Annotated in this window: 51 protein-coding genes, 1 tRNA gene and 1 pseudogene (2 of these 53 only partly in view); 23 read left to right on the top strand and 30 right to left on the bottom strand. The window is 66.9% G+C overall.

Annotated elements, in window-relative coordinates; translation table 11 throughout:
* Window positions 1-57 carry the end of a murein L,D-transpeptidase family protein gene (locus AUL34_RS01045; RefSeq protein WP_061929854.1) on the top strand. It extends 960 nt beyond the left edge of the window, so 57 of the gene's 1,017 nt are visible here — the last part of the coding sequence; its start codon lies off the left edge, out of view; it ends in the stop codon at window positions 55-57.
* A gap of 14 nt (window positions 58-71) precedes the next feature.
* Here the strand turns inward: AUL34_RS01045 and mntR are convergent, their stop codons facing one another.
* Complete coding sequence (gene mntR, locus AUL34_RS01040; protein ID WP_061929851.1) at window positions 72-500, bottom strand: manganese-binding transcriptional regulator MntR; 429 nt, start codon at window positions 498-500, stop codon at window positions 72-74.
* A 121-nt stretch (window positions 501-621) separates the two neighbouring features.
* Between mntR and AUL34_RS01035 the strand changes: the two genes are divergently transcribed.
* Window positions 622-1,977 carry an Nramp family divalent metal transporter gene (locus tag AUL34_RS01035; protein WP_061929848.1) on the top strand — a complete coding sequence of 452 codons (1,356 nt, stop codon included), beginning with the start codon at window positions 622-624 and terminating at the stop codon, window positions 1,975-1,977.
* A gap of 228 nt (window positions 1,978-2,205) precedes the next feature.
* On the opposite strand, the gene AUL34_RS01030 is transcribed toward AUL34_RS01035, so the two are convergent.
* Together AUL34_RS01030 and AUL34_RS01025 are read right to left on the bottom strand one after the other, a co-directional pair.
* Complete coding sequence (locus AUL34_RS01030) at window positions 2,206-3,735, bottom strand: ATP-binding protein (RefSeq protein WP_082653058.1); 1,530 nt, start codon at window positions 3,733-3,735, stop codon at window positions 2,206-2,208.
* Window positions 3,732-4,451: a response regulator gene (locus AUL34_RS01025; protein ID WP_061929845.1), complete on the bottom strand. Its 720-nt coding sequence runs from the start codon at window positions 4,449-4,451 to the stop codon at window positions 3,732-3,734. The genes AUL34_RS01030 and AUL34_RS01025 overlap by 4 nt, the downstream gene beginning before the upstream one ends.
* 267 nt (window positions 4,452-4,718) lie before the next feature.
* On the opposite strand from AUL34_RS01025, the gene AUL34_RS01020 reads away from it, so the two are divergent.
* From AUL34_RS01020 to AUL34_RS01005, 4 genes are all read left to right on the top strand, one after another.
* Window positions 4,719-5,084: a hypothetical protein gene (locus AUL34_RS01020; RefSeq protein ID WP_061929842.1), complete on the top strand. Its 366-nt coding sequence runs from the start codon at window positions 4,719-4,721 to the stop codon at window positions 5,082-5,084.
* Window positions 5,085-5,340: 256 nt separating this feature from the next.
* On the top strand, window positions 5,341-6,135 hold the full coding sequence (locus tag AUL34_RS01015) for a carboxymuconolactone decarboxylase family protein (protein WP_061929839.1): 795 nt from the start codon (window positions 5,341-5,343) through the stop codon (window positions 6,133-6,135).
* A gap of 26 nt (window positions 6,136-6,161) precedes the next feature.
* Window positions 6,162-6,626, top strand: a complete 465-nt coding sequence (locus tag AUL34_RS01010; protein ID WP_061929836.1) for a cupin domain-containing protein — start codon at window positions 6,162-6,164, stop codon at window positions 6,624-6,626.
* 82 nt (window positions 6,627-6,708) lie between these two features.
* Entirely contained in the window at window positions 6,709-7,623 is a 915-nt protein-coding gene (locus AUL34_RS01005) for a S9 family peptidase (protein ID WP_061929833.1), read from the top strand.
* A 6-nt stretch (window positions 7,624-7,629) separates the two neighbouring features.
* Here the strand turns inward: AUL34_RS01005 and AUL34_RS01000 are convergent, their stop codons facing one another.
* The 18 genes from AUL34_RS01000 to AUL34_RS00915 all read right to left on the bottom strand — a co-directional run bounded on the left by AUL34_RS01000 (window position 7,630) and on the right by AUL34_RS00915 (window position 25,368).
* Entirely contained in the window at window positions 7,630-8,709 is a 1,080-nt protein-coding gene (locus tag AUL34_RS01000) for an ABC transporter ATP-binding protein (RefSeq protein ID WP_061929830.1), read from the bottom strand.
* A 51-nt stretch (window positions 8,710-8,760) separates the two neighbouring features.
* A complete protein-coding gene (locus AUL34_RS00995) occupies window positions 8,761-10,179 on the bottom strand; it encodes an FAD-binding oxidoreductase (protein ID WP_061929826.1) in 1,419 nt (472 codons plus the stop codon).
* 3 nt (window positions 10,180-10,182) lie between these two features.
* A complete protein-coding gene (locus tag AUL34_RS00990; RefSeq protein WP_061929823.1) occupies window positions 10,183-11,040 on the bottom strand; it encodes a PfkB family carbohydrate kinase in 858 nt (285 codons plus the stop codon).
* A 28-nt stretch (window positions 11,041-11,068) separates the two neighbouring features.
* Window positions 11,069-11,932, bottom strand: coding sequence for a carbohydrate ABC transporter permease (locus AUL34_RS00985; protein WP_156420720.1), 864 nt, complete (start codon window positions 11,930-11,932; stop codon window positions 11,069-11,071).
* Window positions 11,929-12,891: a carbohydrate ABC transporter permease gene (locus AUL34_RS00980; protein ID WP_082653057.1), complete on the bottom strand. Its 963-nt coding sequence runs from the start codon at window positions 12,889-12,891 to the stop codon at window positions 11,929-11,931. Before AUL34_RS00980 ends, AUL34_RS00985 begins: the two co-directional genes overlap by 4 nt.
* A 4-nt stretch (window positions 12,892-12,895) precedes the next feature.
* The gene (locus tag AUL34_RS00975) at window positions 12,896-14,218 is read right to left on the bottom strand and encodes an ABC transporter substrate-binding protein (RefSeq protein WP_061929820.1); all 1,323 of its coding nucleotides are present in this window, start codon (window positions 14,216-14,218) and stop codon (window positions 12,896-12,898) included.
* A gap of 29 nt (window positions 14,219-14,247) precedes the next feature.
* On the bottom strand, window positions 14,248-15,261 hold the full coding sequence (locus AUL34_RS00970; protein WP_061929817.1) for an SIS domain-containing protein: 1,014 nt from the start codon (window positions 15,259-15,261) through the stop codon (window positions 14,248-14,250).
* Window positions 15,262-15,438: 177 nt separating this feature from the next.
* Window positions 15,439-16,515 carry a LacI family DNA-binding transcriptional regulator gene (locus AUL34_RS00965; RefSeq protein ID WP_202814925.1) on the bottom strand — a complete coding sequence of 359 codons (1,077 nt, stop codon included), beginning with the start codon at window positions 16,513-16,515 and terminating at the stop codon, window positions 15,439-15,441.
* 201 nt (window positions 16,516-16,716) lie between these two features.
* Window positions 16,717-16,914 carry a hypothetical protein gene (locus tag AUL34_RS00960; RefSeq protein WP_061929814.1) on the bottom strand — a complete coding sequence of 66 codons (198 nt, stop codon included), beginning with the start codon at window positions 16,912-16,914 and terminating at the stop codon, window positions 16,717-16,719.
* Window positions 16,915-17,024: 110 nt separating this feature from the next.
* Window positions 17,025-17,243 (bottom strand): hypothetical protein, encoded by a 219-nt coding sequence (locus AUL34_RS00955; protein WP_061929811.1) that lies wholly within the window; start codon window positions 17,241-17,243, stop codon window positions 17,025-17,027.
* Window positions 17,244-17,376: 133 nt separating this feature from the next.
* Complete coding sequence (locus AUL34_RS00950) at window positions 17,377-17,979, bottom strand: bifunctional 2-polyprenyl-6-hydroxyphenol methylase/3-demethylubiquinol 3-O-methyltransferase UbiG (RefSeq protein ID WP_156420719.1); 603 nt, start codon at window positions 17,977-17,979, stop codon at window positions 17,377-17,379.
* A complete protein-coding gene (locus AUL34_RS00945; RefSeq protein WP_061929805.1) occupies window positions 17,976-18,692 on the bottom strand; it encodes a PIG-L deacetylase family protein in 717 nt (238 codons plus the stop codon). Before AUL34_RS00945 ends, AUL34_RS00950 begins: the two co-directional genes overlap by 4 nt.
* Window positions 18,689-19,783, bottom strand: a complete 1,095-nt coding sequence (locus tag AUL34_RS00940) for an acyl-CoA dehydrogenase family protein (RefSeq protein WP_061929802.1) — start codon at window positions 19,781-19,783, stop codon at window positions 18,689-18,691. Before AUL34_RS00940 ends, AUL34_RS00945 begins: the two co-directional genes overlap by 4 nt.
* On the bottom strand, window positions 19,773-20,870 hold the full coding sequence (locus AUL34_RS00935; protein WP_061929799.1) for a glycosyltransferase family 2 protein: 1,098 nt from the start codon (window positions 20,868-20,870) through the stop codon (window positions 19,773-19,775). Before AUL34_RS00935 ends, AUL34_RS00940 begins: the two co-directional genes overlap by 11 nt.
* 222 nt (window positions 20,871-21,092) lie before the next feature.
* Window positions 21,093-21,995, bottom strand: a complete 903-nt coding sequence (locus AUL34_RS00930; RefSeq protein WP_370539016.1) for a D-ribose ABC transporter substrate-binding protein — start codon at window positions 21,993-21,995, stop codon at window positions 21,093-21,095.
* A gap of 102 nt (window positions 21,996-22,097) precedes the next feature.
* Window positions 22,098-23,168: an ABC transporter permease gene (locus AUL34_RS00925; RefSeq protein WP_061929794.1), complete on the bottom strand. Its 1,071-nt coding sequence runs from the start codon at window positions 23,166-23,168 to the stop codon at window positions 22,098-22,100.
* Window positions 23,169-23,182: 14 nt separating this feature from the next.
* On the bottom strand, window positions 23,183-24,718 hold the full coding sequence (locus AUL34_RS00920; RefSeq protein WP_061929792.1) for a sugar ABC transporter ATP-binding protein: 1,536 nt from the start codon (window positions 24,716-24,718) through the stop codon (window positions 23,183-23,185).
* Window positions 24,715-25,368: a DUF2291 family protein gene (locus AUL34_RS00915; RefSeq protein ID WP_061929788.1), complete on the bottom strand. Its 654-nt coding sequence runs from the start codon at window positions 25,366-25,368 to the stop codon at window positions 24,715-24,717. Before AUL34_RS00915 ends, AUL34_RS00920 begins: the two co-directional genes overlap by 4 nt.
* A gap of 362 nt (window positions 25,369-25,730) precedes the next feature.
* On the opposite strand from AUL34_RS00915, the gene AUL34_RS00910 reads away from it, so the two are divergent.
* The 4 genes from AUL34_RS00910 to AUL34_RS00895 are packed head-to-tail and all read left to right on the top strand — an operon-like array spanning window position 25,731 to window position 30,761.
* Window positions 25,731-26,618 (top strand): sugar-binding transcriptional regulator, encoded by an 888-nt coding sequence (locus AUL34_RS00910; protein WP_082653096.1) that lies wholly within the window; start codon window positions 25,731-25,733, stop codon window positions 26,616-26,618.
* Between the two features lie 54 nt (window positions 26,619-26,672).
* Window positions 26,673-28,298, top strand: coding sequence for an FGGY-family carbohydrate kinase (locus AUL34_RS00905; protein ID WP_061929782.1), 1,626 nt, complete (start codon window positions 26,673-26,675; stop codon window positions 28,296-28,298).
* Window positions 28,299-28,302: 4 nt separating this feature from the next.
* Complete coding sequence (locus AUL34_RS00900) at window positions 28,303-29,817, top strand: glycerol-3-phosphate dehydrogenase (protein WP_061929779.1); 1,515 nt, start codon at window positions 28,303-28,305, stop codon at window positions 29,815-29,817.
* 11 nt (window positions 29,818-29,828) lie between these two features.
* Window positions 29,829-30,761, top strand: a complete 933-nt coding sequence (locus AUL34_RS00895; protein WP_061930555.1) for a sugar phosphate isomerase/epimerase — start codon at window positions 29,829-29,831, stop codon at window positions 30,759-30,761.
* Between the two features lie 338 nt (window positions 30,762-31,099).
* On the opposite strand, the gene AUL34_RS00890 is transcribed toward AUL34_RS00895, so the two are convergent.
* Window positions 31,100-31,173 (bottom strand) — tRNA-Gln (locus AUL34_RS00890).
* A gap of 332 nt (window positions 31,174-31,505) precedes the next feature.
* Here AUL34_RS00890 and AUL34_RS00885 point away from each other — a divergent pair.
* Complete coding sequence (locus tag AUL34_RS00885) at window positions 31,506-32,942, top strand: Ppx/GppA phosphatase family protein (RefSeq protein ID WP_244492401.1); 1,437 nt, start codon at window positions 31,506-31,508, stop codon at window positions 32,940-32,942.
* On the top strand, window positions 32,942-33,691 hold the full coding sequence (locus AUL34_RS00880) for an RlmE family RNA methyltransferase (protein ID WP_061929776.1): 750 nt from the start codon (window positions 32,942-32,944) through the stop codon (window positions 33,689-33,691). Before AUL34_RS00885 ends, AUL34_RS00880 begins: the two co-directional genes overlap by 1 nt.
* Window positions 33,692-33,694: 3 nt before the next feature.
* Here the strand turns inward: AUL34_RS00880 and AUL34_RS00875 are convergent, their stop codons facing one another.
* Window positions 33,695-35,083, bottom strand: coding sequence for an MFS transporter (locus tag AUL34_RS00875; RefSeq protein WP_061929773.1), 1,389 nt, complete (start codon window positions 35,081-35,083; stop codon window positions 33,695-33,697).
* Between the two features lie 184 nt (window positions 35,084-35,267).
* On the opposite strand from AUL34_RS00875, the gene AUL34_RS00870 reads away from it, so the two are divergent.
* Window positions 35,268-36,266: an MBL fold metallo-hydrolase gene (locus AUL34_RS00870; RefSeq protein ID WP_061930541.1), complete on the top strand. Its 999-nt coding sequence runs from the start codon at window positions 35,268-35,270 to the stop codon at window positions 36,264-36,266.
* A gap of 112 nt (window positions 36,267-36,378) precedes the next feature.
* The gene (guaB, locus tag AUL34_RS00865) at window positions 36,379-37,884 is read left to right on the top strand and encodes an IMP dehydrogenase (protein ID WP_061929770.1); all 1,506 of its coding nucleotides are present in this window, start codon (window positions 36,379-36,381) and stop codon (window positions 37,882-37,884) included.
* Here the strand turns inward: guaB and AUL34_RS00860 are convergent.
* On the bottom strand, window positions 37,863-38,774 hold the full coding sequence (locus AUL34_RS00860) for a LysR substrate-binding domain-containing protein (protein ID WP_061929767.1): 912 nt from the start codon (window positions 38,772-38,774) through the stop codon (window positions 37,863-37,865). The two genes, guaB and AUL34_RS00860, sit on opposite strands and share 22 nt — an antisense overlap.
* Before the next feature lie 99 nt (window positions 38,775-38,873).
* Between AUL34_RS00860 and AUL34_RS00855 the strand changes: the two genes are divergently transcribed.
* The 6 genes from AUL34_RS00855 to AUL34_RS00830 all read left to right on the top strand — a co-directional run bounded on the left by AUL34_RS00855 (window position 38,874) and on the right by AUL34_RS00830 (window position 46,056).
* A complete protein-coding gene (locus AUL34_RS00855) occupies window positions 38,874-40,379 on the top strand; it encodes a catalase (protein ID WP_061929765.1) in 1,506 nt (501 codons plus the stop codon).
* 124 nt (window positions 40,380-40,503) lie between these two features.
* Window positions 40,504-41,802 carry an RsmB/NOP family class I SAM-dependent RNA methyltransferase gene (locus AUL34_RS00850; protein WP_061929761.1) on the top strand — a complete coding sequence of 433 codons (1,299 nt, stop codon included), beginning with the start codon at window positions 40,504-40,506 and terminating at the stop codon, window positions 41,800-41,802.
* Entirely contained in the window at window positions 41,802-42,251 is a 450-nt protein-coding gene (locus AUL34_RS00845; protein ID WP_061929758.1) for a TspO/MBR family protein, read from the top strand. The genes AUL34_RS00850 and AUL34_RS00845 overlap by 1 nt, the downstream gene beginning before the upstream one ends.
* Complete coding sequence (locus AUL34_RS00840; protein ID WP_061929755.1) at window positions 42,248-42,877, top strand: 5'-methylthioadenosine/S-adenosylhomocysteine nucleosidase; 630 nt, start codon at window positions 42,248-42,250, stop codon at window positions 42,875-42,877. The genes AUL34_RS00845 and AUL34_RS00840 overlap by 4 nt, the downstream gene beginning before the upstream one ends.
* Before the next feature lie 47 nt (window positions 42,878-42,924).
* Complete coding sequence (gene guaA / locus AUL34_RS00835; RefSeq protein ID WP_061929752.1) at window positions 42,925-44,481, top strand: glutamine-hydrolyzing GMP synthase; 1,557 nt, start codon at window positions 42,925-42,927, stop codon at window positions 44,479-44,481.
* 318 nt (window positions 44,482-44,799) lie between these two features.
* Window positions 44,800-46,056, top strand: coding sequence for a tyrosine-type recombinase/integrase (locus AUL34_RS00830; protein ID WP_061929749.1), 1,257 nt, complete (start codon window positions 44,800-44,802; stop codon window positions 46,054-46,056).
* Here AUL34_RS00830 and AUL34_RS00825 read toward each other — a convergent pair.
* Window positions 46,034-46,318, bottom strand: a complete 285-nt coding sequence (locus tag AUL34_RS00825; RefSeq protein ID WP_061929746.1) for an AlpA family transcriptional regulator — start codon at window positions 46,316-46,318, stop codon at window positions 46,034-46,036. The two genes, AUL34_RS00830 and AUL34_RS00825, sit on opposite strands and share 23 nt — an antisense overlap.
* 157 nt (window positions 46,319-46,475) lie before the next feature.
* Window positions 46,476-47,105 (bottom strand): hypothetical protein, encoded by a 630-nt coding sequence (locus AUL34_RS21735; protein ID WP_082653055.1) that lies wholly within the window; start codon window positions 47,103-47,105, stop codon window positions 46,476-46,478.
* A 191-nt stretch (window positions 47,106-47,296) separates the two neighbouring features.
* On the opposite strand from AUL34_RS21735, the pseudogene AUL34_RS00820 reads away from it, so the two are divergent.
* The 3 genes and pseudogenes from AUL34_RS00820 to AUL34_RS00810 all read left to right on the top strand — a co-directional run bounded on the left by AUL34_RS00820 (window position 47,297) and on the right by AUL34_RS00810 (window position 50,621).
* Window positions 47,297-48,788, top strand: a pseudogene (locus AUL34_RS00820) (recombinase family protein).
* Complete coding sequence (locus AUL34_RS00815) at window positions 48,788-49,693, top strand: plasmid partitioning protein RepB C-terminal domain-containing protein (protein WP_061929743.1); 906 nt, start codon at window positions 48,788-48,790, stop codon at window positions 49,691-49,693. Before AUL34_RS00820 ends, AUL34_RS00815 begins: the two are co-directional and overlap by 1 nt.
* A complete protein-coding gene (locus AUL34_RS00810; RefSeq protein WP_061929739.1) occupies window positions 49,686-50,621 on the top strand; it encodes a plasmid partitioning protein RepB C-terminal domain-containing protein in 936 nt (311 codons plus the stop codon). The genes AUL34_RS00815 and AUL34_RS00810 overlap by 8 nt, the downstream gene beginning before the upstream one ends.
* Before the next feature lie 202 nt (window positions 50,622-50,823).
* On the opposite strand, the gene AUL34_RS00805 is transcribed toward AUL34_RS00810, so the two are convergent.
* The 4 genes in view from AUL34_RS00805 to AUL34_RS00790 are tightly spaced (at most 24 nt apart) and all read right to left on the bottom strand, a layout consistent with a single transcriptional unit that may run on beyond the window.
* Entirely contained in the window at window positions 50,824-53,832 is a 3,009-nt protein-coding gene (locus AUL34_RS00805; RefSeq protein ID WP_061930538.1) for a hypothetical protein, read from the bottom strand.
* Window positions 53,829-55,634 (bottom strand): phospholipase D family protein, encoded by a 1,806-nt coding sequence (locus AUL34_RS00800; RefSeq protein ID WP_061929736.1) that lies wholly within the window; start codon window positions 55,632-55,634, stop codon window positions 53,829-53,831. Before AUL34_RS00800 ends, AUL34_RS00805 begins: the two co-directional genes overlap by 4 nt.
* Window positions 55,631-56,887: a DUF6361 family protein gene (locus tag AUL34_RS00795; RefSeq protein ID WP_244492400.1), complete on the bottom strand. Its 1,257-nt coding sequence runs from the start codon at window positions 56,885-56,887 to the stop codon at window positions 55,631-55,633. The genes AUL34_RS00800 and AUL34_RS00795 overlap by 4 nt, the downstream gene beginning before the upstream one ends.
* Window positions 56,888-56,911: 24 nt before the next feature.
* Window positions 56,912-56,969: the 3' portion of a DEAD/DEAH box helicase gene (locus AUL34_RS00790; protein WP_274532644.1), read on the bottom strand. The gene runs 2,069 nt beyond the window's last position; the window shows 58 of its 2,127 coding nt (coding positions 2,070-2,127); its start codon lies off the right edge, out of view; the stop codon is at window positions 56,912-56,914.

Below are 56,969 nucleotides of genomic sequence, written 5' to 3'. Positions count from 1 at the left end.
GTGCAGGTCAGCCGGCCGGAAGCCCTGGTCGACGACCCCGCCGACGCCGAGCGCTGACCGACGCGCCACCGTCAGCGCGACAGGAACCTGCGGAAGGCGTCCAGCGTGTCCTTTCCGACGTGGTGCTCGATCCCCTCGGCATCCATCTCGGCCGCGTGCGGTGCGACGCCGACCGCGACCAGGAAGTCGACGACCAGGCGGTGACGTGCCCTGGCTCGCTCGGCGAGCTCCTTGCCCTCTGCCGTCAGGAAGATCGCCCGGTAGGGTTTGGACTCCACGAGCCCGTCGCGGGCCAGGCGCTGCACGGCGCGCGCGACGGTGCCCGGGGACACGCCGAAGCGCTCCGCGAGGTCCGTCGCCCGCGCTTCCCCGAACTCGCCGATCAGGTCGTCGATCATCTCGACGTAGTCCTCCGACAGCTCGGACTGGTTCGCCTTGCGCACGCGTTCGAACCGCGCGGCGATGGGGGCCGTCCCGGGTTCGTTTCCATCAACCGTCATCGCCTGATCCCGTCCATGCCGCGAACGCTAGCATTCTGCGGCCTCGGGTACAAAGTTTGTCACTGGACAAACCCTGTGCCGTGAAACAAATCTATGCGATCTCGGAGCGAGGCGCGGAACGATGACCGGTGCGAACGAAGGCGTGGACGATGCCGGGTGGAAGCGGGACCGTGGTGACGGGTCGCTCCTCGACGTCCACCGCACCGTCCGCGTCGACCGGAACGCCCCGCCCTGGCGCAAGGCGGCGGCTTTCCTCGGACCCGGCTACCTCGTCGCCGTCGGCTACATGGATCCCGGCAACTGGGCGACGTCGATCGCCGGGGGGTCGGCCTTCGGCTACACCCTCCTCTTCGTCGCGCTCCTGTCGAACGTCATGGCAATCGTCCTCCAGTCGCTCTGCGCCCGGCTTGCGATCGCGAGCGGTCGCGACCTCGCGCAGGCTTGCCGCGACGCCTATCCGAGCTTCGTCGCGCTGCCGCTCTGGTTCCTCGCCGAGATCGCGATCGTCGCCACCGACATCGCCGAGGTGATCGGCACGGCCATCGGCCTCAACCTTCTGTTCGGGATCCCTCTCGAGATCGGCGTCCTCATCACTGCCATCGACGTGTTCCTGATCCTATGGCTCCAGAGGCTCGGCTTTCGCTGGGTGGAAGCGCTGATCGTGGCGCTCCTCGGCGTCATCGCGGTGTGCTTCGCCGTCCAGATCGCCATGGTCGACCCGAACTGGGGTGATGTGATCCGGGGCTTCGCGCCGACCACCGAGATCGTTTCGAACCCCGAGATGTTGTATCTCGCGTTGGGTATCCTCGGTGCGACCGTGATGCCGCACAACCTCTACCTCCATTCGGGTATCGTGCAGACGCGCGACTACGGCTCGAGCCTGCCGGAGAAGAGCCAGGCGCTGCGCTTCGCGACCATCGACTCCACCGTCGCGCTCTGCTTCGCGCTCCTCGTCAACGCGTCGATCCTGATCCTCGCGGCCGGGGCCTTCCACACCACCGGGCGCACGGGGATCGCCGAACTCGGCGAGGCCCACAGCCTGCTCGCCCCGATCCTCGGGGCCGCCGTCGCGCCGACGCTCTTCGGCATCGCCCTCCTGTGCTGCGGCATCAACTCGACCGTCACCGCGACGCTCGCCGGACAGATCGTGATGGAGGGCTTCCTCGACATCAAGCTCGCGCCGTGGCTCCGGCGCCTCATCACGCGCGTCATCGCCATCGTGCCCGCCGCGTCCGTGACGATCTGGTTCGGGGACGCGGGCACCGCCCGGCTCCTGATCCTCACGCAGGTCGTCCTCAGCCTCCAGCTCTCGTTCGCGGTGTTCCCGCTGGTCATGTTCACCATGGACCGTCGCAAGATGGGCGAGTTGGTGGCCCCGCGCTGGCTGTCGGGTGTCGCCTTATTGATCGCCGTGGCCATCGCGCTCCTGAACGTGAAGCTGCTCTTCGATTTCGTCCTGGGCGCCCGGTCGCATTGACCCATCGCGTCGTTCCGGGCTGCCGGACCCCCCGTGATTGCTGGACTGCGGCATCGGCGTGGTCGACGCGCGGTCCGAGCGGGGATCATGGACGCACGAAGCTCGCCGCGCTCGCGGGATGCTCGGACGAGACGACGTCCCCACGGACGCAGCGGGCCCTAAGGAGAGCCGACGAGTTCCGGCTCGCGTGGCGCATGGACGCGCAGTCGCACGTTCGGAGAATGGCGGTCAGACCGGGAGCGTCACCGCGGCGGAGAGGCCCGGCGAGCGGGGGCGCAGGGTGATGTCGCCGCCGTGCTGGCGCGCGATGGCGCGGGCGATCGACAGGCCGAGCCCGGCGCCGCCGGTCTCGCGAGAGCGCGATCCTTCCAGGCGGTAGAAGGGCGCGAAGACCTCGTCGAGCTTGTCGGCCGGGATGCCCGGCCCGTCGTCGTCCACCACGATCTCGACGCTCGTGCGGGCGGCGACGAGGCGCACATGCGCCTTGCCTGCGTAGCGGGCGGCGTTCTCGACCAGATTGCGCACGGCGCGACGCAAGCCGTCCGGGCGGCAGCGATAGGGCAGGCGATCGCAAGCCTCAAAGGTCACATCGTATCCGAGCTCGGCCAGATCCTCGCACGTGCTTCCGATCAGCGCGCACAGATCGATCGTTCGTGTCGCTTCCGCCGTCGTCTCCTGCCGGATGAGGGCCAGCGTCGCATCCGCCATCGCCTGCATCTCGTCGATCGTCGACAACATCCGTCCCTGTAGGTTCTGGTCCTCGACCAGTTCGGCGCGCAGGCGCAGCGTGGTCAGCGGCGTGCGCAGGTCGTGGCTGATCGCCGCCAGCATCCGCGTCCGGTCCTCCACGAAGCGGTGCAACCGCTCCTGCATCCTGTTGAAGGCCTCGGCCGTCCGGCGGATGTCGTCGGGTCCGGTTTCGCAAAGGGGCGGCCCGGCCTCGCCACGCCCGAGGGACTCGGCCGCCGTCGTCAACTGTCGCAGCGGGCGCGCGATACGCCGCGCCGTGAAGGCGCCTACGAGCGCCACGAGCCCGGCCGTCAGAGCCACCGTGAGAGGCAGCGGCGTCGCCCAGATGGACGGCGCCAGGTGCTTGTAGAAGGCGACGTTCAGCGTCCGTCCATCGCTCAGCGGCACCAGCACGCCCGCGCCGTCCATGTCGGCGTAGTCGACGTAGCGGGCGCGGGCCGGGAAGTCCGCCCCTTCGGCGCCGCCGGCCGCGGGCGTGCTCCACCGGGCCCCTTGAAGGAACTTCGCGACCGTGGCTTCGGGAGACAGGATCGTCTTCACCCCCGGCGCGCCGACCGGGGTGTTCTCGACCCTGATGCCGAAGAGGTCGTGAAGAGGAACCCGGAAACGCGCGAAGGCCTCGTCGAGCCAGCCGTCGAGGTCCGGTGTCGCGCCGTCCGAGATCCAGAAGCGCGAGTAGTCCGTGCTGCTGACGCGCGCGAGATCGCCCTTCAGCTCCGGCGGCGCAACCTCGACGAGGCGGGCGACCGCCGCCGCCCGGCTATGGAGTTCGGTTCGCACCGCGGTCTGGACGGCGCTCTTGTAGCCGTCCCACGAGATGACCAGCGAGATCGCCTGGCTCGCGAAGAAGGCGAGCAGCATGGAGGCCAGGAGCTGGATCGCGAGGCTCTTGTGCCACCACTGAGCAATGCGCCAGCGACGGGCGACTACGAACCATCGCCCTACGGCGCCGAACCGACGGTGGGTGCGCGACGGACGCTTCTGCGAGCGGTCGGCGGCGACGGTCATGGCGCGATCACCTCGGGCACGAAGCTGTAGCCGCCACCCCAGTGGGTCAGGATGATCGTCGGGTTCTTCGGGTCGCTCTCGACCTTCTTGCGCAGGCGGCTGACCTGGTTGTCGATGGCGCGGTCGAAGGGCTCCGCCTCGCGCCCGACGGTGAGGTCGAGGAGCTGGTCGCGCGTCAGAACGGCGCCGGGATGATCCACGAACACCTTGAGGAGGCGGAACTCGGCGGTGCTCAAGGGGACGCCGACGCCGTCCTCGTCCTGCAACTCGCGGCGGCTGACGTCGAGCGTCCAACGATCGAAGCGCAGGGTGGATGGACGCCGGACGGCGCGCGGGGCGCCCGTCGGCCGCGCCCGGCGCAGCACCGCCTTGATGCGGGCCAGCAGCTCGCGCGAGGAGAAGGGCTTCGTCAGGTAGTCGTCGGCACCGAGTTCCAGCCCGATGACGCGATCCGTTTCCTCGGCCCGCGCGGTCAGGAAGATGATCGGTGTCTCGCCGATCGCGCGGATCTCCCGGCACATCGTCAACCCGTCGTCGCCGGGCATCATGATGTCGAGCACGATGAGATCGGGCAGTCCGCGTTCGAGAAGACGGCGCAATGCCCCGCCGTTCTCCGCGACGCTCACCCGGTACCCCTGCTGCTCCAGGTAGTTGCCGACGAGGTCGCGGATGTCCTGGTGGTCGTCGACGACGATGATGTGGGCTACGCTGTCCATCGGAAAGTCCCGAACGCTGGGTCGAGCGCCATTATAATGCCATGGTGCTGGAAAGGCCCGCGAAAAACTGTATCAACTTGTCGCAAGAGCACCCGTTGCTTCCGATCGACTGCACCGATCGATACACTTTTGGGACAATTTCGGACGTCCCCGGCACAGCACTGCGACAACCCCTCGCTAGTCTGATCCTCGTCAAACACGGGGAAGCGGCGCATCGCCAACTTCCCCGATCCAACGGCCCACAGAGGCCTCATCGAGGACAAATCCATGACCAAGACCCGCATCCTTGCCGCCACCCTCCTCGCCGCCGCTTCCTTCGGCACGATGTCCGCCGCCAACGCCGTGGTTCCCGGCTCGGACACCTACGAGCGGGCTCGCGACGGCGCCGCCGTCATGTCCGTGGTCCGGGGCACCGCCTCGAAGGCCAGCGCAACCGCCGCGCAGGACCAGGCGACCTACGGCTTCCCCAACACTGCCCGGTCCTCCAGCGGAGCGCTCGTTCCCGGCTCCCGCTCCGTCGAGGACACGGCCGACCGCGATGCGATGATGAGCGTGATCAACGGCACGCCGGGGGCCAACTTCACGGCCTCGCCCGGCATCGGTTCGATCGTACCGGGTTCCGACAGCTTCTGATCCGACCCGCACGGGCGGCATCTCGGCTCCTGTGGAGCGAGGTGCCGCCCTTGGCATTCATGAGCTGGCGTTATGACAGCTAGCAGATCGGCAGGCCTAATTCGTCCGAGGAACCCGCCCTAATTTCCGCCTCGCGTCCAAACGCATTCGATACTGGCGGGTGCCGGTGAGCCAGGAGACCGTCGCTTCGGCGACGCTCCTCCCGCCCGTCCCCAGGCTGCCAGGCCGGGCGGCACAGACAAAGCGGAGTTTCGGGATGACCCTTCTTGCAGCAACCACGCTGGCGATGGTCGCCATGGCCGGTGCGGCGGCGGCTCAGGACCAGCGGCGCGACATTTCGCGCGTGGCGCCCGAGATCGTTCGCAAGACGGTTCCGCCGCTTGCAGCCTATACCGACGAACTCCTGTTCGCCGATGTGTGGGCGCGTCCCGGTCTTTCGCCCCGCGACCGAAGCTTCGTGACCGTCTCGGCGCTCGTCGCCGGTGGCCATGCCGCCCAGATGCGCGCTCACTTCATGCGGGCGCTCGACAACGGCGTGACGCCGAGCGAACTCGGCGAGACGATAACGCATCTGGCCTTCTACGCGGGCTGGCCTAACGCCATGTCCGCCGTCGCGGTCGCGCGGGATGTCTTCGCGGAACGCGGCATCGGTGGCGACGCCGTTGCCGCCTCTGCCGCCGCACCGCTGCCGGTCGACGGAGCCCAGGAGCGGGCACGCGCGGCTTCGGTCGATGCCAACGTTCGCCCGACGACCCCGGCGCTCGCCGACTACACCGACCGGGTCCTTTTCGCCGACCTCTGGCTCCGGCCCGAACTCGCGCCCCGCGACAGAAGCCTCGTGACCGTGGCCGCGTTGATCGCAGGGGGCAAGGCCGAGCAGCTGCGGTTTCATCTCGGGCGGGCTATGGATGCCGGCATGACCCGGGACGAAGTGGCGGAAGCCGTCACGCATCTGGCCTTCTACACAGGCTGGCCGAACGCCATGTCCGCCGTTCCCGTCCTCAAGGCCGTGTTCGACGACAGGCCGGCCGCCGCATCGCAAACCGACTGACCGACCCCGAACGAAAGGCTCTTTCGATGCTGCTTCTGGCCACCACCATCTTCGCCGGCGCCATGCTCGCGTCCGCCGCCCCCAATCCGGACGTCAGGATCACGAAGGCGGCCGCGAACCCGCCGGCACCCGGACCGGAGGCCTATTTCAGCGGCGAGGTCAGCGTCGCGACGCGCTTCCAGGCCGAGGAGCCTGCGCGCGTCGGCGGCGCGACGGTGACCTTCCAGCCGGGCGCGCGAACGGCGTGGCATACCCATCCACTCGGCCAGACGCTGATCGTCACCGATGGCAGCGGACTGATCCAGCGCGAGGGCGGCCCCGTCGAGGAGATCCGGCCGGGCGACGTCGTCTGGATTCCGCCCGGCGTGAAGCACTGGCATGGCGCGGGTCCGTCCGCCGCGATGACGCACGTCGCGGTCGCCGAGGCGGTGGATGGATCGGCCGTGGAATGGCTCGAGAAGGTGACCGACGACCAGTACGCGGCGCGCTAGCCCGCGCGGCAGGTTCACTCGCCACGAAACCGCCGCGAGCCGGGCGCGGGGTAGGGGTGTTCCCGTCCAGCGGAGACGCCCCATGCTCCTCGACCGCCGCGCCGTCATCGCCATGCTTGCGATGGCACCCATCACCGCCCGCCTCGCGCGCGCGCAGACGCCGGGACCCGCGCCTGCTCCCCTGCCGGAGCCCCGGCTTCTCGGGAGCGACTACCGCACGGCGCGCGAGGGGTTCCGCACCAAACTTCTTCGTCGCGGTCCCGCGCCGGACGAAGGCGATCCGTTGAACGCGCCGCCCGGCGCCGAAGCGCTGCGCTATTCGTCGGCCGGACGTGAGCTCGTCGCCTGGGCGAGCCCGCCGGGCGACGCATCGTCGCTCCGGCCGTCCGTCCTCGTGCTTCATGGCGGCAACGCGATCTGGCATGGGCACTGGCAGGATCTGGCGGCGCCCTTCGTGGCCGCAGGCTATCACGCGCTGATGCCGACGATGCGCGGCGAGAACGGGCAGCCGGGCGACTTCTCCGCCTTCTACGACGAGACCGACGACGTGCTCGCCGCGGCGCAGGCGCTTCGCGCGCGGCCGGGCGTCGATCCCGAGCGTGTCTTCGTCTGCGGCCACAGCGTCGGCGGTACGCTGACGCTTCTGGCGGCGCTGGCCGGCGACTTCCGGGGCGCAGCGGCGCTTTCCCCCTCGCCGGATACGCGCATCTTCTTCCAGCGTTTCGCCGACGACGTTCCGTTCGACATCGCCGACCCGCGCGAAGTGGAGATGCGGTCGGCCGTGTGCTTCGCCTCCGGTTTCCGCTGCCCGGTCCTGATGGCGCACGGCGACCGCGAAACCCGCTCGAGCGGCGCGATCGACCTGACGGTCGCGCGGGCCCGGGCGGCGAACCTCGTCGCCGAACATCGCGTGGTGCCGGGCGACCACATGGGATCGATCCCGGCCGGCATTCGGGAAGCGCTCGGTTTCTTTCGCGCGAATGGAGCGACCGGCTAGCCGCGCCTAGACGGACAGGCCGGCGGCGTCGAAGAAATGCAGCCGCTTCGGGTCCGCCGCGAGGCGGATGGGCGCGCCGCGCCGAACCTCGCCATCGCCCGGCAGCTTGGCGACGACCCGCCCGCCCGTGTCCGTTCCGAGCTGGACGTGGACGAGCTGCACCTCGCCGAGCTGCTCGATGAACTCGACCCGGCCCTCGAGAATGGCGTCCTCGCCGGTCGCTTCCCGCAGGTCTTCCGGGCGCACACCGAGGCTCGCCACCCCGTCGGGGCGAGGCCGGGAAGGCAACGTTATCGGTGCGGCGCCACCGGCCACGCGAATGGCGGGCGACGCGCGGGATCCTTCCGCGACAGCTGGAAGAATGTTCATGGCCGGCGACCCGATGAACTGCGCGACGAAGCGGTTCGCCGGCTTGCGGTAGAGTTCCATCGGCGTGCCGATCTGCTCGATGCGTCCGTCCCGCAGCACCACGATGCGGTCCGCCAGCGTCATCGCCTCGACCTGGTCGTGCGTGACGTAGATCATGGTGGTGTTCGGCATCTGCTCCTTGAGCCGCGCGATCTCGATCCGGGTCGCCACGCGCAGCGCCGCGTCGAGGTTGGACAGGGGCTCGTCGAACAGGAACACCTTCGGGTCGCGCACGATGGCCCGCCCGATCGCCACGCGCTGGCGCTGGCCGCCGGACAGGGCCTTGGGAACGCGCCCGAGATAGGCCGTCAGCTGCAGGATCTCGGCGGCCTGCCGCACGCGCCGGTCGATCTCGGGCTTGGCGGTGCCGGCGATCCGCATGCCGAAGGCCATGTTCTCGTAGACGGTCATGTGCGGATAGAGCGCATAGGACTGGAACACCATCGAGATGCCGCGCTGCGCCGGCGGCACGTCGTTCATCGCCTCGCCGTCGAGATGGAACGTGCCGGAGGTGATCTCTTCGAGGCCCGCGATGGACCGCAGGAGGGTGGACTTGCCGCAGCCTGACGGCCCGACGAAGACCACGAGCTCACCGGAGGGGATGTCGAGGTCGATGTCGTCCAGGATGGTGAGATTTCCATAGGACTTGCGGATCTTGCGCAGGGTCAGATGGGCCATGGGGCGTGTCCCGGATGCGAGAGGTGAGGGAAGCCGGAGTGCAGCGGGCCGCTAGTGCTCGCTGGCGCCGGGCGCCATGCGCGACGCCCAGCGGACGAGCGCGCCCGGTTGGCGGTTCTGGATCTCAGCGTCGTTCATCCGGCGGATGGCGCCGCGCACGAGGCGCGAGCCGATGTAGCGGATGGGCTCGGGCGGAAGCTTCGTGCGCTTCTCGATCCCGACGAGGCCGCAGGCGCTCCATTCGTCGCGCCGGCCGAGCACGAGGCTGGCGAGGATGCGCCCGCCGATCGGCGTCTGGGCGATGCCGGTGCCGTTGAAGCCCATGCCGTAGAAGACGTTGGGATGCTCGCGCAGATGGTCGAAGACCGGGACGTGCTCGGGTACGCAGTCGATCGGCCCGGACCAGTCGTATTCTACCGCGACGCCGCGAAGGCTCGGGTAGACGCGATGCAGCTCGCGAATGTTGTCTCGGCCATGGGAGGGACTGCGGTTGAAGCTCGCGCCGAAGTCGCCGAGATAGGCGACCCCGCCGCTGCCCCGGCCGAACACGACGCGCCCGCGCGGCGTGCGCTGATAGTACAGGACCTGCCGCTGCGAGTCGCAGATCGAGGCCCCGTCGCGCCAGCCGATCCGCTCCAGCTCCTCCGGAACCTCCGCGGTCGCGATCACTTGGCTGTCCACCACATAGAGATGGCGGCGCAGCTCGGGGATGGCGGACAGCCAGGCGTTGGCGGCCAGCACCACCCGCCGCGCGGTCAACGTGCCGTTCCCCGTGCGAAGACGACAGGTCTCGCCGGTCTCGATGTCGAGCACGGGGCTCTTCTCGTGGATCGCGACGCCCCGCGAGAGCGCCAGCGCCCGCAGGCCGATCGCGAGCTTGGCCGGATGGATCGTCCCGGCGTCCCGCTCGACGACCCCGGCATAGGACGCAGACGAGCCCGTCCGGCTCTCGATCTCGGCGGCGGTGAGGTGCTCGAACCGAGCCTCGCCCGCTTCTTCGGTCATTCGCACGGCCTGGGCCCAGGACCCCTCCTGGGCGATCGAGCTCGCCGTCCAGAACCAACCGTTCAACCGGAGGTCCATGTCGATCGTGCCGTCGGCTTGGAGCGCCTCGAGTTCGCGGATCGATGCGACCGATGCGCGGCACAGCCGCAGCGCCTCCTCGCGGCCCGCGACGGCCGCGATCTGGTCGAACCCGGCGAACCAGGAATGGACCTGCCCGCCGTTGCGCCCGGAAGCACCCGAGCCGCAGAAGTCGGCTTCGAGGATCGTGATGCGGGTCTCGGGCGCGAGGTCGAGGATGCGAAGCGCGGTCCACAGCCCGGTATACCCACCGCCGACGATCGCGACGTCGGCTTCCGCAGCCCCGGCGAGGGGGGACGTCGCGGCTCCGGCGCCGATGTCCTGCAGCCAGAAGGACCGGTCGGTCTTCGCAGCCACGGCCGGCTGTCTCAGGCGAAGCGTCGGCATGGGTCAGGCCTCCTGTCCGGCGGCGATGACGCCCGCATATTTCTCGGGCAGCCAGTCCGGGATGCGGCGCAGCGTCTGGGGAAAGCCGCCGAGATGGCGGCAGGTCTCGCCGGCGGCCGCGCAGGCCATGCGCAGCGCCTCGTCGGCGTCCCGGCGGTCGACGAGGTGGGCGGTGACGAAGGTGGCGATGAAGCTGTCGCCGGCCCCGCAGGTATCCACCACATCGACAGGCATTGCCAGCGCGTGGCGCAGGTGAGACCCGTCGTCGAAGAAGGCGCCCCGGCTGCCGCAGGTGACCACCACGCGGCCGGCGCCGAGCGCGCGAAGCTGCGCGATCAGCGGTGCCGGATCGAAGCCCGCCTCGTCCGACCCGGAGGCGAAGACGAGCGGCGCGCCGCAGAGCGAAAGGGCGTCGTGATGCGTCGAGACATCGACGCTGAACGGCACCCGTCCAGCGGCGAGGCGGCGCACGAGGTCGGGGTTGGAATGGGTGCCGAGGTGGACCCAGGCGGCCTCGCCGACCGCTGCGAAGGCGGAGGGCGCCGGCATGTAGTTCTCGCCGACGCCGAGCGATTCGGTGAGGATGATCCGGTCGCCCTCCCGGTCGCGCAGAAGGGTGACGGCGGTCTCGCCGGGCCGGACCTCCACGTCGCCGCGCCGGAGGCCTGCGGTCTCGATCTCGGCCAGCATGACATCTCCCTCCGGATCCGGACCCACGGTCCCGAAGTAGCGGGCATCACGGCCCATGCGCCGCCACTGCACGGCGACGTTGAGGGCGTTGCCGCCGACCGCGAGCATGTCCTTGGAGAGAAAGGCGTCGAGGCAATTGTCGCCGATGGCGACGAGGGGTGCAGTGGTCATGTCGATCGGTCGCTTGGCTGGCGCAGGCTCACTTTCCGATGCCTTCCGAGAGGCCGCGGATGAAGTATCGCTGGGCGGCGAAGAAGATGAGGACGATAGGGAGCGCCGAGATCGTCATAGCGGCGAAGACGACGGCGTAGTTCGTGCCGTGGGTCGCCATGATGGAGGTGAGGCCGACGGGCAGCGTCTGGACGTCCGAGCCGCTCGTGAAGACCATCGCGAAGAGATACTCGTTCCAGGCGAAGAGCACGTGCAGGATGACGCAGGAGATGATGATCGGCCGGCACAGCGGTAGCGTGATCTTCCAGAAGATCTGGCCTTCGCTCGCCCCGTCCAGCCGGGCGGCCTCGTCGAGGTCGCGCGGCAGGTCGATCATGTAGGCGCGGATGAGGAACGTGCTGAACGGCACCCGGAAGGCCGTGTAGAGGATGATCAGCGCCCAGTAGGTGTTGTAGAGCCCCAGCGACTGGAGCATGCGCACCAGCGGGATCAGCGCCACGGTCGGGCTGAGCATGAGGCCGCCGAGAATGAGCCCGACCACCAGCGATTTGCCGGGCATCGGCGTGCGGGTGAGGCCGTAGGCCGTCCAGGCGCTGATCAGCACCGTGGTGACGGCCGAGACGACGGTGACGAGCGCGCTGATCGCCACGTAGTCGCGCACGCCCTGATTCCAGGCCGAGACATAGTTGCCCCAGGCCCAGTGGGCGGGAAGCGCGAACGGGTTGCCGAAGATCTCGGCATTGCTCTTCAGGCCGCTGAGCGCCATCCAGACGAGGGGATAGATGACGACGAGCCCGAGGCAGACGAGGAACGCCAGGGCGAAGGCGCGGCCGATCGCGGGCCAGAAGGCACCATGGCCGGGGCGGCGCTGGGCGGGGGCGAGCGCGCTCACAGCTCGACCCTCCGCCGCCGCGTGTACCAGAGCTGGGCGGCCCCGGTGAGCATCGTCACGACGAAGATGACGCTGGCGATCGCAGCGCCGTAGCCGAAATTGTTCTCGATGAAGCCCTGCTGGTAGAGCCAAGTGCCGAGGACGTGGCTCGAATTGTTGGGACCGCCGCCGGTCATCACCATCACCTCGTTGAAGACCTGGAAGGCGCCGGTGATGGTGACGATCACCATCAGCCCGGTCATCTCGCGCGTCATCGGCAGCGTCACGCTCCACAGGCGGCGGAAGGGACCGGCTCCGTCCATGACGGCGGCGTCGTAGAGCTCGCGCGGAATGCGCTGGATCGCCACCGCGAAGAGAAGGGTCGAATAGCCGAACCCCTGCCACTGGCTCATGGCGATGATCGCATAGATCGCCGTCTGCGGATCGCCGAGCCAGGCATGGCCGAGGCCGCCGAGGCCGATGCTTGCGAGTCCGGCGTCGAGGAGCCCGATGCGCGGCTGGTAGATGAAGTAGAACAGAAGGCCGGTCACGGTGATCGAGATGGCCGAAGGCACGAAGTAGACAGCACGCCAGAAGCGCCGCGCCCGTTCGCTCGCCAGTCCCTCGATCAGCGCCGCGAGCAGGAACGCGCCCGCCACCTGGAAGACGATCGAGATCAGGGCGTAGGCGACGTTGTTCCAGAGCGCCGTGCGGACCACGGGGTCGCCCCAGAGCCGAGCGTAGTTGGCGAGACCGATATAGGTGGTCTCGCCGGTGAAGATGTCCTCGTCCGTGGTGCTGACCACGAAGTTGTCGACGATCGGGTAGTAGACGAACCAGCCGACGAGGATGACGGCCGCCGCCGCCCAACGCAGCGAGAACCAGTCGCGGGTGGCGCGTGCGAAGCGCCGGGGTTTCGCGCGGGCGGCGGCGGCGATACCGACGCCGCCCTCCACATCCAGGGGACCGGTGCTCGACATGCCGTTACTTCGAGGCCGCCGCGGCTTGCCGGACCGTCTCCATGACCTCGTCGGGCGACATGGTGCCGCCGAGCAGGGCCTGGAGACTGGACAGCCAGGCCGAGGCGACGCGCGGCGGGTTCACCGTGTCGAGCCAGGGCATGAGGTAGGAGGCCTCGCCGATCTGTTTGAGGCCTTCCACCACGGCTGGGTTCATCGCTTCCGGCGCGGCTCCTCCGAGCGTCGCGCTCGGCTGGCCGTAGGGCGGAGCCGACAGCACGCGACCGTTCTCCTTCGAGGTCACGAACTTCATGAAGTCGATCGCGAGCGGCACGTTCTTCGAATCCGAAGAGATCATGTAGCCCTCCGGCGCGCCCTCGATCGCCTTCGGATCACCCTTGGCGCCGGCGGGAACCGGCAGGGTGAAGAAGCCGAAATCCTCGCGCTTCAGCGCATCGGCGGCCGTCGACTGATCGAACTCGATGATTTCCTGATAATACATCGCCGACTGGCCGTTGCTGAAGGCTTGCAGCGCGGATGCGTAGGACGATCCGTTCACCGCCGCGCCGTCGCTGCAGCGATCGTTGAGCGACTTCAGCTGGGCCAGCGCCTGCCCGTAGCCCGCGTCGTCGTAGGTCGCGGTCTTGGGGTCGAAGTCCTTTTCCAGGACCGACTGCGGCACATTGTAGGCCAGGAGCTGGCCGGCATAGTGGACCGCCGGCCAGGACTCCTTGTTGCCGAAGGAGATCGGCACGACCCCGGCTTTGCGAAGCGTGTCGCAGGCCGACAGCAGGTCCTCGAACGTCTTCGGCTCCGACACGCCGTGCTGTGCGAAGATCGCCCTGTTGTAGCCCATGAACTTGGCGTCGAGATAAAGCGGGATGCCGTAGTTCTTGCCGTTGTAGACGAAGGCCTTGACGGCGGCGGGAGCCAGCATGCCGCCCCATTCCGTGCCGTCGCCGATGACCTTGGTCAGGTCGACGGCGCGTTTGCCGCGCACGAAGTTGGACCCCCAGCTTCCGGTCCAGGAGAAGAAGACGTCCGGCAGCGAGTTGGAGGCGACCAGCGTCTTGGTCTTGCCCTTCACGCTGTCGTCGCTCTCCTGGATCAGCTCCACCGTGACGCCCGGATGCAGCTTCTGGTACTCCGCCGCCATGGTCTGGAAGAAGGGCGAAAGCTGCTGGAGGCCGAACTTGGTGAGAACCGAGATCGTGCCCTCGTAGGTGACGGGCGCGTTCGGCTCCGCCTCGACGACCTGTCCGGGGGCGGCCAGCGCCACCCCGGCGGAGAGCGCCAGGGCGGAGACGGCGGCGAGCGCTGCGGACGCGATAGGCATGCACCGTGTCATGGACGTATCCTTCCGTTGTCGAGGGGGGCTCAGTATTCGACGCGCTTGTAGTAGCGGCGCGTCGTCAGCGGATGGTCGCGCAGGACCTCGAGATGCGCACTGAGGCGCTCCAGAAGCGTCGCGAGGAGGGCGGGAGAGACGAGCTTTCGGGTTTCCGCCGAGACGCCCGGCAGCGCCACCGAGGCGGCATCCAGCACGCGCACCTTGTCGGTGTAGCGCTTGGCGAAGGCCTCGACGCGGTCCGACAGCGGTCGCAGGGCGTCCTCGCCCTTGAACACGAAGACGCTGACGCCCGGCTCCACCAGTTCGAGCGTGCCGTGGAAGAAGTCGGCCGCGTGGACCGGACGGGTGCGGATCCACTGCATCTCTTCCAGGATGCACATGCCGTAGTAGTGGGCTTCCGGCCAGACGGAGCCCGCGCCGGTGAAGATGTGGTAGGTCTCGTCCTTGATCGTGGCGGCGAGCTTGGCCGCCTCGTCCTCGAAGCTCGCCTTGGCCGCAGCCATGAGTTCCGGCAGTTTCTCGAGCTCGGCGATCGTCTCCTCGTAGCGATCGAACTCGCCACGCTCGGCCAGAAGCGCCAGAACCAGGATCAGCGTCTGCAGGTAGAAGGACTCCGAGGAGGTGTCGTCCTCGGCGAAGTTCGTGAAGTTGTGGTCGGTTTCCTGCGCCAGCGGCGTGTCGGCATGACCGGTGAGCGAGAGCGTCTTCACGCCGCGCGCCTTCAGGAACGACAGAAGCTGGACGCTCTCCTTCGTGGTGCCGGACAGTGACGGCATGATCACCAGTGCCTTCGCGTCCAGTCCGGCCGGCGGATCGAGCACCACCTGAGCGGGAAGCGCGGCGGAAACGGGGAAGGTCGACAGGCGCTGGGCCACGTCGATCGCCGGGAAGGTGAGAAGCTGCACGCCGCCGGTGCCCATGAAGAAGAGCCGTTCGACCCCCCCGTCCAGAAGCTCACGCATCAGCGGGCGGGCCTGCGCGGCGATGCCGACGGCACCGGTCTGGATCCTGACGAAACGGTCCTTGTCGAAGTTGAGCATGGGGTCCTTCCCTGATGACGCGGGTGTCGGCCAAGCGGCCGAAAGCGCGGGGAGCGGCGCGTTCGTCGCGCTGGCGTCTCCCCTTTCGAACTGGATGTGAGATCGATCTCACACGCGCATCAGGCTATGCTTCCGCCGGTTTGGCAAGCGGAAATTTCGATGCCGATCGAAAGCTGGCTAAATGTGTTGGGGCGGGAGCACCGAACCGCGCACGATCAGGCGGGTGGGAAAGGTTACCCGTCGCGCAGGCCCGCCCTTGCCCGCCAGGCGGTCCATCAGCAGCTTGGCGGCGAGAGGACCCATCTCGGGGATCGGCTGGGATACGACCGTGATCTGGGGATCGGTGAAGGTCGCGAGGTTGAAATCGTCGAAGCCGACCAGCGAAACCTGATGCGGAATCGACAGGCCCATGGATCGAAGACCGAGCAGCGCGCCCTGCGTCATCAGGCTGTCGACGGTGAAGAGCGCGGTCGGACGCTGGCGGCGGCTGAACAGACGGATCGTCGCCTGCACCGCGTGGTCGACGGTGGAGCGAGACACGACGACCAGCCCGTCGTCCGGCTCGATGCCATGGCTCGCCAGGGCGTTGCGATAGCCCGCAAGGCGCTCTCTGGCGGTGAAGATGCGCGAATCGTCGCCGAGGAAGCCGATGCGCCGATGGCCCTGCGCGATGAGGTAATCGACAGCCGTCCGCGCGCCGCCCTCGTTGTCGACGACGATCGTGTCGCAGTCGACACCGGCAGCGACGCGGTCAATCAGCACGAAGGGTATGCCCGCACGCGCGATGGCGGCGATATGGGCGTTGTCGTGGCCCGACGTTGGCGCGAGAACGATCCCACGGATGCTGAGGGAGCGAAGCCGCTCCAGAAGCTCGCGCTCCTGGCCGACATCCTCCTCGCTGCTGGCAATGAGCAGGTTGTGGCGGACTTTGCGCAGTTCGGACTCGAGATCGTGGGCGATGCGGGCGAAGAACGGGTTCTGGATATCGCCGGGAACGAAGCCGATCAGGGGGAGCTGGCCGCTGCGCAACGCCTGCGCCACATGGTTCGCGCGGTAACCCAGGCGCTCGGCGGCCTCGAGAATCCGTGTGGCGGTTTCACCGCCGACATAGCCGTAGCTGTTGAGGGCACGCGCCGCCGTCGCGCGCGAGACCTGGGCTGCCGCCGCCACATCCTTCAGGGTGACGACCTTGCGGTTGGTCTCGTCCGGAGCGTTGCCGTCCGGTTTCGCCCGCCCCGCCTTCTCGTCAGCCACTGTCCTGTCCTGTGCGTCTATACATTGGGGCGAACGGGATCGGCACCCGTCGCGCGGCCGCTACCTGCGCAGGTGGAACGGCCCATGGCAAGACGGGAGGTGAGAGCAGGGGGAACCCCGATGGGCAACGTCCGCCGCACGACACACGGCCCGTGTCGGTGCTCCGAGCCACCGAGACCGCGCGGGTCCGTCCGGAGCGGTTCAGCCCTCGACGCGGATCCTGCCGCTGGAGGACTGATCGAAGCCCTGCCGCCACGACATGCCGTCTGCGCTGCCGGATCGATAGGGGTTGTCGTGGGCGGAAAAGCCCCGCCGGGCGGCCTCCGCGCCTTCCAGGCGCACATGGTCGTCACGGGTCATCGGACTTGGCATGGCCATCGCGGCGTGGTTGGCGAGCACGGCTTCCTCCTGTTCTTGTTGAAGAAAGCCTCGGGCAAAGACGTTGCGCAAAGCTGAAGCGGGTTTGGTGCGATGCGGTCGAGGCGGCGGTGCGCGTTGGCGTCGGTCGGCTATGTCGGGCGGGCGCCGTCGGATTCGCAGACGGGAACGCCGGCATCCTCGCTTTCGGACTTCAGAACCGAGGCGACGATGGTCGGGGTCAGAGGCGAGGGGGCGCCCACTTCCAGGAGCGAGCGGACATGGCGGTCGAGGTCGAGGGGTTCGGAACTCCTGACCGCGTCGTTGACGAGGTCGGCGATGCCGAGGGCGATGTCGAGATGAGTGGTCATCAGTTGCTTTCCCGAGAGGAGGGCACCGATAGGATCACGCAGGGACACGAAGTGCCATTTTGAAGCACGCCAGGAGTTTAGGTGGTTTTTCCGTAAAGGAAAGCCGAACCCGGTCGGTTTTCGCACCACCGTCTCACGCGCGAGGGACCTTCGACGGCCGAACGCGACGCCGGAAAGCCGCAACGGCGTAGCGACCATGCCGCTGGTCGAGGACGCGGAGCATGCTGCGAGCGAACATCCGGCAGAGGCGGGCCTGCGCGAGCGCCGGCAGCTGCGCGGCGTCGTCGAAGGGCACGACGTGATGCAGCACGACGATCCGTCCGCCCGGCGCGAGCGACTGCATCATCCGCTGGCCAAGCGCCGCCAAGTCGAGAGGCGAAAGGTAATAGGCGATCTCGGACACGACGATCAGGTCGAACGGACCGCCGGGAATGCCGCCGGGAAGCACGCCGTGGCGATAATCGATCCGCGCGTCGTGGGGTGTGAGGCGGCGCGCCGTTTCCAGCGCCGTCGGCGCACCGTCGGTGGCGACGAGCGTCAGGCAGCGCGAGGCGAGGGCGCGCGAGTTCTCCCCGATCGCGCAGGCGAGTTCCAGTCCGCGACCCAGCCGCTGCGGGCCGCAGGCGCGCAGGAGGGTGCGGCGCTTCATCGCCTCGAAGGCGGACGTCCGGTAGTTCCAGGGATCGCTGGAGACCTTGAACTTCGTCTCGAAGCCGTCGAGGTCGATGGGCTTCACGAAAGCGGCCGCCAATAGCTTTCCACCGGTCCCACCAGCCTGTCGATCGTCGCTTCGGTCAGCCGGAAGGCCGTCGGATCGTCGTGGATCAAGGGTTCCGTCTGCGTTCGGTGGGCGGCGACCGCGCGGCGCTTGGGCGCCAGCGCCCCGCCGACTGCGAAGGAAACGCGCTCCATCTCGCCCGGCTTCGGGTGATCCCCCGGCGCGCCGATCTCGTCGAGCCAGATCGCGTATTCCAGGGTGAGCGGCTGCAGTCCTGCCTGGTTGAGCGCACGGCGGAACAGGCTCCAGGCGTCCCGGTGATCGCGATGGGGGTCGCGCCTCCACGGCAGGAGGACGAGGTCGGGCCGTACGTCGCGCACGACGCTTCCCGCCGCCTCGAGCGCAGCGATATGGTCTGGCGTGCCCTCCGCCGGCATGTCGGCGTCGCGCAGCCGCATGAAGGTGCGTCCCACCTCGCCAAGGCCGAGCGCAGCCAGGGCTTCCGCCCCCTCGGCTTCGCGGGCGGCCGCCAGACGTGTCCGTGGCCAGGTGGGGGAGTTCGGATGCGAGGCGCCGCCGTCGGTGACGAAGGCGACATGAATGGTGCGACCGAGACGGCCGAGATGCCACATCACCGCACCGCAGCCGAGCGCCTCATCGTCGGGATGGGGGGCGACGGCAAGGATCCGGCGGGCTTCGAGCCTCGACGGGTCGAGAAGCGGCGTCGTCATGGCCGGGAACCGTCGAAGGCGCGCCCGGGCTCCCAGACCCCGTCGGCGATGGCGGCGCCGAGGCCCGCGAGGGCACCGTCGGGATTGGGCTGGCGCAGGTAGGTGCGCAGATCGCGCACGAGGCGCTCCAGCGGATGGGGCGCGATCAGCCCGCCCGCGCCCACACCCCGCTCGGCCTCTTCCAGAACGCCGAGTGCCAGCGCCTCGACGGCGCCGCGCGCGGCGTTGACGGTCGCGACGAGCGGCTCCGGCGGCGCCCGTCCGGCGGCGACGTCCATCCATTCCCGCGCGGCCCGGTCGAGCCAGCCGTAGCCACCCTCGACCGCCGCACCCATCCGCGCCACGCGGTGCGCCTGATAGGGATCGCCGATGCGACGGGTGTCTTTCAGATGCGCCACCGCCGTGTCGTAGACCGCATGCATGCCGCCGACATGGACGGCGACGAAGCGGATCGCCCCGGCGAAGAACCACGGCGCCTCGAGGTAGGCGTCGGGCGCGCCGAGGATCATCTCGTCCGTCACGGCGACGCCGGTGAAGTCCACCACGTGGCTGCCCGAAGCCCGCATTCCCAGCGGCTGCCACCACGAACGATCGACCGGCAGCCCTTCCAGCGGCACGACGATCATCACGCGGCCCGTCGGCCCCGGAACGGTGACGACCGCATGCGACAGCCCATCGACGCCCGACGCGTAGTTCTTGGCGCCCTGCAGCCGACCGTCCGCCAGTCGCAGCGGCGCGTCGGGCTTGTCGGTGTTCCAGACGCCGAACACGTGCCCATCCTCGGCCAGCGCGTCGTAGCGCGCGCGCTGCCCCGGCGTGCCATGGCGGCGGATCAGCGCCAATGCGTTGACATGCCCCTCGAAGATCCGGCCGGTGGGCAGGTCGCCGCGTCCGATCTCGGCCAGAAGGCGAAGAAGACCACCGATCTCCCCGTCGCCCAGCAGCGGCTCGGCGACGAGGCCGTGAGCGCGCAGGACGCCGAACGCGGCTTCGGGGAAGCCGCCGTCACGGTCACGCTCGGCCGCTTCGGCGCCGAGCGCTTCGTGAAGCGCGGGACGGCTTAGGCCGGGTTCGAAGCGTTCAAGCCGCACGCAATGTTCCTTCGTAGTCGGCGATCAGGGCCTGGATACGGGCAATGGCTTCGCCGGCGGGCATGCTGGGCTCGGGATCGGGCTCGTCCGGCGCAAAGCGTTCCACGAACCAACCGGGCGCCGGTGCTTCCCCACCGGCAGCCAGCGCCGAAGGGTCGATCCCGAGTGCCGCCGCCGCCGTGCTGCGGGCCAGCGGCGGCAGATCCGCGAGCTTTCGCACGGCGCGCCGCCGCTGCAACCGCGCTTCCAACCCGGCGGGATCTTCGACCAGAAGAGGCAGACCCTCCGTCTCGGCCCGCAGCCATGCCTTCAGGCAATCGGCCATGCCTCCTCGCGCCCGGCCGATGAGCCGCGCCGACACCTCGACGCGCACGTCCAGCGGATGCACGAGGAGAGCGCCCGCTGCGCGGGCCGCCACCACGAGTGCCAGATCCTCGCGGCGGGGCAGAGGCGGCAGACCACCGACCGCACGATAGATCTCGGTTCGTATGGCAAGGCTGCCGCCCGTGTGATCGGAGTGACGCGGCCAGGGATCGTGATCGAGCGGATCGATCAGTGCCGCCAGGCGGTCACAGTGCATCGCATAGGTGGCCGCGGCTGCGGCTCGCGCGTTGAAGGCGGCGCCGAGACGCTCTTCTTCCCAGCGGTTTCCGTAGAGCTTGCCGCCGACGAGGTCCGCCCCCCGATCGATCGCCCGCAGGGTCGCGCCGATCCAGCCGGGATCGGGCACGGCGTCCGCATCCGTGGTGAGGATGACGCCCCGCTCCGGGGGGCAGGCGGCGGCGGCACGCTCCATCGCCATGCGCCGGGCCGTTCCGACATGGGCCACGGGCGCCGGCAGGTCGATGTCGATCAGATCGACGCGGAGCCTGCCGAGGCTCGGGAAGACGTCGCCCACCGCCTCACGCGTCCGGTCCGTGCAATTGTTGAGAAGAAGGACCACCAGAACGCGATCGGAAGCGTCGTCGCACCACGACTGATCGTTCAGCGCGCGCAGAAGATTGGCGATCCGCTTCTCTTCGTTTCGAACCGGCACGGCGATGACCGGATGCCAGTGATGTCCCGGCGAGTGTCCAGCTATCGGCAAACCGCTTGTCCTCCGCCCGCCGCGGACATGTCCGCAAGGCATCCTACGAAGGTGGACCTCGCGCCTCCCGCGCATAGGGGCGAAGGCTTGGCGGACGGCGCGATGTTTTGGTTCGCTGCTAAAAATTCGGCGAGGATCGAACGGGGTCGACCTCGCCGAATGAAGGCTGCGGGCGGGCAAGGATGGCCGGAACGCCGGGTGGCGCTCCGGCCCGTTGCGCCCTTACGGGGTCATCGTGAAGGGTGCCGTCATCTTGTCGGCGTTGTCCTTCGTGATCAGGATGCAGTCGAAGAGCTGCTTCTCGTCGGCCACGCCCGTCGCGCCGTTCTTGATGAAGGCGTCGGCCTGGCGGACGGCTTCGGCCGAGAACACGGCGACCGGCTGAAGCACGGTGTACTGGAGTTCGCCCGCCTTCACCGCGGCCACCGCATCCGGCGAGCCGTCGAAGCCGCCGACCTTGATGCCCGAAAGCTTGCCGGCTTCCTTCAGCGCGGCGACGGCGCCGAGCGCCATCTCGTCGTTGCCGGAAATAACGCCGATGATGTCCGGGTTCGCCTGCAGCAGGGACTGCATCTTGTTGTAGCCCTGCGTGCGGTCCCAGTTGGCGACTTCCTGGCCGACCTTCTCGAGGTCCGGATACTGAGTCAGCACGGTCTCGAAGCCGTTGGAGCGGGTCTGCGCGTTGTTGTCGGAGGGCGCGCCGAAGAGTTCGACATACTTGCCGGTGTCGCCGACCGCCTCGACCCAGGCCTGAGCGCCGATCGCCGCGCCTTGCGCGTTGTTGGAGACGAGCTGCGCCTTCGCGAGGCCCTCCTGGTTGATCTCGGCGTTGACGAGGATCACCGGGATGCCGGCATCGACCGCCTTCTTCACCGCGCCGACCGAGCCGTCGGCGTTGGCGGGATCGAGGATGATCGCCTTCACCTGGCTGGTGATGGCCGTGTCGATCAGGCGCGACTCGGCGTTGGTGTCGCCCTTGTGGGCGGCGACGGTGGCGGTGTAGCCGAGCTTCTCGGCTTCCGCCTTTGCGACCTCGCCCTCGGTGAACCAGTAGGGGTTCGACGGGTCGTTGACGATGATCGAGATCGCGCCGTCGGCGAAGGCGGGCGCGGAGAAGATGGTCATCACTGCTGCGGCAGTCGCCGCCAGAAGCGTCCGGGTCATGCGCATGGTTGTCTCACTCCCTATGAATGCCGGTTCCCGGCGAGGCTTGCCGTCGTTGAGGCGTCATGCCTTCGATGGCGAAGAGGTGGCGGCGGCCTTGGCGGGCTTGGGGGCGCGCCGGCCGTACTGGATGGAATTGAGGAGCACGGCGAGCACGATGACCGCCCCGGTGAAGACGGTCTGCCAGTAGGCCGACACGCCGATGATCACGAGCCCGTCGGCGAGGAAGCCGATCACGAAGGCGCCGAGCATGGTGCCGCGGATGTTGCCGCGCCCGCCGGTCAGCGCCGCGCCGCCGATCACGACCGCCGCGATCGCGGTCAGCTCGTAGGTCGTGCCGGCCGTCGGGCCTGCCGAGGTCAGCTGCGAGGACAGGACGAGGCCGGCGATGGCCGCGCAGATGCCGGATAGCACGTAGACCGTGATGGTGACGCGCTTGACCGGCACGCCCGAAAGCTCGGCCGCACGACCGTTGCCGCCCGTGGAATAGACCCAACGTCCGAAGGCGGTGCGGTTGAGGAGGACGCTGGCGAGGATCGCGACGATGGCGAGGATCAGGACGCCGATCGGCACGTTCAGGACGCGGTTGAAGCCGAGCCAGTCGAACCCGGTGTTGCCGAGCTCGGGACGCCCGCCGAGATTGTTGTAGGTCAGGCCGTTGGTCATCAGCAGCGCGATGCCGCGCGCCACATAGAGAAGGCCGAGGGTCGCGACGAAGGCCGGCACCTTGAAGTAGGCGATGAGGACGCCGTTAGTCAGGCCGACGAGCGCCCCGACGCAGGCCGTCAGGATCACAACCACCCAGACCGGCGGGTACAGGATGACGCCGAGCGGCTCGAGCGTCACGCCCTGCATCAGCGCGCCTGCGATGACGCCGGCAAGCCCGAGCGTCGAGCCGACCGACAGGTCGATGCCGCCGGTGAGGATCACGAGCAGCATGCCGATGGCCAAAAGCCCGAAGATAGCCACGTGCGAGGCCATGGTCAGGAAGTTGCCGGTGGAGAAGTAGTAGGGCGAGAGCGACGAGAAGATCGCGACGATTGCGATCAGCGCGAAGAAGGCGCGACCTTCCAGAAGCACGCGGCCGAGATCGAACCCGCCGCCGGACGCCTTCAGAGTGCTGGTGGTGCTCATGACGGAACTCCGGTTCAGTGGGTCACGGCTTCGCCGGAGGCGGCCATGATCTCTTCCTTGGTCACGCTCGCATCGAACTCCGCCGAGATCCGGCCGCGATGCATGACGACGATGCGGTGGGCGACGGCGAGGCATTCCCCGACCTCGGAGGTCGAGTAGACGACGGCGAGACCCTTGCGGGCGCCCTCGGCGAGAAGCTTGAAGACCTCGGACTTGGCGCCGATGTCGATGCCCCGGCTCGGCTCGTCGAGAAGGACCACCACCGGATCGGTCGCCAGCATCTTGCCGATCACGACCTTCTGCTGGTTGCCGCCCGACAGCGAGCCGATCGGCGCTCCGCCACCGTCGGTCTTGATGTGCACGCCTCGGATCGCATGGGCGACGATGTCGCGCTCGCGGCGCTTCGACGTGAAGAGCCCGCGCGTGAACGAGCCGATCGAGGCGAGGGACAAGTTCTCGCCGACGCTCATGGTCTGCACGAGGCCGTCGCGCTGGCGGTCCTCGGGCACGAGCACGAGGCCGCGCCCGATGCGCTGGGCGATCGAGAGCCCGGACAGGTCCTCGCCTTCGAGGAGAACCCGGCCGCCGCTCGGGCGCAGGCGTCCCGCGACGGTCTCCATCATCTCGGTGCGCCCGGCGCCCATCAACCCGTAGATGCAGACGATCTCGCCCGCGCGCACGTCGAGCGAGAAGCCGTCCACCACCGAGCGGTCGGGCCTTGCGGCGTCCGGCACGCTCAGGTTCTCGATGCGCAGGGCCACCTCGCCGAAGTCGTAGCCGGCGGGCGGCGAGCCGAGGTCGTAGTTGTCGCCCACCATGTTGCGGACGATCCATTCGAGGTCGATCTCGCGGCGCGGCGCATAGGCGGTCATCGTGCCGTCGCGCAGAACCACGGCGTGGTCGGTGATCTGCAGCGCCTCTTCGAGATGGTGGGAGATGTAGACGATCGAGACGCCGCGGCTCTTGAGGTCGCGGATCACCTTGAACAGGACCTCGACTTCCGTGGCGCTGAGCGCCGAGGTCGGCTCGTCCATGATCAGGATTCGCGACTTGACTGACAGGGCGCGCGCGATCTCGACGATCTGCTGCTGGCCGAGGCGCAGGTCCTCGACCGGGGTGAGGGGATCGATGTCCTCCTCGAGCTCCTCCATCAGGAGGCGCGTGATGCGCTCCTCCTCGGCGAAATCCACGCCGCCGGCGGGCCCCACGAGCTCGCGGCCCATGAAGATGTTGTCGCGCACCGAAAGGTTGGGCGCGAGCGAGAGCTCCTGGTGGATGATCGAGATGCCGCCGCGGTCGCGCGCGTCGGTGGAGGAGGCGAAGGTGACGGCCCCGCCGTCCAGCACGATCTCGCCGGAGGTCGGCCGCACAACGCCCGACAGGATCTTCATCAAAGTCGACTTGCCGGCCCCGTTCTCGCCGAACAGCGTCGTGACCTGGCCCTTGTGGACGTCGAAGTTGACGCCCTTCAGCGCGTGGACGCTGCCGTAGGACTTGGCGACGTTGCGCGCCGACAGGACGACCTCGTCGTGAGGCGAGGCTAGGCTCATTGTACGCTCATGGCGACCGGCGTCACCAGCCAGCTCTTCGGGTTGACGAGGCGGAAGACGCCGGTGACGGTCACTGTCTTGCCGGTGAGGGCCGAATTGTCGATGCCGGCCAGCACGTCCTTCTTCATCTGGTCGTTGATGGCCGCGCCGGCGTTCTGGTACTCGATCTGGTTCTTGAACTGCCCGAAGGCGATCGTACCCGTGGCGTCGCGTAGATCCGTGCCGTTGATGGCCGGGCCGGTCTGGACGCGCACCGTGGTCTCGGGCGGCATGCCGGGCACGGCGACCTTGAAGAGACCCGACTTGCCCTCGCCGACCGTGCCGGTGAACTTCACCGGGAACACGGGGCCCGTGCCGCCGGAAATGCCGTACTTCTCCGTCGCCGCCGCCTTGTCGGCCGCGAGTTCCGAAGAGAGTTGCGCGGCATCCTGCGCCCGCGTCTCGACGCTGGTGCGTATCTCGGGAAAGGCCGAGGCGCCGAAGGTCGCGGGCGAGAACACCTCGGCCTGGACGTCGTGCTCTCCGCCGATGGTGACGATCCGCGTGTCGTAGGCCATGGCCGCTACGAGCGCGACGCCAAGAGCCGTGACGATCAGGGGAGCGCGCGATGGGCTTCTGCCGCGCGGAGCCCGTTCACCTTGCAAGGTCATCGTATCATCCTCGTGCCATTCGGCCGAACCGGGTCGACGGTGTGCGGGACGGCGGCGCGCGCCAGGACGCGCCGGCTCGAAGCCGACGTCCGGAGAGGGCCTGTCTCACCCTGTCGCATCCCGTGTCCTCCCACGTCGCCATGGCCCCGGCACTCCACCTCCGGGGCTTGGGGGCTGCTGCGCGCCCCATCGGCCATGGGGGAAATTATTGACACTCGCCTGTTGAATGCAATAGTTTTCTTTCAGTGAAAAATTTTGCACTGCGAAGGGCAAGCCTGGGAGGGCCGGTGCGCACGTCGATCAAACGCGACTCCGACGAGAGCCTCGCCATTCGCGCGGCCTGGCTTCATTACGCAGCCGGAATGACGCAAGGGGAAGTGGCGCTGAAGCTCGGCGTCTCGTCCACGAAGGCGCATCGCCTGATCGCCTGGGCCTACCAGAACGGCGCGGTGAAGGTGTCCGTCGTGGGCAGCGTCGCCGAGTGCGTGGCGTTGGAGGATGCGATCCGCGGTGCCTTCGGGCTCGCGGTCTGCGAGGTGGTGCCCGATCTGCACGAGGAGGAGGGAATGCCGCTGCGGGCGCTCGGTGGCGCCGGGGCGGCCTTTCTCGAGCGAGAGATCGAGGCGGGAGCCGGTGGCGTGCTCGGCATCGGCTTCGGGCGCACGCTCGCCGCCGCCGTCACCGCCATGGCGCCGACCGGATCGGGCGCGATGCGCTTCGTCTCGCTGATGGGCGGCCTGACACGCAACTTCGCCGCCAATCCGCACGACGTGATCCACCGGCTGGCCGAGCGCACCGGGGCTCTCGCCTATGTCATGCCGATCCCCTTCGTCGCCAATTCGCCGGCCGATCGCGACGTTCTCCTGTCGCAACGGGGCGTCGACGAGATCTTCGGCCTCGCCTGCCGCGCCGACCTCATGCTCATGGGCATCGGCACGGCCGAATTGGACGCCCAGCTCGTCGGCTCCGGCATGATCCTGGCCGACGAGATCGAAGACGTGCGCCGCAGCGGCGGCGTCGGCGAGATGCTCGGCCACTTCCTGGACGAGGGCGGCGCGCCGGTCGAGACGCCGCTGTCGGGGCGCACGGTGTCGCCGGCGCTGGACGACATCCGCGGTCGGCGCGCGATCGCCATCGCCGGCGGGCCCGGCAAGGTCGCCGCGATCCGCGCCGTACTGCGCAGCGGCGTCCTCACCGGGCTGATCACCGACGAGCGCACCGCGCGCGAGCTGATGCGGGATGTGGGTTGAGGGAGGACGCGATGGGGGGACAGCGATCGGCAGGCCGGATCGGCGGAGGCGTTCATGGCTGAGGGCGCGGACATCCTGATCGGCATCGACGCCGGCACGTCGGTGATCAAGGCGGTGGCCTTCGATCTCGCCGGCAACCAGCTCGGCACGGCGGCGGTGGTCAACACCTATCGCGAGGAGCCGGACGGCTCGGCCGTGCAGTCGATGGAGCGGACCTGGGCCGACTGCGCCAAGGCGCTGCGCGAGCTGGGACAGATGGTGGAGGGACTGTCCCGGCGAGCCGCGGCGGTCTCGGTGACAGGGCAGGGCGATGGAACCTGGCTGGTCGGCGCGGGCAACCGGCCGGTCGGCGACGCCTGGCTCTGGCTCGACGCCCGCTCCGCACCGGCGGTGCGGCGACTGTGGGACAGCCCGCTGGAGCGGACGCGCTTCGAGCGCACCGGCACGGGGCTCAACACCTGCCAGCAAGGGGCCCAGCTTGCCCATATGGCGGCTGAGCACCCTGAGCTCATCGACAGAGCGGAGGTCGCGCTTCACTGCAAGGACTGGCTGCATCTCTGCCTCACCGGCGTTCGCGCGACCGACCCGTCCGAGGCGAGCTTCACCTTCGGCAACTTCCGCGACCGCGCCTACGACGATACCGTGATCGAGGCGCTGGGCCTGTCCGGGCGCCGCCATCTCCTGCCGCCCATCATCGACGGAACGACGATCACGCACCCGCTGACCCGAGAGGCGGCGCAGGCGACGGGGCTCCGCGAAGGCACGCCGGTCTCGCTCGGCTATGTCGACATGGTGATGACGGCGCTCGGTGCCGGGGTCCATGCTCGCGAGCCCGGCGTCGCCTGCTCCACGGTCGGCTCGACCGGCGTCCACATGCGCGCGGTGCGGTCGCAGGACGTGGTGCTGAATGCGGAAGGCACGGGTTACGTCATCGCCCTGCCGATCCCCGGCATCGTCACGCAGGTCCAGACCAACATGGCCGCGACGCTGAACATCGACTGGGTGCTGGGGCTCGGCGCCGATCTCCTCGCCGAGTTCGGCGAACGGCCGGCGAAGGCCGACCTTGTCGCGCGCATCGAGGGCTGGCTCGCGCGCTCCGAGCCCGGCGCCATTCTCTACCACCCCTATATCTCGGCCGGCGAGCGCGGCCCCTTCATCGACCCGGACGCGCGCGCCAGCTTCATCGGCCTGTCGAGCGGGCACCGCTATCCCGACCTCGTGCGGGCCGTGGTCGAGGGCATCGCGATGGCGGCACGCGACTGCTACGCCGCGATGGGCGAGATGCCGCGCGAGCTGCGTCTTACCGGCGGCGCCGCCCGCTCGCGAGCGCTGCGCTCGGTGCTGGCGGCCGCGACGGGCGCCGGCGTTCGCGCCTCGGCGCGCGACGAAGCCGGGGCAGCGGGCGCGGCGATGATGGCGGCCGTCGCGATCGGGGCCTATCCGACGATGGACGCCTGCATCGAGACGTGGGTGACGCCGCTGCTCGGTGCCCCCGAAGCGCCCGATAAGAGGCTCGCCGCCCGTTATGCCCGCACCTTCGAGGGCTACCGGAATGCGCGCCTGGGGCTTCGCCCGGTCTGGAACCAGATGGCGGCGCTGCGCTCGCGCGACCTGCGCCTCGATGCGGGCCCGGAGCCTGCCGAGCTGGCGATCGCCGCCGAAACCGATACGAGGAGCTGAACCGATGAGCGAGACGAAGACGATCGACGTGCTGGTGGTCGGCGGCGGCATCAACGGCGTCGGCATCGCGCGCGATGCGGCGGGGCGCGGGCTGTCCGTCGTCCTGTGCGAGAAGGACGACCTCGCCGAAGGAACGTCGTCGCGCTCGGGCAAGCTGGTGCACGGCGGCCTGCGCTATCTCGAATACTACGAGTTCCGCCTGGTGCGCGAGGCGCTGATCGAGCGCGAGGTGCTCCTGCGCTCGGCAAGCCACATCATCTGGCCGATGCGCTTCGTGCTGCCCCATTCGCCGGAGGATCGTCCGGCCTGGCTCGTGCGCCTCGGCCTCTTCCTCTACGACCACCTCGGCGGTCGCAAGAAGCTGCCGGGCACGCGCACGCTGGACATGCTGCGCGACCCGGAGGGCGCGCCGATCCTCGACAAGTACCCCAAGGGTTTCGAATATTCCGACTGCTGGGTGGACGACGCCCGCCTCGTGACGCTCAATGCCGTGGATGCCGCCGAGCGCGGCGCCGAGGTGCTGACGCGCACCGCCTGCGCCAGCGCCCGGCGCGAGGGCGACCACTGGGCCGTCGAGCTGCGCGACGAGACGACCGGCGAGACGCGCCGTCTCCACGCCCGCTGTATCGTCAACGCCGCGGGCCCCTGGGTCAACGACATGGTCGGGCGCGTGGCCGGGCGCAACTCGCGGCGCAACGTGCGCCTCGTGAAGGGCAGCCACATCATCGTGCCGAAGTTCTGGCGCGGCGAGCACGCCTATCTCGTCCAGAACACCGACAAACGCGTCATCTTCATCAACCCCTACGAGGGCGACAAGGCGCTGATCGGCACCACCGACATCGCCTACGAGGGCCGCGCCGAGGAGGTGACCGCCGACGAGAGCGAGATCGCGTATCTTCTGGCCGCCGTGAACCGCTACTTCAAGGAGAAGCTGCGGCGCGAGGACGTCTTGGAGACCTTCTCCGGCGTGCGCCCGCTCTTCGACGACGGCAAGGGCAACCCTTCGGCCGTGACGCGCGACTACTCGTTCGACCTCGACGAGGACGGCGGCGCGCCGATGCTCAGCATCTACGGCGGCAAGATCACCACCTTCCGCGAACTCGCCGAGCACGCGATCGAGCGGATCGGCAAGTTCTTCCCCTCGATGGGCAAGGCCTGGACCGGCAACGCGACGCTGCCGGGCGGCGACATCGCCGACGCCGACTTCGTGCAGTTCGCACAGGACATGCGCGCCGCCTATCCCTGGATGGGCCGGGAGATGATCCACCGCTTCGGCCGTCTCTACGGCACGCGCATGCGCACGATCATCGGCGACGCCACCTCGATCGAAGGTCTCGGCCGCCGTTTCGGCCGCCGCCTGTTCGAGGCCGAGGTCCGCTATCTCGTCGCCCATGAATGGGCGGAGCGGCCGCAGGACATTCTTTGGCGCCGCACGAAGGAGGGGCTGCACATGACGCCGGCCGAGCGCACCGAGTTCGCCGAATGGTTCGAGAGCGCCGAGCTGCGCCGCGCCGCCTGAAGGAACGCTCCATGCCCCTGACGCTCTCGCTCAACACCAATCCGCTGGTGAACCGCTTCGCGGATCCGGACGATCTCGTCGACACGGTAGCGCGCGACCTGCGCATCCGCGATCTGCAGCTCACCCACGAATTCATCAATCCCTCGTGGCCGGCGCCCGTGATCCGCCGCCTGACGCGGCAAATGGACACCGCGCTCCACCGTACCGGGGTGCGGGTGACGAGCGGCATGACCGGGCCTTACGGCCGGCTCAACCATTTCGGCCATCCCGACCGCGACGTGCGGCGCTACTACGTCGACTGGTTCAAGACCTTCGCCGACATCACGGGCGACCTCGGGGGCACGTCGGTCGGCACGCAGTTCGCGATCTTCACCTACCAGGATTACGACGACCCGGCGCGGCGCGAGGAGCTGATCCGCATCGCCGTCGACTGCTGGGCCGAGGTGGCCGAGCATGCCAGGGCGGTCGGTCTATCGTATGTGTTCTGGGAGCCGATGAGCATCGGCCGCGAGTTCGGCGAGACGATCGCGGCGTGCATGGCGTTGCAGGATCGGCTCACCGCCGCGAACATGGCAGTACCGATGTGGATGATGGCCGACATCGACCATGGCGAGGTGACGAGCCCCAACCCCGACGACGTCGATCCCTACGCTTGGGCGCGCGCCGTGCCGAAGGTTTCGCCGATCATCCACATCAAGCAGAGCCTAATGGACAAGGGCGGCCACCGCCCCTTCACCGCCGAATTCAACGCCAAGGGCCGCGTCCAGCCCGAGCCGCTGCTGACGGCGTTGGCGGAGGGCGGGGCCGTGGACAACGAGATCTGCCTCGAACTTTCGTTCAAGGAACGCGAGCCGAACGACCGGCAGGTGATCCCCCAGATCGCCGAATCGATCGCCTTCTGGGCCCCGCACATCGACACCGGCGCCGCCGACCTGCGCATCTAGCGCGCAAGGGCTACTCCCGTCGTTCTCCACGGCGATACGCAACGCGTATGCCGGATACTGCCGGTAGAGAACGGCTGCTTGCCGTCGCAACCCCATATGCACTGGGGGGCCGCGCTGGCCATGGATGTCGGCTGCCTGAAACGGGGCCTGTATCAGAACGAGGCTGCGGCACGGGCCCGGGGCGCAAGCTCGCATGGGTTCGAAGGAATCCCATAAAGGTAGGGTACTCACCACGCCCAGGCGGCAACTGCGAACGCATCCGAACCGCGAGCAAATTGCGGAGCGCGAGAACGCAACCACACGGACCGCCGAAAAAACAATGTCAGGATGAAGAAAGCTGGCTGGGGAACCTGGATTCGAACCAAGACTAGCGGAGTCAGAGTCCGCTGTTCTACCCTTAAACTATTCCCCAGCAGGAACCTCGCTTTCGCGAAAGGATCGTGATCTTGCCGACCGCGTTCCATGAGGGGCGAGATAAGGGATTTGGGAGCGGGCGTCAACAGGCTTGCGCGAGGTGAGCGCCGGCCGAGGCGTTTGAGGCGAAACCATGTCGCCGGCGCCGCTTTCGTTGGATGACCCGGGTTGCGCCTTGTGCATTGTGGCCGGTCGGCTACACTCCGGCCAACGTCATTGACCCAACGGGTCTTGGAGCGCCCCTGCGGCCGGCTCCGGAGAAGAAATGTGATCCATGAACAGCATCAAGGCCGAACACCAGTCAGGCATCTAGGCAGCGATCTCTCGGCCGTGCTCGTCCGCTCCTCTGGCGACGCCACGTCAGGCTCCGGCGAATCGACCCATTCCAAGCGAACGGAACCGACGGTCTCGAACGGGGAGGACGGCAAGGAAGGCCGCAAGCTGTCGAAGCGTCAGCGGCGGCGCAAGCGCAAGGCGGTGCCGGCGGAGGCACGCGCGGGAGGAGCCGGCGCGCTGCACGACCTGCCGCCCAACCTCAGTGCCAAACTGACGGAGGCCGAGCGCGCTCTGCGCGCTCGTTCCGGCGCTGACGGCGCACAGCCCGCGGCCAAGAGCCGACGTCGGCGGCGTGGTCGTGGCCGCTCGGGCTCGGCACCCGCAGCCATGCCCTGTACGCACGTGCCGTCGGCCGTCGCCGTGCCGCAGCGCGCGGCGCCCGTTCGCCGCGCCGATCGTCCGGACGGCGACGGCATGCGGCTGCCCACATATGCGGCGCTCGATCTCGGCACGAACAATTGCCGCCTCCTGATCGCGACGCCGACGCGCCCCGGCCAGTTCCGGGTGATCGACGCATTCTCGCGCATCGTGCGGCTGGGCGAGGGGCTCGGGCGCACCGGAAGCCTGGCCGCGGGGGCGATGGATCGAGCCGTCGCCGCGCTGGAGATCTGCAGCCAGAAGCTACAGGCACGCGAGATCTCGGGCGCGCGCCTGATCGCGACGGAAGCCTGCCGCGCGGCGGCCAACGGCGCGGAGTTCATCGAGCGCGTGCAGCGCGACACCGGTCTGTCGCTGGAAATCGTGACGCGCGAGACCGAGGCGCGGCTCGCCGTGTCCGGCTGCGGCTCGCTGGTGGATCGTTCCGCCAAGGGCGCCGTGCTGTTCGACATCGGCGGCGGCTCCACCGAGATCGCGCTGCTCGATCTCAGGCGCGGCGCGAGCCGGCGCCTGTCGAACCACATCGTCGCCTGGACCTCGCTGCCCGTCGGCGTCGTGACGCTGGCCGAGCGGCATGGCGGGCGCGACGTGCCGCCGGACGTCTTTGAGCGGATGATCCGCGAGGTCGAGGAGATGATCGCTGGCTTCCCCGGCGCGGGAAAGCTCGACGATCTCGTCGGCCGCGACGGTTTCCACCTGCTCGGCACCTCCGGAACGGTGACGACGCTGGCCGGCGTCCAGCTCGAACTGGAGCGCTACGACCGCCGGCAGGTGGACGGGCTCTGGCTCGCCGAAGCCGATATCGACCGCCTCGTCGGCAGGATCGCCGGCTGGAGCTTCGAGGAGCGGGTGGCCAATCCCTGTATCGGCTCCGAGCGCGCCGATCTGGTGCTCGCCGGTTGCGCGATCCTGGAGGCGATCCGCCGGGTCTGGCCGGCCAAGACCCTGCGCGTCGCCGATCGCGGCCTGCGCGAGGGGTTGCTCACCGAGATGATGGTGGCGGACGGCGTCTGGCGGCGCCCGGCGCCCGTGACGGTAAGGCAGACGGCGTAATGGCAAGTTCGGGACGGGGCGACGACCGGGGCCTTGCGGTCCGGGTCAAGAAGAAGCGTGGGCTGAAGGCCTCCTCGCGCGAATGGCTGCAGCGCCAGTTGAACGACCCGTACGTGCGCCGATCCAAGATCGACGGCTACCGGTCGCGCGCGGCCTACAAGCTGAGCGAGATCGATGACCGCTACAAGCTCCTGCGCAAGGGCATGCGCATCGTCGATCTCGGCGCGGCGCCGGGCGGCTGGTGCCAGATCGCGGTGGAGCGAACGGCCAATACGCCCGACGAGGCGCACGTCGTGGGTATCGACTATCTGCCCGTCGATCCGATCTCGGGCGCGACCATCCTGGAGCTCGACTTCCTGGACGAGACGGCGCCCAGCCGCCTGCTCGAGGCGTTGGGCGGCGATCCCGACATCGTCCTGTCCGACATGGCCGCTCCCACGACCGGGCATCGTCGCACCGACCATCTGCGCACCATGCATCTCTGCGAGGTTGCTGCCGATTTCGCCATCCGGACGCTGAAGCCCGGCGGTCATTTCCTGACCAAGACCTTCCAGGGCGGCACCGAGGGCGAACTTCTCTCCATGCTGAAGCGCAACTTCCGCACGGTCCACCACGTGAAGCCGCCGGCGTCGCGCGAAGGGTCCGTGGAGCTCTATCTCCTCGCAAAGGACTTCAAGGGTCGCGGCCCGGGCTGGAGCGAAGCTGAGATGGGGGAGCAGTCCGAAGGGGACGCCGGTCCGCTCGGCTGAACGCTATTCGGCAGGCACGCGCCGTCCGGCAAGCTCGGCCCCTGCTTCGCGCGTGAGGCGCATGAAGGGGATCGCGGCGAGCATGGTGACGAGGCCCACCGTGAGGAACGCCACCGAAAAGTCGGCGAGCGTGGCTTGGCCGGTGCCGTTGAGGACGATGCCCGCCTCCAGAATGCCGCCGGCCGTCGCCACGCCGCCGGCGATCGCGATCTGCTGGAAGGCGGCGAGCATCGACGTCGCATCGCCCGAGCGGTTCTGCGGCACGTCGGCGAAGGCGATCGTGTTGGTGCCGGTGAAGAACATCGAGCGGAAGAAGCCGCCGATCAGCATGAGAACGATCAGGACCGCGATCGGCACCGCGGGCCGATAGAAGGCGATGGCCCCGATCAGCGCGCCGCCGACGAGCGCCGAGAGCACCAGCGTCGGACGGAAGCCGAAGCGCTTGAGGATCGGCTTGATCAGCGCCTTCGTCGTCATCGCGCCGCCGATGGAGACCGCGCTGACGAGGCCCGACTGGAAGGCGGAGTAGCCGAAGCCGAGCTGCAGCATCAGCGGAAACAGGAAGGGCGTGGCGCCGGCGCCGATGCGAAACACCGAGCCGCCGATCACGGAGGCGCGCAGGGTGGCGATGCGAAGGAGATCGAGCCGCACGACGGGATGCTCGGTGCGGCGCGAATGCCGGACATAGAGAAACGCGAAGACGGCACCGACCAGCGTCGTGGCGACGCCGACCGTCGGCGGCAGCGCGGGCAGAGAGACGACCGACAGGCCGAACACGACGCCGGCGCAGGCAAGGCCCGACAGCGCAAAGCCCGTCCAGTCGAAATGGACGTCGCGCATCGGCTCGACCTCAGGCAGGAAGCGCTGCGCGAGGCCCAGGCCGACGATGCCGACGGGGATGTTGATGAAGAAGATCCACCGCCAGTCGGCATAGGTCGAGATGAAACCGCCGAGCGGCGGTCCGATCAGCGGACCGACGAGGGCCGGCATGGTGAACCAGGCCATGGCGCTGACGAGGTCGGACCGCGGCACGGCGCGAACCAGGAGCAGGCGCCCCACCGGCGTCATCATCGCCCCGCCCATGCCTTGCACGAAGCGCGCGACCACGAAGCCTTCGAGCGACGAGGCGAAGCCGCAGGCGAGGGAGCCCGCAAGGAACACGCCGATCGCCATCTGGAACACGGGCTTGGCGCCGAACCGGTCGGCCATCCGGCCCGAGATCGGGATGAACACGGCGAGCGCCACGTAGTAGCTCGTGAGTGCCAGTTTCAGCGCGATCGGGCTCGTCCCGATGTCGCGCGCGATCGTGGCGAGCGAGGTCGCGATCACCGTCGAGTCGATGTTCTCCATGAACAGGGCGACGGCGAGGACGAGGGGAACGATGCGCTTCACGGGGCGGGACCGGCGGCAGGACGTGGGATGTCGGACGGGATATAAGCCGCCCTTAGGGATCGCGCCAGCCGGGGTGAGCCCGCTATCTCCAGGATCCGTGAGGCGATGTCGCCTTGTGAACAGGGCGTTCCCGCCCATGTTCACGTTGATCCGACACCCAACGATCGAACGTGAGGTCGCCACGATGCCCGACGCCTTTGAACTCAACCGCCGCAACGCGATGCTCCTGGCGGCCGGCGGTGTCGCCGGAACGCTCTCACCCCGATCGGCCGCAGCGCAAGGCTCGACCATGGAAACCACCAGCGACACCCATCCGCTCGCTCCCGGCTGGCGGCGTTTCAAGGTCGGCGATGCCGAGGTGACGGTGATCCTCGACGGGATCCGACCGGGGGAGGGGCCGTTTCCGACCTTCGGCGAGGACCAGAGCCAGGAGGCCGTCGGTGCGCTGATGGAGGCGAACCTCCTGCCGCCCGCGCGTTTCGCCAACTTCTTCCACCCCGTTCTCCTGCGCCTCGGCGACGAACTCGTGCTCGTCGACACCGGCATGGGCGCGGGCGGGCGTGCCAACGGCATGGGCCTCCTGACGCAGCGCATGGGGCAGGCCGGCTTCAAGCCGGGCGACGTGACGCTTGTGGTGCTGACGCACCTGCACGGCGATCACATCGGCGGGCTGATGGAGAACGGCGCGCCGGTCTTCGCCAACGCGCGGTATGCCGTGGGGCGCACCGAGATGGACTTCTGGACCTCGGACGAGGCCAAGAACGGGCCGCGCGCCGAGAACGCCAAGGCCGTGGAGACCACCGTCGTGCCGCTCGAGGACAAGACAACTTTCCTCGGCGACGGCGACCAGGTCGTGCCGGGCATGACGGCACGCGCCGCCTTCGGACATACGCCGGGCATGCTGGCCTTCGAGGTCTCGTCGGCCGGCGAGCGCCTGTTCCTGATGGCCGACACGTTCAGCCACTTCGTGGTCTCCTTCCAGCGGCCGGACTGGCAGGTGCGCTTCGATCAGGACAAGACGGCGGCGGCGCAGGTCCGTCGTCAGTTCGCCGCCATGCTGGCGGAGGAGAAGGTGCCGCTTCTCGGCTACCATCTGCCGTTCCCCGGCTTCGGCTATGTCCAGAAAGACGGCGACGCGTTCCGCTTCGTCCCCGAAACCTACCAGACGCTGGCGGACGGCTGATCGGCCTCTGCTCAGCTTTTCTTTCGCGGGGGCTCATGCTACGAGCCCGTGCCAATCCACCAAACGCCGGCGCTCCCCAAGGGGCGCCTGCATTCATTTTCGGGGACTGGCAATGGCACGCATCATCGAGACCGCGACCGGCGCGCTGGCACTGACCTTCGACGACGTCCTGCTGCAGCCCGGCCACTCCGAAGTCATGCCGGGACAGGTGGACGTCCGCACGCGCCTCACGCGCTCGCTCCACCTCAACATCCCCATCCTGTCGGCGGCGATGGACACGGTCACCGAATCGCGTCTTGCCATCGCCATGGCGCAGGCCGGCGGCATCGGCGTGATCCATCGCAATTTCACGCCTTCCGAGCAGGCCGAGGAGGTGCGACAGGTCAAGAAGTTCGAGTCGGGCATGGTGGTGAACCCCGTCACGATCGGACCGGACGCGACGCTCGGCGACGCGCGCGCCTTGATGCAGGCGCATCGCATTTCAGGGATTCCCGTGGTCGAGAACGCCGGGCGCGGCGGCCAGACCAAGGGCCGCCTCGTCGGCATCCTCACCAACCGCGACGTCCGTTTCGCCTCCGACGACCGCCAGAAGATCTTCGAGCTGATGACCCGCGAGGGTCTCGTGACCGTGCGCGACAATGTCGACCAGGGCGAGGCCAAGCGCCTCCTCCACAAGCACCGGATCGAGAAGCTTCTGGTGGTCGACGGCGAGGGTCATTGCATTGGCCTCATCACCGTCAAGGACATCGAGAAGTCGCAGCTCAACCCCAACGCCGCCAAGGACGCGCAGGGACGTCTCCTGGCGGCGGCTGCCATCAGCGTCGGCGACGACGGCTTCGAGCGGGCCGAGCGCCTGATCGATGCCGGCATCGACCTCATCGTGGTGGACACCGCGCACGGCCATTCGCAGCGCGTCCTCGACGCCGTCACGCGCGTCAAGAAGCTGTCGAACGAGGTGCAGGTCATCGCCGGCAACGTGGCGACGCCGAGCGGTGCGCAGGCGCTGATCGACGCAGGCGCCGACGGCATCAAGGTCGGCATCGGGCCGGGCTCGATCTGCACCACGCGCATCGTGGCCGGCGTCGGCGTGCCGCAGCTGTCGGCCGTCATGGACGCCGTCAACGTGGCTGACAAGGCCGATGTGCCGGTGATCGCCGACGGCGGCATCAAGTATTCCGGCGATCTCGCCAAGGCGCTGGCGGCGGGCGCTTCGGCCGTCATGGTCGGCTCGCTGCTGGCCGGCACCGAGGAAAGCCCCGGCGAGGTCTATCTCCATCAGGGCCGTTCGTTCAAAGCCTATCGCGGCATGGGGTCGGTCGGCGCGATGGCCCGCGGCTCGGCCGACCGCTACTTCCAGGCCGAGGTGCGCGACACGCTGAAGCTCGTGCCCGAGGGCATCGAGGGGCAGGTGGCCTACAAGGGCGCGGTGTCGGCCGTGCTCCACCAACTGACCGGCGGCCTACGGGCCGCCATGGGCTATACCGGCGCGGCGACGCTGCCGGAGTTCCGGGCGAAGGCGACCTTCGTGCGCATCTCCAACGCCGGGCTTCGGGAAAGCCACGCCCACGACGTCACCATCACGCGCGAGAGCCCGAACTATCCCGGCTTCGGCGCCTGAGCCTCGCTCAGGCAGGCGCGGATCATTTCGGCCAGCCGCTCGAAGTCCGAGCGGCGGCCCGACGACGAGCGGAACACGAGAACGAGGGCGCGCGACGGCGCCGGCTCCTCGAAGGGCAGGAAGGCGATGCCGCCCGCGCGTGCTTCCGCCGCCACGGCGCAGGCCGGCACCAGCGTGACGCCGAGGCCGCCCGCCACCATCCGCATCAGCGTGTTGAGACTGGTCGCGCCGAGGCTGGCGAGGTCGCGCGATTCGGCGATCCGGCAGACGTCGAGCGCCTGATCGCGCAGGCAGTGCCCTTCCTCCAGGAGAATCAGCCGCTCGCCCTCCAGCCGATCCGGCGAAACGGGCGCGCGAATGCGCGCGGCCGCCGCTTCCGGCACGGCGAGCAGGAATGGATCCTCCCCGAGCGGGATCGTCTCCACACCCTTGCGCTCGACGGGTAGCGCCTGCACCACGCAGTCGAGCTCGCCGCGCGCCAGTTCGTCGGCGAGCTCGGCCGTGACGTTTTCCCGCACACCGATGGCGAGGCGCGGAAACGAGCGCGACAGTTCGGCCAGAAGTCCCGGCAGGAGATAGGGCGCAAGGGACGCGATGATCCCGAGCCGCAACTGGCCGACGAGAAGCTCGTCGCTGGCCTTCGCCAGAGCTTCGAGGTCGCGGATCTCCGCCAGGATGCGCCGGACGCGGCGTCCCACCGTGTTGCCTTCGGGCGTCAGCGAAACCCCGCTCGGCCGGCGCTCGAACAACGCAGTGCCGAAGTCGACCTCCATCTGGGCGATCTGCGCGGACAGGGCGGGCTGGGATATGTTCAGCCGCTTGGCCGCTTTCCCGAAATGCAGCGTCTCGGCCAGGGCTTCGAAATAGCGAAACTGTCGGATCGTGAACATCGCGATCGGATAAACCTATCGAGCAAGCGGGTAAATACGATTGGAAATTATCGACGGAATCGGATTGGAATGGCTCCAACTTGAAGGACGGAGGTTCCCATGACCGACAGACCACGGCTTACGACGACGGCAGGCGCGCCGCTCTCCTCGAACCAGAACGCCAAGACCGTCGGCCGCAACGGCCCGGTGCTTCTGGAGGACTACCAGCTCATCGAGAAGCTGGCGCACCAGAACCGCGAGCGCGTTCCCGAGCGCGTCGTCCACGCCAAGGGCTGGGGCGCCTTCGGCACGCTGACCGTGACGGAAGACATCACGCGCTACTCGCGCGCCAAGGTGTTCGACACGGTCGGCAAGAAGACCGAGATGCTGGCCCGCTTCTCGACCGTGGCCGGCGAGCAGGGCGCGGCGGATGCCGAGCGCGACGTGCGCGGCTTCTCGCTGAAGTTCTACACCGAGGAGGGCAACTGGGACATCGTCGGCAACAACACGCCGGTGTTCTTCGTCGCCGACCCCTACAAGTTCCCGGACTTCATCCACACGCAGAAGCGCCACCCGCGCACCAACCTGCGCTCGGCCACCGCCATGTGGGACTTCTGGTCGCTCTGCCCGGAGTCGCTCCATCAGGTGACGATCCTGATGTCGGACCGCGGGATCCCGGTCGACCCCTCGCGCATGAACGGCTACGGCTCGCACACGTTCTCGTTCTGGAACGACCAGGGCGAGCGCTTCTGGGTGAAGTTCCACTTCAAGACGAAACAGGGTCACAAGACCTTCACGAACGAAGAGGCCGAAAAGGTCATCGCGAAGTCGCGCGAGAGCTACCAGGAAGCGCTGTACGGCATGATCGAGGCCGGTCAGTTCCCGAAGTGGGACTTCTTCGTGCAGATCATGCCGGAGATGGAAGCCGAAGAGTTCGAGCGGAAGACCGGCTGGAGCGCGTTCGACCTAACCAAGGTCTGGCCGCACGGCATGTACCCGCTGATCAAGGTCGGCGAGTTCGAGCTGAACCGCAACCCGGACAACTACTTCACCGACATCGAGCAGTCGGCCTTCAACCCGTCCAACGTGGTGCCGGGCATCGGCTTCTCGCCGGACAAGATGCTGCAGGGTCGCCTCTTCTCGTATCCGGACGCGCACCGCTACCGCATCGGCGTCCACTACGAGTCGCTTGAGGTGAACAAGCCGCGCTCGCCGGTCAACCACTACAACCGCGACGGCTCGATGCCCTTCGGCCTGCGCACCAACCCGGATGCCTATTACGAGCCCAACTCGTTCAACGGCCCGGTCGAGGATCCGAGTGTCGAGGAGCCGCCGCACCGCTATAGCGGCGAGGTCGGTCGCTACGAGTATCGCGCCGAGGCGGACCACTACTCGCAGCCTCGCGCGCTGTTCCAGATGTTCGACGACGCGCACAAGGAACGTCTGTTCAACACGCTGGCCGGCGCCATGCAGGGCGTGCCGCAGTTCATCGTGGACCGCCAGCTCGCCCACTTCGACAAGGTCCATGCCGATTACGGCGCCGGCGTGCGCCGCGCGCTGGCCGGCTTCGGCCGTGACGACGAGCAGGCGAGCCTGACGACCAGCCACTCGGCCGCCGCCGAGTAAGGCTGCGGTTCTGCGAAACCCGAAAGGGCCGGGAGAGATCCCGGCCCTTTCCGCGTCGAGGCCCCGACTTGTGATCGGCCTCCGGCCGCACTAACCAAGCGGCAGCAAACGGAGACGAGGTGTCATGCGGCTTGGCGGACGGATCGCGGCGGCGGTCGAGGTGTTGGACGACATGGCCTCGCGCCGGCGCCCGGTGGCCGACGCGTTGAAGGACTGGGGTCTGTCCCATCGCTTCGCCGGTTCGGGCGACCGCTCGGCCATCGGCAACCTCGTCTACGACGTGTTGCGCCGCCGCCGGTCGCTCGAATTCCGCATGGGCACGAAGGCGACCGCGCCGCTCGTCTTCGGCGCCTTCCTCGATTCGTCTGGGATGTCGGCGGCGGATTTGCGCTCGGCTCTCGACGGCGACCGCTTCGCACCAACGCTGCCCGATGACGGGGCGCTCGAACGCTTCCGCCAAACGGGGCTGGAGGATGCCGACCCGACCGTCGCCGCCGATGTGCCCGATTGGCTGGCTGCTCCGCTCGCCGCTTCGCTGGGCGACGGTTGGATCGCCGAGGCCCGCGCCCTGTCGGACCGCCCGCCGCTCGACATGCGCGTCAACACGCTGAAGGCCACGCGCGACGAGGTGGCCGGCGAACTCGCGCCGTTCGCCGCCGGGCCCACCCCGCTGTCGCCGATCGGCTTGCGGGTGCGGCCGATCGAAGGCGAGGGGCGCCATCCCAACGTCCAGGTCGAGCGCGGCTTCCAGACGGGAGGCTTCGAGATCCAGGACGAGGGCTCGCAGATCGCCGCGCTTCTCTGCGATGCGCGCGCGGGCGAGCGCGTCCTCGACTATTGCGCCGGGGCGGGGGGCAAGACGCTGGCGCTCGCCGCAGCCAGCGGTAACGCCGCCGACATCCATGCCTTCGACGCCGATCGCCAGCGCCTCGCGCCGATCTGGGAGCGGCTGGCCCGCGCCGGGGCGACGTCGGTCACCGTCCACGCCCCGCGGGATGATCTCGCGCCGCTGCACGGCACAATGGACCTCGTCGTCGTCGATGCGCCCTGTACCGGCGCCGGGACCTGGCGCCGCCGCCCCGACGCCAAGTGGCGGTTGACGGAAGCGCAAGTTGCCAAGCGCATGGGCGAGCAGGACAAGGTGCTCGATGCCGCCGCCCGTTTCACAAGACCCGGCGGACGCCTCGCCTACGTCACCTGCTCCGTTCTGCGCGCGGAGAACGCCGAACGCGTGGAAGCCTTTCTCGCCCGCACGCCCGGCTGGCGTCTGGCCGACGCGCAGGATCGATGGTCGCAGATGCTGCCCGACGCCCCGCATGCCTTCCACGCGGAGCGCATCGGCGACGGCGCGGTGCTGACGCTGACGCCGCGGCGCTCCGGCACCGACGGCTTCTTCTTCGCCCTTCTGGAGCGGGTGTCCTGATGCGCTGGCTGAGCCTTCTCGTCTTTCTGGCCATCTCGCTCGGCGGCGGCCTCCTGATCGGGGCGAACAACACGCCGGACGACTGGTATCGCCATCTCGACAAGCCCTGGTTCAATCCGCCGAACTGGGTGTTCGCCCCGGCCTGGACGGTGCTCTACGTGCTGATCGCGGTAGCGGGCTGGCGCGTGTTCCAGGCCGGCAACCGCCGCGCGATGGTGCCGTGGGTCCTGCAAATGGCGCTGAACTTCCTGTGGTCGCCGCTCTTCTTCAGCGCCCATGCGCTTCTGCCGGCGCTGGTCGTGATCCTCGGGTTGCTGGCCGCGATCCTCGCCTTCCTCGCCCGCACCGGCCCGCGCGACGCGATCGCTTTCTGGTGCTTCGTGCCCTATGCGGTCTGGGTCTCCTACGCGACGCTTCTGAACGCCGCAATCTGGCGGCTGAACGGATGAGCGCGGATGCACAGGTCGAGACGATCGGCGGCCGCCGCGTCCTCTTCGCAATGGCCGCCGCACCCGAATACGGCCCGGCCCTTCGCTCGCGCATCCGCCCATTGATGACGGGCATCGGGCCGATCGAGGCCGGTATCGCCGTCGCCTACGCCCTGAGCGCCTGCGCCGCGCGCGACCTGTTGCCCGACCTTGTGGTATCGCTGGGCTCGGCCGGTTCCGCGTCGCTCGAGCAGGGAGCGGTCTACCAGGCGTCGAGCGTCTCGTGGCGCGACATCGACGCGAGTGCGCTCGGTTTCCAGAAGGGCACGACGCCGCTTCTCGACCTTCCCGCCGAGGTGCCGCTTCTGACGCCCATCGCCGGCCTGCCGGCCGCCCGACTGTCCACCGGTGCCAACGTGGTGAGCGGCGACGCCTATCGCGCCATCGACGCCGACATGGTCGATATGGAGACCTTCGCGGTCCTGCGCGCCTGCGCGCGCTTCTCCATTCCGCTCGTCGGCCTGCGCGGGATTTCGGACGGCGCCGCGGAACTGCGTCACTACGACGACTGGACCGCGCTCCTGCCCGTCATCGACGAAGGGCTGGCCGCCGCTCTCGACCGTTTGGCCGAAGTCCTGCAAGCCTAGGTCCAACCAACTCTTGATTTCCGGCGCTGCCTGACTAGAAGTCCGCCATGACCCAGCACCCCGACAACATCCTCATCGTCGACTTCGGCTCCCAGGTGACGCAGCTCATCGCGCGTCGCGTGCGCGAGGCCGGCGTTTATTCCGAGATCGTGCCGTTCCAGTCGGCGGAGGAGGGCTTCCGCCGGTTGAAGCCGCGCGCGGTGATCCTCTCCGGCTCACCTGCCTCCACCATGGAGGAGAACTCGCCCCGCGCCCCCGACGCCATCTTCGAGGCCGGCGTGCCGGTGCTGGGCATCTGCTACGGACAGCAGACCATGTGCGCCCAGCTCGGCGGCAGGATCGAGGGCGGGCTCCACCGCGAGTTCGGCCGGGCCTTCCTGGAGGTGCAGAAGGTCTCGCCGCTCTTCGACGGCATCTGGGCGGAAGGAACGCGCCATCAGGTCTGGATGAGCCATGGCGACCGCGTGACCGCCTTGCCCGACGGGTTCGAGATCGTGGCGACCTCGCCCGGCGCGCCCTTCGCCGCGATCGCCGACGAGCGCCGCCGCTTCTACGGCGTGCAGTTCCATCCGGAGGTCGTCCACACGCCGGACGGGGCCAAGCTCATCTCCAATTTCGTCCACAAGATCGCCGGCACCCCGGGCGACTGGACCATGGCCGCCTTCCGCGAGCAGGCCGTCGAGCAGATTCGCGCGAAGGTCGGCAATGCCCGCGTGATCTGCGGCCTGTCGGGCGGCGTCGACAGTTCCGTCGCAGCGCTTCTCATCCACGAGGCGATCGGCGAGCAGTTGACCTGCATCTTCGTCGATCACGGCCTCCTGCGGATGGGCGAGGCGGAGGAGGTCGTCGGCATGTTCCGCGACCATTACAACATCCCGCTCGTGCATGTTCAGGCGCAGGACCTCTTCATCGGAGCCCTCGAAGGCGAGATGGATCCGGAGGTGAAGCGCAAGACCATCGGCCGCCTCTTCATCGAGACGTTCGAGGCGGAAGCCAAGAAGATCGGCGGCGCCGAGTTCCTGGCGCAGGGGACGCTCTACCCCGACGTCATCGAGAGCGTGTCGTTCACCGGTGGCCCGTCGGTCACGATCAAGTCGCACCACAATGTCGGCGGCCTGCCCGAGCGCATGAACATGAAGCTCGTCGAGCCGCTGCGCGAGCTGTTCAAGGACGAGGTGCGCGCGCTCGGACGCGAGCTCGGGCTTCCCGACCGCTTCGTCGGACGTCATCCGTTTCCGGGTCCCGGCCTTGCCATCCGCTGCCCCGGCGGCGTCACGCGCGAGAAGCTCGACATCCTGCGCCAGGCCGATGCGATCTATCTCGACGAGATCCGCAAGGCCGGCCTTTATGATGCCATCTGGCAAGCCTTCGCCGTGCTTCTGCCCGTGCAGACGGTGGGCGTGATGGGCGACGGGCGCACCTACGAGTTCGTCTGCGCCCTGCGTGCCGTGACGTCGGTGGACGGCATGACGGCGGACTTCTACCCCTACGACATGGAATTCCTCGGCAACGCGGCGACGCGCATCATCAACGAGGTGCGCGGCATTAACCGCGTGGTCTACGACATCACCTCCAAGCCCCCCGGCACGATCGAGTGGGAATAATTTTTGCCCCTCCGGGCGTATCCGAAATCACGCTAGAATACGACATAATCCAATGAAAATGCTGAAAAAATCTCTCTAAGACTTTCAGTATCTATCGCCGGGTTAGCCTCCCGTTTGACGGTATGGCTGGCGGTATGGCGCGTCTTGTCTCAACCGAAAAACGCATATACCGTCAGGGGCAAGAGAGCTTCTGACGGTATATTATTTTGCCTAAACACTTGTAAGTGCTGAATAAAAATCCTGTCAGGCGGCCAAATTTTGGCCTGACGGTATAGTTGGGTGCTCTCCTGCATTTTTTGACCGATCTGGAGGGTGCAAATGCTGACCGACGCCGCCATCAAGGCACTGAAACCAAAAGATAAATTATACAAGATTGTGGATCGTGACGGTATGTACGTCGTGGTCCAACCTTCGTGTTCAATCGTGTTCCGCTTGGACTACCGGCTCAACGGCCGTCGGGAGACCTTGACGTTGGGTCGTTATGGTCCGACGGGTCTGTCTCTGGCCAGGGCGCGCGAGAAGCTGATTGATGCCAAGCGCGCGATTTCCGAGGGGCGCTCGCCGGCGCAGGAAAAGCAGCGCGAGAAGCGGAGGATCAAGGAAGCCAAGAGCTTCGGCCAGTTCGGCGAGCGCTGGCTTCAGGAAGCGAGGATGGCGGACAGTACACGCGCGATGCGGCGGTCGATCTTCGAGCGCGACATCCTCCCGGCGTTTCGCAATCGACTGCTAACCGAGATCCTGCCGGAGGATCTGCGCGGGTTGTGCGCGAAGGTAAAGGAACGCGGGGCGCCGGCAACAGCGGTCCACGTCAGAGACATTGTGAAGTTGGTATTCGCCTTCGCCATCCTGCACGGGGAGAAGGTCGCCAACCCGGCCGACGAGGTTGGCCCATCGTCGATCGCAACCTTCGTGCCGAAGGACAGGTCGCTATCTCCCGCGGAGATCCGCATCATGCTCGGACAGCTTGAGCATGTCCCGACGCTGCCGACGATCCGTCTCGGGATAAAGCTGATTCTGCTCTCGATGGTACGAAAGAGCGAATTGCAGGATGCAGTCTGGGACGAGGTCGATTTTGAGAACGCCGTCTGGTCGATCCCCAAGGAGCGAATGAAGCGCTCGAAGGCGCACAACGTCTATCTATCGCAGCAAATGCTCGACATCTTCATCGCTCTCAAGACCTGCGCCGGTAACTCGAAATACGTCCTGCCGTCGCGCTACGACGCTGACGCGCCGATGTCGCGGGCCACGTTCAATCGGGTCACGACGGCGGTGGTGGTGCGGGCCAAGAAGGAAGGAATGCCGCTGGAGTCCTTTACGGTTCACGATCTCCGACGCACCGGCTCGACTCTGCTGAACGAACTGGGCTTCAACAGCGACTGGATCGAGAAGTGCTTGGCGCACGAGGATGGCCGATCCTCACGGGGCATCTACAACAAGGCGGAATATGAGCATCAGCGCCGGCACATGATCCAGGAATGGTCCAACATCGTGGATGCTTGGGTCGTGGGGGAGAAATACACGCCGACCCTTTATCCGCCGACAATGGACCTGCTTACGCCCGAGCCGGTTGTTTGATGGGGCGGGTCTTGCGAAGATGGACATCGGGCATGGGTGCGCGTTTCACGGTTTTCGCGCGCGAGGCGCGGCGGCGCTCCTCGAGCCAGGCTTCGACTTCGGCGAGGTCCCAGACCACGCAGCGAGACGTAAGATAGAAGCGCTGCGGAAATTCACCGCGCTGCTCCATGTCGTAGATGGTCGTGTCGGCCAACGGGACGATTTGCCGAAGCTCATGGCGCCGGATGGTCCGTGTCACGGCGGGAGGTTCTTGGGATTTCATCAGAGGACTCCGTCAGCCATTTGGGCTCGGCGGATAGAAATCGATAGACGACGTTGAAAGAAAGCCCGGATTGAGGGGCGTAGAACGGTATCGCGCTCTGGCGTGCATATCGGATAAGGCGCGGTCATCGCCGCGCCCAGCCAGACCTCCAATCGGTTCATTTGGGTGATCGTCGATACCGGCCCTTCCGGCGTGAGCCGACGTAGCATATGAGACCTGCCACCTTGAGCGCGGCAATGTCCCGACGCGCAGTTTTCAGGCTGACTGCCCACACCGCCGCAATATCCCGTGCGCCACTTCGACCTTCACCGACTCGGCCGAGAAACCAGTGCTGCCGCTCGTTGAATTCGGCTCGATCAGGGACATTTTTAGGGTCGCGTTCAGGGACACGTTCAGGGACATTTTTCCGCGCGCCCGTTGCCGATCGCCCCCCTGCGGCTTCCCCGGCAGCATAGGCTTCACGGGCTCTGGCCAAGGAAATGCGATCCACTGGGCCGGTCAACGGGATGGATGCCGGGCCATCGACCAGGCCGAGAACGAAGGCCCTGATGACTGGAGACGAAACCACCAGCCGCAGGAAATAGACGCTGTCTGGCCCGTGCTGGCCTGAGAGCCAGTGCTTGACGGTTCGCTCGCTTGCGTCCGTCTGGCGCATGAGCTGCTTAATCGCGCGGCGACTGTCGCCATGCTCTTTGCGTAGCAGCTCAGCGATGGTCCGCGCATAGTCTTCGCGTCCGCCAAGAACGCCTGTCCATAGGGGTAATTTCCTGCCCGTTTTCGGCAACATCTTCCGTTTTCTCCGCAGCTAAACTGTTCCAGTGCGGAGTGACGGCAGAGCCCCGTCATGCGCTGCGGCGGTAGGTCGCCCGGACCGCCGCAGGCAAGTTCGTGAGGCGTAATGTGATGAGCCGGAGAGATTACGATAATGAGCGGTCAGAGCAGCCCGAACGTCCTCTTCGGGCTGCCGAATACGTCCGCATGTCGACGGATCATCAGAAGTATTCGACGGAAAACCAATCCGACGCGATCAAGCATTATGCCGAGGCGCGCGGAATCGAGATCGTCTGTACCTACGCCGACGAAGGAAAGAGCGGGCTCAGCGTCGATGGCCGTGATGCGTTCAAGCGGCTGATCGCGGACGTCGTGGAAGGCCGCGCCGACTTTGAGATGATCCTCGTCTACGACGTGAGCCGCTGGGGGCGCTTCCAGGACACCGACGAAAGCGCCTACTACGAATATATCTGCAAGCGCGCCGGCGTTCGTGTCCAATACTGCGCCGAACAGTTCGAGAATGACGGAAGCCCGATCGCGGCCATCATCAAGGGCGTGAAGAGCGCCATGGCCGGGGAATATAGCCGTGAGCTTTCCGTCAAGGTTTTCGCCGGCCAGGGGCGCCTGATCGAGAAAGGGTATCGTCAGGGAGGCCCGGCGGGTTTTGGACTACGGCGAACGCTCATCGATGAGCACGGCGCTATCAAGGGATGTCTTGAACGGGGCGAGCAGAAGAGTCTCCAGACTGACCGCGTGATCCTGACACTCGGCCCGGCCGAGGAGGTCGATCTGGTTCGCGAAATCTACCGGGCGTTCGTCCATCAAGGGTATAGCGAGAGCGATCGCGGCCGATCTCAACAGACGGGGTATTTCCACCGACCTTGGACGACCCTGGACCAGGGGAACCGTCCACCAGATTCTCATCAACGAGAAATATGTCGGCGACAACGTATGGAACCGCCGCTCTTTCAAGCTGAAGAAGAAGCGCGTTCGGAACGATCCCGGTATGTGGATCAGGGCACAGGATGCGTTTGCGGCCGTCATCGAACGCGAACTGTTCGAGGCGACCAGGACCATCATCGGTGTGCGCTCCTTCCGGCTGAGCGATGAAGAGATGCTGCAATCTCTGAGGGCGCTTTATCAGCAAAAAGGTTTGCTCTCTGGCATCGTCATCGACGAATCCGATGGGATGCCGTCCAGCAGCGCCTACAGCTCCCGCTTTGGCAGCCTGCTTCGCGCCTACGGTCTCGTGGGCTTCACGCCAGCTCGCGATTACCGCTACGTTGAAATCAACCGCGAACTGCGAAAGCTCCATCCCGGCATTCTTCGTGAGGTGCTCGATGGATTGCGGGCAACGGGCAGCGATGCCTGGCAGGATCTCGAGGCCGACCGGATAGTCGTCAACGGTGAGTTCAGCGTCTCGTTGGTGATCGCGCGGTGCATCGAGACGCCGACCGGGCTCCTTCGGTGGAACCTGCACTTCGATACCTCGCTCGCGCCCGACATCACGATTGTCGCGCGGATGGATAGAGCCAATCGCGTGCCGTTCGACTTCTATCTGTTCCCCCGTATTGACATGCTCTCCGAAAAGCTGCGGCTAGGAGAGGAGAATGCGCTCGCGCTCGATGCCTACCGCTTCGACGACCTTGAGCTTCTCTATGACATCGCCGCGCCTGTTCCTCTTGGGGAGGCCGCCTGATGCCTGCTGTTCGACCGAACAAGATCGAAATGATCCCTATCTCCCGGATCACAGTTCTGAACCCTCGCGCACGCAACAAGCGCCAGCATCGGGAGATCGTGAACAACATCGAAGCCATCGGCTTGAAGAGGCCGATCACGGTGAGCCGCCGCGATTGCGCAGGCGGGCCGAGATATGATCTCGTCTGTGGTGAGGGCCGGTTGGAAGCCTTCCAGATGCTTGGTCAGACCGAGACTCCGGCCGTGGTGATCGAGGCCAGCGAAAGCGAGTGCCTCGTCATGAGCCTGGTCGAGAATATCGCCCGGCGCACGCCGCGGCCCATCGACCTCATGAAGGAGATCGGCGCGCTACGATCTCGTGGCTTCAACGATGCTGCCATCGCGGAGAAGATCGGTGTCGGGGCATCCTGGGTGAACATGATCGCGTCGCTACTCGAGCGTGGCGAGGAACGGCTGGTGTCCGCTGTCGAAACCGGGCTCATTCCGATCACCTTGGCAATGGAGATTTCCAAAGCCGAAACGGAAGAGGCGCAGAACCTGCTCCTCGACGCCTATGAGACCGGCAAGCTTCGGGGCAAGAAACTCGCCGCGGTTCGACGTCTGCTGGAAATGCGGATGCGCAGCCAGCGCAAGGGTGGATTGCCTGTCGGGCGGTTGGGCCGAAAGGGCACCGGCGTCCGTCGGATGACGGCCGCCGATCTCATGCAGGTCTATCAGCGGGAGGCGGAAAAGCAGCGTCTGCTGGTCAAAAAGTCGGACTTCACCCAGACCCGGCTGCTGTTCGTCGTCGAGGCGCTGAAGGATCTGCTCGGCAATGACGGTTTCATCAATCTGTTGAGGGCGGAGGGGCTGGCGACCATGCCACGCGCGATCAAGGTCCGTGTGTCGGGAGACGGTCATGACTGAAGAACCGAAGGATCGGGATGACGGCCGTATCCATTTTGGCTTCGACCGAGATTTTCTGACGATCCCCGTCGCGGCAATCGTGCCCCTGAAGACGTTGCCGCCCGGCGCCAGGGAGAGCCGATCCTATTCGCAGGTGCTGAGTTCGATCAAAGCGATCGGCCTGATCGAAGCGCCCGTCGTCATGGCAGACGAAAAGAATGCCGGAACCTGGTTTCTCCTCGATGGTCATCTGCGGCTTGAGGCGCTCAAGGAACTCGGGATCTCCGAGGTCGAGTGCCTGCTTGCAACTGACGACGACACCTACACCTACAACAAGCGCGTCAATCGCATTCCGCCGATTCAGGAGCATCGGATGATCGTGCGGGCAATGGACCGAGGCGTGTCATCGACCGACATTGCCACCGCATTGAACCTTCAGGTTGAGTCCGTGCTGCGGCGTTTCCGGCTCCTGGAAGGGATCAGCCCCGAGGCGGCCGAGATGCTGAAGGATACGCCCTGTTCGATGAAGGTGTTCGACATCCTGCGCCAGATGACGTCAGTCAGGCAGATCGAAGCCGCAGACCTGATGATCGGCCAGAACAATTTCACCGTGATGTTTGCGCGTGCGCTGCTTGCGGCGACGTCCGAGAACCAACTCGCCGCCACCCGCAAAGGAAAAGGGGGAGGCAAGCCAACGCCCTCGGGCCAGCAGATCGCCCGCATGGAACGCGAGTTGGCGGCGCTCCAGACCCAGGTGAAGTCGGTCGAGGAAACCTACGGCATCGACAATCTGCATCTGACCGTCGCCCGCGGCTATGTCGCCAAGCTGCTGGCGAACAACCGGGTGGTTCGCTGGCTGGCGACCCATCAACAGGACTATCTCAGCGAGTTTCAGAAGATCGCCGAGATCGACACGCTCGGCCCGATCGCGGAAACGCCGGGCGCCTGAGTCAGATATGGGGACCCGGACCCGATAAGCGCGGGGACCATGGGAGAAGCCGCACCGTGGGGCGGATCAAGCATGGTGGTGGGAATGGCGGCGAACCCGCATGAAGCCCACTAGGCTGGTCCACATATAGCCAGCCGCATGAGGGGGCGCTTCCCCCGCATGAGCAGGACGTGCGTGCCGGACGCGCCGGCCGGCACGCACGTTATTCATCGCGGTGCTTCTGTCGTGAGAATGCCGACAGATCGAGGGTCAATGCTTGCAGCGACCGCGTCGTTTCCACGTCGTGATGGGTCAGGAGATCGACAAGATCCTCCTGGTCCGGCTGCCCCAAAGCAAGGCGATAGAGCAGCCTCTGCGTCCTCAACTTTGCGAATCGATCAATATCGCGACTTTGGGGAAGCGCAAACAAATGTCGCTTCAGTTCCGCACCTTCCATCGCCCACCAGGGGCTGAGGCCGGTTTTGTCGTCCGCGAACGCCTTGTCGGCGTCGCGTGCGATGATGTCCCACGGCGACGATGCTTGGCCACGTGCCTGCGCCAACGCTTGTTCGCCTAGTTTTCGGGCGAGCGGTTGTCGGACAGTCAGTCCGCCGAAGCGCTGGACGCGACCTTCTCGTTGCTCCAGGTCGACCGGGCTGGAACAAAGATCCCAGTGGCCCAGCCGGTCGCACCAGCTATGGAAATCGAGCCCTTCCTGTCCGACAGAGGTCGTTGCTAGGACATGGGGCCAGAACGGCGTATTGAACGCGCTGCGGATTTCCTCAGAGCGCGCCGGTGGCGGTTCATTGACATCATGATCCTGCCGATGCGTCTCTGTCTCAGTGCCCCCAAACGGCACCGCAGCGTGACAGCGGATACGGATCTTGTCCTTTTTCTTCGCGCCCTTGAACCCGAAAGTGCCGACGTTCGCTGCGAGCGCCGCCGACAGATCCTCGATCAATCCATCAGGATTGACCTTGGATTTGCGCAGCCAGAAATGTTCGTCGAGGACGGCTTCCAGGCAGCCATCAACACACGCATTCTGATATTTCTGCGTGGCGTCCTCACCGGGCAAGATCGACCAGAAAACGGGGCGATCCAGATAGGTGCGCAGCCTCGTCCAGCAGAAGCGCACAAGCCGCGCGAAATGCTGCTCCTGATAATCGAAAAGCTCAGGAAGATGGCGATAGAGTGCTCGGCCCGTCACGACGCCAGGGGCGCCGAGAGCCATATCCACCAGAGCGTCCAGCTCCCACCGGCTTAGCCAGGCGATCGCCTCGGCCTCTTGGCGCTGCTTGAGCAAGGTTTGAAGTGTTGCATCTTTCGGGGCGACCCGACCCCAGTTCTTCTGGACCGCCGCGAACTCCCGAGCCAGCGGCGCCTTTTGCGCACGTTCAATGGCCGCGAGGATCGCCCACGCCGGTTTGCGTCGTCGGTTGCTTCGCGCATTCGGAGCCTCCGGCGCGATGGACGGGGGCAGCGCCTGAATGATCTGCTGCCGCGCCCTGGCCCTGGTCGCCTTGATCGCAGCCTTGCCCTTCACATCTAGGGGATCGACAGCGCGGATCAGGAAAGGGCTCGGGTGAAACAGGGCGAGCGTGGGGCCTTGGTTCGGCTTCGGGTTCAGGTGGCGTTTCTTCCACGCGGCAGCGTAGGGAAGATTGCTTTTTGCCACGCATTTGCGCTCGACCTCAAGGCTGACAAGGGCTGCCAGGCTTTGCGGTGTGGCCCTGAATCGGCTGAAGATCAGCATCTTGGGCGATTGCGTCACCTTTGCCCATGGGCCGGAAGGCGCCCACCAAGTCAGCGACGGCAACACCCACGGAAGGGCAAGGGCCTCCGTTGGCACAAGGCCGTTGAGGGCACGGAGCTTGGCGCTTCCCCAACCCTCTTTGGGCGGCTTGAAGCAATTGGTGACTCCGAGCCGGGGGACGCTGCGCGTGGCCGGAAAATCTATGTCGCGAGAAATCTGGTATCGGTCCCCCAACGCTTGCGCAGGAAGTGGCACTGACAGCCAGTAGGCGATCGCGCTGCCTGCGAGCTTGGGCGACACATGGTCGGTGAAATGTCGATAGACGTCGAGATCGTGGGGCTCGATCCTTACGGACGGCGGCGCAGGCTCTCCGGCATGGTCGGAAACCGGACGCTCGGTCCGCGACATGAGTGGTGTGAGAAGCGCCTCGAGGTGGTGCTTGAGCGCTTGCGCCTCTTCGATTGCCGTCGTGCGGCTATCGGGCGGCAGGTGGCCGATCAAATGCAACAGATCGCCAAAACGACGAAATTGGGATTCGGCCTCGGCGCGTACAGCCGACCCGCCCAGAAATTCGATAATCTCGAAAAATTCGACATGGGGGGCAGCCCCAGAGCCGCTTTCCCAGCGCTCGGCATAGAAACGGTAGGGCGTGGCGGACAGGAGGAGGATCGGCGGCGGCGTCCCGCCATCTGTTCCCGCCAGCAGTTGACGCGCCAGGGGATTATCGGCGCCTGCATTGAGCAGTTCGCGATAGCATTGGAACTCGTCGAAAATTACGAGATCGGGCGGGGCGGAATCCAGAGCGGCTTGAGCGAGCGCCTTGCGCATCCGGCCCAAGCTCTGACCGTGTTTGCTCGTATCGATCGCGTGCAGAATGTTTTCGCGGGCCGGCTTGCCAAATTCCGCGCGCAACGCTCGGCCATAGGCCACCTTGAAGAGGGCGGAGACATTGTCGAACTTGCCCTGAGCCTCCTCGCACGCCCATCGCCAGCCGGACGTTGCGCCATATTCGATATAGCCTTCAGGAAAGGCTGCGGTCAGGCCGGGGTATAGTTCGTCCAACAGGAGCTTGACGAACGCGCGCTCGACAGCCTTGCCGCCGTAGAGGCGCTGCGAGCTGGAGAATGATGTGGTGGGTGTAAAGGCGTAGAGCCGCAGCTTTCCCTTGCGCTTTTCCTCGAACGGAATGAGACCGACGCGGTCGATGATGGAGAGTGCGTCCTTGGCATCGTCCTTCTCGAGGAAGCGCAGCAGTTCGACCTTATTCTGGTCAGCGACTTTGAGCCCGCTCGTAATATAATAGACCGTGAACTTGCGCGCTTTGCTCGCCAGTGCCGCAAGCGTATCTCGGGCGACGACGGTCTTCCCGAGGCCGACTTCGTCCGCGACAAGGAATCGGCGCAGTGCGTTGCCTCCCGACAGAGCGGCAGTTGCAGCCTTTACCGTTGCGGCCTGGAAGGGTTTCGATCTTGCGCTCATGAGGCAAGCCGGGAGCGCGCGATGGCCCAAATCTGAGCGAGTTCGTTCAAGTCAGCTCTCTCCGCTTCGCTCAGATTCTCGCCGTGGGCGAGAAGCGCATCCACATAGGGCGCAAAATGGCGATCGACCCGGCCGAAGGCTTTTCGGTCGCGTGCCCAAGCGGTGAGAATATCCTCCAATGTGAGGCGGTCATAACCCAGGCTTTGGGGGCGGTTGCCCCGCGATCCGACATCTTCATCCCATGCACCGCCACCGACTGGAAGCGTGTCGCCGCCGAGCATCGCACGCATCCAGTCATGAAACGCGCGAAGTCCCATGTGGCTGGCCAGCGCGGCTAGATCCCGCTGCTCTTCGAGAGGCGGATCGACGATGACGCGCTGCATCCATCGTAAAGCGCCGTCTGGGCCGCTTATCCGGACCTGAATGAAGGCAGACTGGAGTGACAAGGGGATCGATCCAAGACCGAGGTTGAAGGCATCGGTCGGCCAAGGCAGCAGGTCGCCATTTGCAGATCCGGCGTGCAGCACATGGTCGGGGTACGCGAGCGAAGGAACCGCCCGCGCGTCGAGAGAGAAGCATTCTCCGTCGCGGCGCAGAACCGGGTCCCAGGAGGCCATGAGCACCTTGCGCGACTCTTCCAGAGCATCGGCTGCACTTGTGCTGCGCAGGTCCGTGGCGGCGACTTCCTCTATGGTGACAGGCGTCGCTTTACCGACCAGGAACGCCAGGCCGGAAGCGAACGCTTCGCCCGCCTCAAGTTCGACCATGATTTCCGAGTTGCGCCCCGACCACGCCCTTTCGGTCGCATTGGCGCTTCCGACCCTCAAGATGGTCTTCTCGCCCGAGTGGAAGCAGAAGATCTTCGCATGGAGCGCGAGGGGCGCCGGCTCCACATCATCTTCGGCCACAGGTTCGGTGCCGGGCAGAGCGAGCGTGGACTCGTCAGCAAGCACGTCCGGCGCCGCATAGACCAGGATTTTCGAGAAACCCGTCAGCGAGGTTCTGGACCGGCTGGCTATTTCGGCAAGGGCCGGCATCGACGAAATCAGCGTCCTGGAACCAGCCGCTCCCCAGTTGCCCGCCTTTTTCAGAAAGTCGGGCGACAGGAACGGGCTGATGATCGTTATGCCATCGACCGCGCCGGATGGCGGCTCCGCTGGCAAGGGAACACCTTCATCCAGCCCATTGAGGAGGCCGCGTAGGCGAAAACCGTCCGGCGCATCCCACCAGATCGCCTCCAGTTGCTCCGAGATGTCATCGGCATCCTCGCGCGATGCGCAGCGTGCGAGAGTGCTCCCGAGAGCACCGACGCCAGGGAGCCGAACCCGCCCCTTCGCGCGCTTTTCGCTGCCGTCCAGCAAAACGCCGGCGTCGAGATCCTGTGATCGCGTGAGGTTCCGGCTGCCAATCCAGAGCTTCCAGCGGGTTTCCCCTTTGGGGCAGTTATAGGCGACCAAAGCAATCTTCGGATGCCAGCTACGCTCGTATTCATCGTAGGGTCGCTCAACGATGAACTGATCGAGGATGCCCGCGATCCGGGGGAGAGCGACCGGGCGCGCGATCCGCCCGCGCTGGATGATGATCTTGACGTGATCGCGCAGCCTGTCGATCGCTTCGGCAAAATCGACGGCCGTTCCACTGCCCTTGTCATTGTTACGACCGATCAGGGCGAGCAACGCCGCGGCCACCGCAGACAGGTCGACCGAGTAGGTCGCGAACAACGCGAGCTTGACCGTCTCCAATCGCCCGGGCCGCAGTTCGTCGAGGTAGGGTTGGCCGTGCCAAGCTTGCCGATCGCTCATGCGACAGCCTCCAGATCACGCAGGAGCCGTTTCACATTCCCCCAGCGATAATGGAGCGGCTCGGCGCGACCATGGCGCTCGCCTTGCCATTCCATGCGCCGATCGACGCCGAACTGGTTGCTGGCGAGACGCGCGCGATCATCCTTCCTGCTGACCTCCGCCCGCGCATACACGTCGAGCAGCGGTATCGGATCCTTGCTATTTGCCCGAACCCAGGCCGAAGTTTCTTGCAACACGCCCTCAACCGCAGGCGGGAGGTGCCCGATTTCGGCGAGAAACAGGTCCATATCCAGCCGGGCGGCAATCCCTCCCCATTGCTCGACCGCGTCTTTCAGCGCGGCGCGGTGCAAATTTGGCTGTGGTCGCTTGTCGCGTGTTTCCTTGAGTGTCTCGACCTGAGCCGCATAAATTGCCCTGCCAATCGCGGACAGCGCCGCCGCCTCGCCGGCCCGCTTCAGCATGGCGGCCTCCTTACCGGCAAGTGCGAGAATTTCGCTGTCCCAGCAGTGATCCGCCTCGCCGAGCGGCTTTCCGACCAGCTTCGACAACAGCGATGGCTCGCCCGGATCCGTCGGCGAGCGAACGGCGCGCAGCTTGGTTGCGAGATAGATCTGCTCCGGCGGCAAAAGGTCGAGTGTAAGCTTTCCTCCGCCATCCCAGTCGCCGGGAGCATCGATCAACCCCGAGATTGGCCAGGCCACTGTCTCGAAGGGCTTGCCATCATCGTCATGGAGGGCGCGTTTGCCGGAAGCTGCCAAGAGCTTCGCCATATCCGGGCGGCTCCACGGCCGGCCATCAGGGCGGGTGCCGATCAGTCCCCATTTAGCGAGAGCCGTCCAATAAACATAGGCTGGTGGTTGGCTGATCACGCGGGGGAAGACTTCACCTCCGATCACGCCATCTTTCTCACCGCCCACTCCATCGACATATTTGAGACGGCCGGTCAGCTCATGTTCGAGATCGGAGAAGGCTTGGCCAAAGTCCTTGGGAACAGGGCGCCTCGTCCGAAGGCTTTGGTAAAGCCAAGGGATGAGAAGCGCGTAGCGCAGCCGTGTGTGCAGAACCGACGTGCCGGGGAAGAAGTGATCGGCATAGCGTTGGTGGACGATGAGGAATCCGACCTCATCGCGCACCCCCGCTGCGCCGCCGAACATCATCTGTTCAGCCTGGCCCAGCGCCTTGCGCGACAAAAAAGTGAACCCAAAAGATGACACGAAGCCTGCCCCCACGGCGTAGTAGAACTTACATCTCAAGAATATTGCCGATGCCCTACGGCATCATTGACTACCAATGATTTTCAACCTCATTGCGCGGGTTTCGAGCAAATAGGTCTCG

The organism is Aureimonas sp. AU22, from assembly GCF_001463745.1.
In the GTDB taxonomy this organism is placed as follows: Bacteria; Pseudomonadota; Alphaproteobacteria; order Rhizobiales; family Rhizobiaceae; genus Aureimonas.
The sequence above is the reverse complement of the archived record's forward strand: the minus strand, read 5'-3'. Positions and strand labels throughout refer to the sequence as shown.

Bases quoted from the DNA above. Each gene is read 5' to 3' on its own strand.
- mntR (WP_061929851.1), bottom strand. From the start codon at position 500: ATGACGGTTGATGGAAACGAACCCGGGACGGCCCCCATCGCCGCGCGG.
- AUL34_RS01035 (WP_061929848.1), top strand. From the start codon at position 622: ATGACCGGTGCGAACGAAGGCGTGGACGATGCCGGGTGGAAGCGGGAC.
- AUL34_RS01030 (WP_082653058.1), bottom strand. From the start codon at position 3,735: ATGACCGTCGCCGCCGACCGCTCGCAGAAGCGTCCGTCGCGCACCCAC.
- AUL34_RS01025 (WP_061929845.1), bottom strand. From the start codon at position 4,451: ATGGACAGCGTAGCCCACATCATCGTCGTCGACGACCACCAGGACATC.
- AUL34_RS01020 (WP_061929842.1), top strand. From the start codon at position 4,719: ATGACCAAGACCCGCATCCTTGCCGCCACCCTCCTCGCCGCCGCTTCC.
- AUL34_RS01015 (WP_061929839.1), top strand. From the start codon at position 5,341: ATGACCCTTCTTGCAGCAACCACGCTGGCGATGGTCGCCATGGCCGGT.
- AUL34_RS01010 (WP_061929836.1), top strand. From the start codon at position 6,162: ATGCTGCTTCTGGCCACCACCATCTTCGCCGGCGCCATGCTCGCGTCC.
- AUL34_RS01005 (WP_061929833.1), top strand. From the start codon at position 6,709: ATGCTCCTCGACCGCCGCGCCGTCATCGCCATGCTTGCGATGGCACCC.
- AUL34_RS01000 (WP_061929830.1), bottom strand. From the start codon at position 8,709: ATGGCCCATCTGACCCTGCGCAAGATCCGCAAGTCCTATGGAAATCTC.
- AUL34_RS00995 (WP_061929826.1), bottom strand. From the start codon at position 10,179: ATGCCGACGCTTCGCCTGAGACAGCCGGCCGTGGCTGCGAAGACCGAC.
- AUL34_RS00990 (WP_061929823.1), bottom strand. From the start codon at position 11,040: ATGACCACTGCACCCCTCGTCGCCATCGGCGACAATTGCCTCGACGCC.
- AUL34_RS00980 (WP_082653057.1), bottom strand. From the start codon at position 12,891: ATGTCGAGCACCGGTCCCCTGGATGTGGAGGGCGGCGTCGGTATCGCC.
- AUL34_RS00975 (WP_061929820.1), bottom strand. From the start codon at position 14,218: ATGACACGGTGCATGCCTATCGCGTCCGCAGCGCTCGCCGCCGTCTCC.
- AUL34_RS00970 (WP_061929817.1), bottom strand. From the start codon at position 15,261: ATGCTCAACTTCGACAAGGACCGTTTCGTCAGGATCCAGACCGGTGCC.
- AUL34_RS00955 (WP_061929811.1), bottom strand. From the start codon at position 17,243: ATGACCACTCATCTCGACATCGCCCTCGGCATCGCCGACCTCGTCAAC.
- AUL34_RS00945 (WP_061929805.1), bottom strand. From the start codon at position 18,692: ATGACGACGCCGCTTCTCGACCCGTCGAGGCTCGAAGCCCGCCGGATC.
- AUL34_RS00930 (WP_370539016.1), bottom strand. From the start codon at position 21,995: ATGACCATCTTCTCCGCGCCCGCCTTCGCCGACGGCGCGATCTCGATC.
- AUL34_RS00925 (WP_061929794.1), bottom strand. From the start codon at position 23,168: ATGAGCACCACCAGCACTCTGAAGGCGTCCGGCGGCGGGTTCGATCTC.
- AUL34_RS00920 (WP_061929792.1), bottom strand. From the start codon at position 24,718: ATGAGCCTAGCCTCGCCTCACGACGAGGTCGTCCTGTCGGCGCGCAAC.
- AUL34_RS00915 (WP_061929788.1), bottom strand. From the start codon at position 25,368: ATGACCTTGCAAGGTGAACGGGCTCCGCGCGGCAGAAGCCCATCGCGC.
- AUL34_RS00910 (WP_082653096.1), top strand. From the start codon at position 25,731: ATGACGCAAGGGGAAGTGGCGCTGAAGCTCGGCGTCTCGTCCACGAAG.
- AUL34_RS00905 (WP_061929782.1), top strand. From the start codon at position 26,673: ATGGCTGAGGGCGCGGACATCCTGATCGGCATCGACGCCGGCACGTCG.
- AUL34_RS00900 (WP_061929779.1), top strand. From the start codon at position 28,303: ATGAGCGAGACGAAGACGATCGACGTGCTGGTGGTCGGCGGCGGCATC.
- AUL34_RS00895 (WP_061930555.1), top strand. From the start codon at position 29,829: ATGCCCCTGACGCTCTCGCTCAACACCAATCCGCTGGTGAACCGCTTC.
- AUL34_RS00880 (WP_061929776.1), top strand. From the start codon at position 32,942: ATGGCAAGTTCGGGACGGGGCGACGACCGGGGCCTTGCGGTCCGGGTC.
- AUL34_RS00870 (WP_061930541.1), top strand. From the start codon at position 35,268: ATGCCCGACGCCTTTGAACTCAACCGCCGCAACGCGATGCTCCTGGCG.
- guaB (WP_061929770.1), top strand. From the start codon at position 36,379: ATGGCACGCATCATCGAGACCGCGACCGGCGCGCTGGCACTGACCTTC.
- AUL34_RS00860 (WP_061929767.1), bottom strand. From the start codon at position 38,774: ATGTTCACGATCCGACAGTTTCGCTATTTCGAAGCCCTGGCCGAGACG.
- AUL34_RS00855 (WP_061929765.1), top strand. From the start codon at position 38,874: ATGACCGACAGACCACGGCTTACGACGACGGCAGGCGCGCCGCTCTCC.
- AUL34_RS00850 (WP_061929761.1), top strand. From the start codon at position 40,504: ATGCGGCTTGGCGGACGGATCGCGGCGGCGGTCGAGGTGTTGGACGAC.
- AUL34_RS00845 (WP_061929758.1), top strand. From the start codon at position 41,802: ATGCGCTGGCTGAGCCTTCTCGTCTTTCTGGCCATCTCGCTCGGCGGC.
- AUL34_RS00840 (WP_061929755.1), top strand. From the start codon at position 42,248: ATGAGCGCGGATGCACAGGTCGAGACGATCGGCGGCCGCCGCGTCCTC.
- guaA (WP_061929752.1), top strand. From the start codon at position 42,925: ATGACCCAGCACCCCGACAACATCCTCATCGTCGACTTCGGCTCCCAG.
- AUL34_RS00830 (WP_061929749.1), top strand. From the start codon at position 44,800: ATGCTGACCGACGCCGCCATCAAGGCACTGAAACCAAAAGATAAATTA.
- AUL34_RS00825 (WP_061929746.1), bottom strand. From the start codon at position 46,318: ATGAAATCCCAAGAACCTCCCGCCGTGACACGGACCATCCGGCGCCAT.
- AUL34_RS21735 (WP_082653055.1), bottom strand. From the start codon at position 47,105: ATGTTGCCGAAAACGGGCAGGAAATTACCCCTATGGACAGGCGTTCTT.
- AUL34_RS00815 (WP_061929743.1), top strand. From the start codon at position 48,788: ATGCCTGCTGTTCGACCGAACAAGATCGAAATGATCCCTATCTCCCGG.
- AUL34_RS00810 (WP_061929739.1), top strand. From the start codon at position 49,686: ATGACTGAAGAACCGAAGGATCGGGATGACGGCCGTATCCATTTTGGC.
- AUL34_RS00805 (WP_061930538.1), bottom strand. From the start codon at position 53,832: ATGAGCGCAAGATCGAAACCCTTCCAGGCCGCAACGGTAAAGGCTGCA.
- AUL34_RS00800 (WP_061929736.1), bottom strand. From the start codon at position 55,634: ATGAGCGATCGGCAAGCTTGGCACGGCCAACCCTACCTCGACGAACTG.